Source organism: Mesorhizobium sp. ESP-6-2, from assembly GCF_020164675.1.
Classification (GTDB): Bacteria; Pseudomonadota; Alphaproteobacteria; order Rhizobiales; family Rhizobiaceae; genus Mesorhizobium.
This window is the reverse complement of record NZ_JAIUGT010000001.1, coordinates 785,029-840,384: the sequence shown is the minus strand read 5'-3', so window position 1 is coordinate 840,384 and position 55,356 is coordinate 785,029. Positions and strand designations below refer to the sequence as shown.

Below are 55,356 nucleotides of genomic sequence, written 5' to 3'. Positions count from 1 at the left end.
CCGGCCGCGCATCGAGGCGGCGCTGCGGCAAGGCGGATTGCGGGTCAGCGACCTTGAGGGCCGCGACCGGGGCCTCGAGCCGCAAGCGCTTGCCGTCACCACCGATCCAGCCGCCGCCTTGCCGGAAGCGGACGTGATCCTGGTCACCGTCAAGAGCGGCGCGACGCGGGAAATGGCTGCGCTCATCGCCGCACATGCCCCGCCGGACGCCGTGGTGGTGAGCCTGCAGAACGGCATCGACAATGCCGACAGGCTGCGCGCCGGTGTCGGCGGGCGACCAGTGCTGGCCGGCATGGTGCCGTTCAATGTCGTGCAATCGGCCGACGGCGAATTGCCGCTGCGTGTCCACCGCGCCAGCGACGGCAAGGTCATGATCGAGGACAGCGATGCCGGTCTGATCAGCCTTCTCGGCGTCGAAGGGTTCCGGGTTGAAGCCCATGCCGACATGAAAGCCGTGCTGTGGGGCAAGCTTTTGATGAATTTGAACAATGCGCTGGTGGCGCTTTCGGGCCTGCCGCTGGCGAGCGAGCTTGCCGACCGGCGCTGGCGGCTGATCCTGGCCCGACAGATCGACGAGGCGCTCCAGGCCATGAAGGCGTCGGGCATCGAGCCGGCGCGGATCGCCGCCTTGCGGCCGGCGCTGTTGCCGATAGTGCTCCGCCTCCCCGATTGGCTGTTCAGGCTGCTGGCGAGGCGGATGCTGGCCATCGACCCGGAGGCGCGTTCCTCCACGTGGGACGATCTGCAGCGCGGCCGGCCGACGGAGATCGGCGATTTGCAAGGCGCCGTTCTTCGCCTGGCGCAAGAAGCGGGCACGCCGGCGCCGACGGTCCGACGGATCATCGCCCTGGTGCGTGAGGCGGAAGCGGCCGGCAGCGGATCGCCCGGTTTCAGCGCGGATCAGGTCGCCGCGCCTGAAGCGCGTCGCGTCTGAACGATTCAGGCGACGCGCTTCAGGCCCTCATTTTCATGCATGCCGTCAGTAGCGCATGGCGACGATGGGCGCTCAGGGCTCGGCCGGTGCATTGGTGCGCTTGCCATAGCGGTTGGGTCCGGGCTGGCCCGGAAACAGGCAAAGCACGACGAAGGCGACGATCGAGACGACCGGCACGAACAGGATCAACGCCGCGATGCCGGGCTTGTCGAGGTCGTGCAGCCGCTTAACCGCCAGTGCGATGTTCGACCACAGCGAGGCGATGAAGGCGATGAAGAAGACGAACGACCACATGTTGCTCTCGGGCGAGCCTTCCGGCACCAGCGTGAAACGATAGAGCGGGAAGGCCTGGATGATGGCCACGAGCAGCCCGCCAAGAAAATAGGCCGCGCGGCTGACGCGGCCCGATGTCTTGAAGAAAAGCCAAGTGAGGTTGGATCTGTCAGGCAAGCGGGTCCCGTCCATATTGATTGACACCCCGGGTGCCTTCGAAACTCGTCAGCAGATATTTCCAGTCCATGTCACCCCTCCATGTTGAACCGGCGCGACCGATCGTCGCGCCGGCGGAAGGTGCGCCCGCTTTCCAAAAAGATCAATCGCGCAGCAATTCGTTGATCGACGTCTTGGACCGGGTCCTGGCATCGACCCGCTTGACGATGACCGCGCAATAGAGACTTGGACCCGGCTCATTGTTCGGAAACGGCTTGCCAGGCAGCGAACCGGCTACGACGACGGAATTCGGCGGCACTTCGCCGTAGAAAATCTCGCCGGTGGCGCGGTCGACGATCTTGGTCGACTGGCCAATGAAGACGCCCATGCCGAGCACCGAGCCCTCGCGCACGATGCAGCCTTCGACCACTTCCGAGCGCGCGCCGATGAAGCAATTGTCCTCGATGATGGTGGGACCGGCCTGCATCGGCTCCAGCACGCCGCCGATGCCGACGCCACCCGACAGGTGCACATTCTTGCCGATCTGGGCGCAGGAGCCCACCGAAGCCCAGGTATCGACCATGGTGCCCGAATCGACATAGGCGCCGACATTGACGAAGGACGGCATCAGCACGGCGCCCGGCGCGACGTAGGCCGAGCGGCGCACGACCGACGACGGCACGGCGCGGAAACCGGCCTTCTCGAAATCGACGGCGCTCCAGCCGTCGAACTTCGACGGCACCTTGTCCCACCACACGGCCTGGCCGGGACCGCCCTTGATGATCTCCATCGGGTTCAGCCGGAAGGACAAAAGGACGGCCTTCTTCAGCCATTGGTTGACATGCCACTTGCCATCGGCCTGGCGCTCGGCCACGCGGGCCGTGCCGCGGTCGAGCAGATCGAGCGCCGACTGGATGGCATCGCGTGTCTCGCCTCTGGTCGCCGTCGAAATCGCGTCACGCTCCTCGAAGGCCTTGTCGATGGTCTTTTCGAGGCTCGCCAGATCCGGCTTCGACATGAATTCGCTCCATTACCAGGCTGTTAAGGGGCTGAGCCTTAACCTGTTTTGAAAATCGCGCGGACCCTATGTGAAGGCAGAGTAGGGGTCAATCGCGACTGCGCCATGGGACGGCGCAAGTAAATGAAATGGACGGACCTGACATCATGACACCCATGGAAAAGGCGGGCTGGACGCCGCTGCCGCATTCGGACGAGGATCTGGAGCGGGCCAGGAGCGTGCCGGACACGCCGCAGACGCGCGCCGAGACCTACCGCCTGGCGTGGAACGATCCCGACTTCATGACGCGGCGCGAACTGCGCGCGGTCAGGCTGCAGCTCGAACTCCTGAAGCCGGAGATGATCCTGGCCGAGCGCGGTATCCGCTCGACCGTGGTCCTGTTCGGGGGCGCGCGGCTGCCTGAACCCGGCGGCGAGGCCTGGGCGGCCAAAAACGAGACGCAGAAGAAGAACCTCGAGGAAAACAGTAAATATTACGAGGAAGCCCGCAAATTCGCCCGCCTCTGCTCGCAGCAATCGGCCAGTTCATATTACCGCGAATATGTCGTGGTGACCGGCGGCGGGCCCGGCGTGATGGAAGCGGGCAATCGCGGCGCCGACGATGTCGGTGCGCCCTCTATCGGCCTCAACATCGTTCTGCCGCACGAGCAGGCGCCCAATGCCTATGTGACGCCGGAACTCTGTTTCAACTTCCACTATTTCGCCATCCGCAAGATGCATTTCGTCATGCGCGCCAAGGCCGTCGCGGTGTTTCCCGGCGGCTTCGGCACTATGGACGAATTCTTCGAGACGCTGACGCTGATCCAAACCGGGCGCATGGAGCGCGTGCCGGTGATCCTGTTCGGCAAATCCTTCTGGAAGCGGGCGATCGATCTCGACTTCCTCGCCGAGCAAGGCACGATCAGTCCCGGCGACCAGGACATCATCGACTTCGTCGACACCGCCGACGAGGCCTGGGGCATCGTCAGCCGGTTCTATAAGTTAGGGGAGTAAGGCAGTAGGGAAGTAGATGTCGAATCAGGGGCTGAGAGCGCCTCATTCTCCTACTGCCCTACTGCCCTACTGCCCTACTGCCCTACTGCCCTACTGCCCCACTGCCCTACTCCCTACTGCCTTATTCCCACGACTATCTCCGTCAGGAATCCGGCGAGGTCGTCGGTGACGAAGTCGATCTCATCTTCCTGCGCCGGATCGCGCTCCCAGATTTCGGAGAATGTCGGCTCGAAATTGCGCGGCACCACCAGGACCGTCGTCATACCCAGCGACTTCGGCACGGCCAGGTTGCGCGCGAGATCCTCGAACATAACCGCATTGTGGCCGGTGACGGCGTGGAGTTCGGCGAATTTCTCGTAGGTCTGGCGCGCCGGCTTGGGGTTGAGCCCGGCAGCGACGATATCGAAGATGTCGTCGAAATGATCAAGGATGCCAAGCTGGCGCGCAGTGCGCTCGGCATGCCTGCGGTCGCCGTTGGTGAAGATGAACTTGCGGCCGGGAAGCTGGCGAATGGCGGTGCCGAGGACGGGGTCCGGCACCAGCCAGGAATAGTCGATGTCGTGGACCTTCTCGAGGAAATCGTCGGGGTCTATGCCATGGCGCGTCATCAGCCCGTTCAGCGTCGTGCCATATTCCCGATAAAGATCCTTCTGCAGCTTGCGCGCGTCCTCGCGAGGCAGCGACAGCAATTCCCCGACATAGGCGGTCATCTTGACGTCGATCTGCGAGAACAGATTCGAATGGTGCGGATAGAGCGTGTTGTCCAGGTCGAACACCCAGTCGGTGACATGGGCGAAGCGAGCGGGGTCGGGGTGTGTAGCCATGCGACCCTTATGGCACGAAACGGACGATCTTGAAGGGGCTTTATCCACAACTTCTACGCGCCGAAAGTGGCAGAAACAGTCTCACCATTCAAATTTTAGGCATCCTGGAAAGGTGGCCTTCAGGGCTTGCTGGCACAGAGGCGGTCCAGTGGGAGCCAGCGATGAGCAGTATAATTCTGAAGTCCGCCACCATTGCTTTCGTCTCTGTCGCGGTTTCGCTCCTTCTGACCCTGATCATCGTCCCCGCTATGGGATTCCCGGTCAACCGCATGATGTGGCTGACCTCGACATTGTGTCCGCTGGTCCTTGCATGGGCGGCCTGCGCAAGCACGTTCTGGCACAGCGACAGGCTGAAGTCGGCGCATCGCGACCTTGCCCGCACCCATGCCCAGCTTGCCGCGGCGCATCGCCGGCTGGCGGAAAAGGCCAGCCGCGACGACATGACGGGCATGCTCAACCGGGAAAGCTTCTTTGCCGTGCTCAACGGCTCCCGGCACAAGCCCGATCGCGGCGCCTTGCTGATCATCGATGCCGACCATTTCAAGATGATCAATGACAGCTTCGGCCATCTGACCGGCGACGACGCGCTGCTCCTGATCGCCAACGCCATCAAGCGCGGGGTGCGCGACGGCGACGTCCTCGGCCGCATCGGCGGCGAGGAGTTCGGCGCATTGCTGGTCGGAGCCACGGAACGGGAAGCCAAGCGCGTCGCCGAGCACATCCGCCGCGAGGTCGAGCTGATCCGCTTCCGGCCCGTGGACGAGCGGACCATTCCGCTGACCGTCAGCATCGGCGGAACCCTCTGCGACGAGAGCGCCAGCGTGTCGGAGCTGATGCAGGCCGCCGACCGGCGCCTCTACCAGGCCAAACATCGGGGACGCAACCTGGTGATCCTCGACACCGACATCTCCGAGGCGGCCTGAACGGGCTGATCCAGCACACCGGCCTGTTAAGGAGTCTCTAACCCTGTTTGCACTCGGCTGCGCATTGTTCCGGCTTGCAACCAGTTTTGGCACGCTTCTGGCTTCGATGACGAAGCATGTGCCGTTCAGGAACATGCCTGGATGTTCGGGGAACATGCCTGGATAGAGACCCCGTCGAGAGACCTGTCATGAGTTTCCTTATCAAGAAGATATCGCGCCGAATGATCATGCAGACGCTGATCGCGGTGCCTGCCCTGTCGCTGTTCCGCAAATTGCCCGATGCGGGTTCTTCCGAAGCCGCCCCCGATGAGATCGTCGAGGTCAATGGCTGGATCTTGAAGCGGAGCGACCTGGCATGATCTTCGACAGTTATGAGGCGTTTCGCGCCGCGAATTTCACGCCCAGGGTCTGCGTTCTCGGCTCCGGCCCGGCCGGCACCACGATCGCCAGAAAGCTCGGCGCCGCCGGCATACCGGTCGTGGTGCTGGAGGCCGGCGGCAGGGAGTTCAGCGACATCTCGCAGGATTTCTATCGCGGCACCACGGTCGGCGATTTCTATTTCGATCTCGATATCACCCGGCTTCGGTTCATGGGCGGCAGCTCGAACCACTGGGCCGGCTGGTGCCGCGTGCTCGACAAACAGGATTTCGAGCCGAAGGCGTGGGTGCCGGACACGGGCTGGCCGATCCGGCGCAGTGACATCGAACCCTATCTGGGCGAAGTGCGCGACATCCTGGAACTGCCGGATTTCCGGCCGGACGCGCCGATCTCGGACGACATCCGCTGGGTGCAGCTGATCAAGAGCGGCGCAGTGCGCTTCGCTGAAAAATACGCCGCCGAGCTCGACAAGAGCAGGAACATCGCTGTCGTGCTCAACACCTGCGCCACCGAGCTTACCGGCGACGGCAGACGCGTGACCGGCGCCAGGCTGTGGTCACAGGGGCAGGATGCCGGCTTCTTCAGCGCCGACTATTTCATCGTGTGTGCCGGCGGGCTGGAGAATTCGCGGCTGCTTTTATGGTCGAACCAGCGCTCCAATGGCGGCGTCGTGCCGAACGCGACGGCACTTGGCCGCTACTGGATGGAACACCCGACCTTCCAGGGCGGCAACGCCATCCTGGCCGACTATGGCGCATTCGAGGTCGATGCGGCGAACGAGGCCTTCTTCTCGCCGATGCCGGCCGCGATGGAGCGGCTGCGGATCATGAATTTCGGCATCAGGCTGATCGAGACGCCCTATCCCGGCGTCAAGGACCTGATCGCGAATCTCGCTTGTACGGCGCCCAACATGGCGGAGTGGCTGTCGGGCAGGCTCAACCAGAACCTGCGCTGCGCGGCCCAGCTCTATGTCGCCTGGGAGCAGGCGCCGCTGGCCTCGAACCAGGTCGAGCTGTCGAAGACCGTGGTCGACCACGCCGGCGTGCCGCGCATCGAGCTGCACTGGAAGAAATCGGACCTGGAACGCCGCACGCTGCTCGAAGGGCTGAGGCTTTTCGGGACGACGCTAGCCCAGAAGAACCTGGGCCGGGTGCGTATAGCCGACTGGATTTCGAATGGCGGCGACTACCCGACGGACGAGGAGACGGCCGGTCACCATCACATGGGCGGCACGCGCATGGGCACCGATGTCGCCACAAGCGTCGTGGACGCCAATTGCAAGGTGCACGGCATGGACAATCTCTATGTCGGCGGCTCGTCGGTGTTCTGCACCTCGGGCCAATGCAACCCGACGACGACGATCACGGCGCTCGCCTGCCGGCTCGGCGAGCATCTCGGGAAGGTGGTCGCCGCCTGACGGTTCCGCAACCCCGCGAAATCATCTCATCTCGGCAATGCCGCGCCATATGATGGCGCCGGAGCGGCTCAAAGGCCGTGGAGAGGCGCACCAGCACGGCGGCGACGCAGCTTTCCGGAATTGCCCTACGCCCGCCGCTCCGACCGGCCGAAACGCCGTTCGAGATAGGCCTGGCCGAACTCCAGCGTGATCGACAGGATCCAGTAGATCATCGAAGCGGTGATCAGCATCTCGATATGGCGGAACTCCGTCTGGCCCATGGTGCGGGCGAGATACATGATCTCCCAGACGCCGACGACCGACACCAGGGACGAGTCCTTCAGCATGGCGATGAACTGGTTGCCGGTCGGCGGGATGATGACGCGCATGGCCTGCGGCAGGATGACCAGCGCCATGGTCCGGCCGGGGCTCAGTCCAAGCGCGGTGGCGCCTTCGCTCTGTCCGCGCGGAATGCTTTCGATGCCGGCGCGGAAGATCTCGGTCATGTAGGCGCCATAACACAGCGACAACGCCAGAATGCCGGCCGGCACCGCGCCGATCACGTAACCGACCTGCGGCAGGCCGAGATAGATGATGTAGATCTGCATCAGCAAAGGAAGGCCGCGGAACAACGAGGTGTAGAAAGTGGCCAGCCCGTACACAATGCCGTTTCCGGTCAGTTTGGCGATGGCGCCGACAAGTGCGATGGCTGTCGCGATCAGGATCGAGATCGCCGAAATGTAGAGGGTGGTGGTGACGCCCTGGGTGATCAGGAAGCCGATCTTCCTGGCGATGAAGGCAAGCGACAGGTCGAAGGAATAGAAGAACAGCATCAGGAGCACGAACAGTTCGATCCAGACGCCGGCGATCTGCTGCCGCCGGGGCAAAAGCAGCAGCAGCTTGCAATTCACCAGCACAATGAGCGCGATCAGCACTGCGGAAAGCGCGCGCGACAGGGCAGGGTTGGCCTGCAGCCAGCCGGATGCAACTGGAATCACCGAGCCGATCCAGCTTGACTTGATGCCCATCGCGTAAAGGCCGGCGGCCAACAGCGCCAGCACGAGCCCCGCCGCTGCGCGACGGGTGATCCCCGGATAGAAGAGCATCAGCCTGCCGATCATGCCGTCACCTTGTCTTTCGTGGCGGCATGACGTTCTCGCCACCAGTCCTGCGCCTGCAATTTCCAGTAGGTGAGTTGCGCGGCCGCCAGGCCGGCGGCGCCGCCGGCCCAGCTCAATCCGAATGGCGCGAACTGCCGGTACCGGTCCGAAACGCCCAGAATGCCTTCCGCAATGACTTTTCCGGCGATGGCCGTGGTGTTGAGACCATGGCCGCCGAAAGCCGTGCAATACCAGACGCCCGGCTGCAATTCGCCGATCTGGGGCATCAGGTGACGGGCATAGGACATCAATCCGGACCAGGCGAGTTCGGTCTTGAGGTCCGCAAGCTGCGGATAGGTGCCGATCATCTCGCGGCGCAATTCGCGCGCCAGCGCGTCGGCGGAAGCGGCGCGCGTGGTGATGCGCCCGCCCCACAAAAGGCGATTGCCGCCATCGACCAGCCGATAATAGTCGCCGGCCCGCCTGTTGTCGCCGACCGCGTCCGTGGTCGCAACGGCTTGCGCGACCAGGCGCGGCGCCGGCTCGGAAACCATCACATAGGTCGCGATGGGCAGGAAGGCGCGGTGGAGCTGACTGAATACCGGGCCGGTGTAGCCGCCGGTAGCCAGCACGACGCGAGTTGCCCGAAGCATGCCCTCTCGCGTGCGCAGCATCTTTTGCGGCCCCGACAGATCACATTGCACGACTTCGGAGCTCTCATGGATGCTGCCGCCAAGCCGCTCGATCTCATCGGCCACGGAACGCAGATAATTGAGCGGATGGATGTGAAAGGCTTTCGGGTCGCGAAGGCCCTGATAGTAGCGAGCCGATTTAAGCACCAAACGGACGTCTTCTCTGCGCAGATATTGAAGCTCGTATCCGTGGTCGCGCGCCGTCTGGTCGGCATAGGCCTTGAGCGCGTCGCCATCGTCGTAGCGCAGGACGCTGACCAGCCCGTCGCGCGGCATGGCGGCCGATATGTCGAGCGCCTCGATGGTGTGACGCACGAATTCGACGCCCTCGATCGACAGCCGGTGCAGTTGCCGCGCGGCCTCCTTGCCGACGCGCGCGGCAATGGTGTCGCCGCCGGTGGCGAAGCCAGGGGTGACGAAGCCGCCATTGCGGCCGGAGGCGCCGAAACCGACGACCTGGGCCTCGAGCACGGCGACGCGCAGCCCGGAACGCGACAGCTGCAGCGCCGTGGTCAGGCCGGCCAGTCCCCCGCCGACGACGGCCACGTCACAGTGCGCTTCGCCGCGGAGCGGGGGCCTGATCTTCCGGTCGGTCATGGTGCGGGCGTAATAGGTGTCCGGATAGGCCATCGGCGACTTTCAACTGCATCCCGCTCAGAGTCAGGAAAAGCGCGTAGCGCTTTTTCCTGGGGAATTGCGCAAGAACAAAGGTTTGGAGAGGGGTGGCGATTGTTTCAAACGCTGCACCGCTCCGGCATCTGACGCGTGATGCCCGCCGGCAGCCGAGCGGCGGCCGGCGAGCGATCCAACGTCATTTGGCGCTGTAGTCCTTGCCGTACCATTTCGTGGTCAGTGCGGCGAGCGTGCCGTCCTTCTTCAGCTCGGCGATGATGCCCGAAACCTTTGCGGTCCACTCGGGATCGTTCTTCTCGGCGATGACCACGAGCGGTTCCCGGAAGGCATATTCCCCTTCGAGTATCTTCACGGGATAGCCGTTCTTGATGGCGTTCTGCGCCGTCTGCTCCGGCGCGATCACGGCATTCAGGCGAACACCGTCGCCGAGCCGCAGGTCATCGAAGGGAAGCATGGAATCGGCGAAGGTGCGTATCTCGCCTGGCTCCAGCTTGTATTCGACGGGAGGCAGGCCGGGCGCGTCGATCTCAAGCTTGCGGCGGATGAAATCCTCCGAGGTGGTGGCCGTCTCGACGCCGATCACCTTGCCGTTGAGATCGGTGACCGACTTCGCGGTGCTGTCCTTGTGCACGACGTAGACATAGGGGCTGTAGTAATAGATGCCGACAAAATCGATCACCTTGGAACGAGCCTTGGTCGGCGTGACCGAGCCGACGCCGAGGTCGTAGCGCCCTTGCCAGCGGCCGCCGGTCAGCGTCGCCCAGTCGGGGGTCTCGAAGGAGACCTCGACCCCCAGCCGTTTGCCGATCTCGCGCGAGACGTCGATGTCGAAGCCGGCGAGCTCGTTGCTGTCATTGAGAAAGCTTTGCGGCGGCCAGGCGGCGTTGGTGGCGACGACCATCGCCTTCTTCGACGTGACGCGATCCAAAGTTTCTCCGGCCATTGCCGCCGTCGTGATCGCGAATGTCGCGGCGGCAAGAATGGCGAAATCGAGCAGTTTTTTCAAGGTTATCCTCCCTTATGGATGCAGCGGAAATGATTTGTGCCTGCGTCGGGCACCAGTGGTTGTTGCGACCGCGACGTCTCCGCGGCGTCGGCTTGCGGATGCAAGTCCAACGCGGCTCGGTGTCGATTTGCGTCCATCGCAGCCGAAGCTGTTCCCCCTCATGGACTGGCGTTTGTGACAGTTGACACTCATGTCGCGAAAAGCAGGGTTCCACCCGGCGAAATGCCGGATAATGGCAGCCATGCAGTCATTGCGTGCCGTGAGGCGGCAAAATGCCGGATATTTCCGCCTTGCGCAGCCTGCACCGGCGGTTCCTCAGGATTGTCGCGGAGGTGGTTCAGCCGATAGGATCGCGTCGAGGGATTGACGGTTCCGGGGCGGATCGAAGGAGAGGATTGATTGTGGAATTGACCGAAAAAGATCGCCAGCTGCTCGCGCTGATGCAGAAGAACGCGCGTGAGCCGGTCGCATCACTGGCGCGTCAGCTCGGCGTATCCCGGACTGCCTTGCAGGAGCGCATACAAAAGCTCGAGGCGGGCGGCGTCATCGAAGGCTACGCGGTGCGGCTGACCAAGGAGGCGGCTCAGAATTCCGTCCACTGTTTCACCTTCGCCGCCCTGAACAACAAGAGCTACCCGGACGTCTCCAGAAAGATCAAGGCGATGGCTTCGATCCAGGCCGTCTACGCCATAACCGGCGAGTGGGACCTGATCATCCATGTCGCGGCCGAGACGCTCGAGAAGCTGAACCGGGAAGTGAACGCGCTGAATGAAATCGGCGGCATCGTCAAAACCGCTTCGCATGTGGTGATGGAGACGAAGTTCAACCGCAACATCTATGCCGCACTATAGGAAGCGAGGTTTCGCTCGCCCCGGCCATCCAAATCCGGCTAGAGCAATTCACCGTCCCATGGAACGCTGAACTGCTCTATCTCTTTGTTTTTGCGCAATTCCCAAGGGAAAGCGCTGCGCGCTTTTCCCGGGGAAACCGTGCACACTTTTCCTGGAACTGCTCTAGACAGTCGCCGGGTCGAGTGCGGGCTCGCCCATGCGGCGAGCGACGATCGCCGCGAAATCGGCGGTCTGGAATGTGTCGCGCAGCGCGTCGAAGGACGGCAGCACGAAATAGACGCGCTGGAACTTGTCGATTTCGTAGCCCGTACGCATCACCGTTTCCAGGTCGAAAGGCGCATGGTGCGCATCCTTGCTTTCGACCGCGAACTGCAATTCCGTGAAGGATGACATCAGACCGGCGCCGAAGGCCTTCAGCGGCTGACCACTCTCCTGCATGAGGCCGTATTCGGCCGTGTACCAGTAGAGCCGGCTGATCATTTCGTCGCCACCGAGCGCGATGATATCGCCGGCCTTCTGGCCATACATCTGCATGAAGTCGGCGAAGACCGGCTGCGACAGCACCGGCACATGGCCGAAGAAATCATGGAACATGTCGGGTTCGACGATGTAGTCGAGCTCCTGCTGCGTCCGCAGCCAGTTGGTGACGGGGAAACGGCGGCTGGCGAGATGGTCGAAGAAGGGCGCGGCCGGGATAAGCCCTGGCACGGCGACGATCTCCCAACCAGTCAGCTTGCGCAACTTGGCACTGACTTCGTCGAAGTCCGGGATGCGGTCGAGCAGGCCGAGCTTGTCGACGCCGTCGAGATAGGAATGATGGGCGAGCTTGCGCGTCAGTTTCGTCTGGCGGTCGCACAGTGTGCGCCACACCGCCTGTTCCTCGGCGCTGTAGTCATAGCCCTGCGCCACGGTGAAATCGGCACGGCAGACCGAGTAATCGCCGCGCAGCCCTTGAGCCGCGCAGTCGCGGGCATATTCGGCAACGCTCATCGTCGTCATGGTTTTTCTCCTCCAATCTTGAATTCCGGATTCTACCCAAAGCTAACCGGATTTGCGGAGGCAAATCGGTTTTGGTGATGGCCGGAGTGAGGACTTTTGGATAACATCCACTCAGAATGTGCCATAGCGGAGTGAAAATGCCTCAATTCGACGATTTCGAGATCAAGATGCTCGATATCCTCCAGCGCGACGGACGCAAGCCGGTCTCGGAGCTGGCGCAGGAGATCGGCCTGTCGACGACACCTTGCGCGCGGCGCTTCGAGGCGCTGCAGGAGGCCGGCATCATCAAGGGCTTTGCCGCCGTGCTCAGCCGACGTGCCGTCGGCCTGACGGTCGAGGTGTTCATCCAGGTGCGGCTGGTCAGCCACAGCGACGGTTCGCCCGAGAGCTTCATCGCCGCGGTCCAGCGCATGGACGAGGTATCATCCTGCTGGACGATGACCGGCGACCACGACTTCCTGCTGCACGTGATGGTGCCGTCGGTCGACGAACTTAATGCCTTCGTCATGCACCGGCTGATGCGGCTCGACGGTGTGCGCGACGTGCACACGCAACTCGTGCTGCAGAACATCAAGGGACCCGGCCACGTGCCGCTCGGGCATCTGCGGCGGTGATGGCGCCGGCAGCATGGCGGATCATCCATGAAGAGGTCCGCCATACGCAGATGCGGCGGCGGGTCTGGTTCCACGAGTCTGGGGATTCTGACGCGCCACGGCCGGGTGAAGATGGCCCGACGCTGGCCGATTTCCGGGGCGCCGCAGGACGCGCAAGAGCAATCGATGATGTTCGAACGGACGGCACGGAAACCTGCCGTGCTCGCGGCCATGCATTCGCACCGCGCCTGACTTATTCACGCTGGCCGTTGTCAGGCTGTGCGCTATTTCCTGGAAGCGGAGGGTGTCCGGCAGGAGGGAGCGATGGAGCTTGTCACCCATAAAAAGATGAAAGAGGGCCGGCTGATGCCTTGGGGAAAAGGCACCGTCGTCAGCGGCGCCAGGGGCTATGTCTTTCTCGCCGGCAATACGGGCACGGCCGAAGATTACGACCCGTCGACGGGCAAAGGTGGCGCCGTCGGGGACGCGGCGACGCAATGGCGCTCCATTTTGACGACCATCAAATCGGACCTGGAGGAGCTTGGCAGTTCGCTCGAGCATCTCGTCAAGATCACCCAATATGTCAAAGGACCGTTTCCGGACGGCGGCGTTCTGAGTTCGCCCAATTTCCGGCTGGACGTCATGGACGAATTCTTCGCCGCGCACTGCCCGAAGCACTGCAGCTACAACAATCCGCCGCCCTCGGAGGTAATCGGGGTTGCCGCACTTGCGCATCCCGATCTCGTCATCGAGATCGTGGCGATCGCCGCTCTGCCGGACTAGCGCCCGGCGCGGCAGCCCACAATTATCAGGGCACGATCAGCGTGCCGGCGCCATGCTCGGTGAACAGTTCGAGCAGCACCGAATGCGGCGTCTTGCCGTTGAGGATGACGACGCCTTCGACGCCGCGCTCGATCGCCTCGATGCAGGTCTCGACCTTCGGGATCATGCCGCCCGATACCGTGCCGTCCTTGATCAGCGCCCTGGCCTCGGCGACCGTCAGCTCGTCGATCAGCTTCTTGTTCTTGTCGAGCACGCCCGGCACATCGGTGAGGAACAGAAGACGCGAGGCCTTGCAGGCGCCGGCGATGGCGCCGGCGAAGGTATCGGCATTGATGTTGTAGGTGTGTCCGTCGCGGCCGGGCGCCACCGGCGCCAATACCGGGATCATCTCGGAGCGCGCCAAAAGGTCGAGCAGGGTGCGGTCGACCTCGACCGGCTCGCCGACGAAGCCGAGATCGAGCACGCGCTCGATGTTGGAGTCCGGATCGATCATGGTCTTGCGCGCCTTTTCGGCGAAGACCATGTTGCCGTCCTTGCCGCACAGGCCGATCGCCCATTCGCCCTCGGCGTTGATGAGCGCGACGATCTCCTTGTTGATCGAGCCCGCCAGCACCATCTCGACGATCTCGACCGTCTTCTGGTCGGTGACGCGCAGGCCGCCTTCGAATTTGGATTCAATGCCCATCTTGTTGAGCATGGCGCCGATCTGCGGCCCGCCGCCATGGACGACGATCGGGTTGACGCCGGACTGTTTCAACAGCGCGATGTCGCGCGCGAAGGCTTTGCCGAGTTCGCTGTCGCCCATGGCGTGGCCGCCATATTTCACCACCACCGTCTTGTTCTCGTAGCGCTGCATGTAGGGCAGCGCCCGCGACAGCAGGGCGGCCTGCATTTCGGCGGTGGCGGCAATGTCCGTCATCGGCGTGGTTCCCTGGTTTTTGATTTCATGCCTGCCGTTGTCCCAAAATCGCATTTTTGGGCGACATGCATCAGGTAAAGACGGCGGCGTCTTAGCGGGAATTGCCGCGGGCCGCAAACGGCTTTGCTGTCATATTCGGGCGGCTCACGACCTCGTCATCGCTTAAGGCACCATAAGCGGCGCCCTGCGGCCCAGCCAACCGGATATCTTCTCCATCTGCGCGGCCAGGGACAAAAGCGTCTCCTCGTCACCGGGCCGGCCCGCGGCCTGGATGCCGAGCGGCAGGCCGGCTTCGGTGACGTGGATGGGCATCGCGATGGAGGGCTGGCCGCTGACATTCTGGATCGCCGGCCAGTGGGTGAACCACAGGCTCTTGTCCATCAGCTGGCCGAACAGCGGTTCGATCCTGAGCAGCGCCGTGAGGCGAAGCTTGTCGAGCATGTTCTCGATGAGCTCGTCGGCGCCCTTCGGGTCCATCGCGCCGCAAGCGAGCGGCGGGTGGGCGATAACAGGCATCAGCACGGCGTCGTAACGCGCCGTCTCCGCAATCAGTTGCCGCGAGGCGGCATGCAGCCGCTGCAAGCCTGCATAGGTCTCGCCGGCCGAGACCATTTCGCCCAATCGGCCGAGCACCCGCGTCGCGCGCTCGATGTCGCCGGTGACGGTGCGGCCGATGCGCACCGCCTCGGCCCGCAACATGCCTGCGACAGCCGAGGCAACCGTTCTGCAGAAATCTGCGAAGAAGTCGCGACCGATGGAGGGCAAATCGATTTCCTCGACGCTGTGGCCGCCCTCGCGCGCGAGCGCCACCGCGGTATCGAGCGCTTTCAGTGTCTCGGCCGAAATCGGCAGCCCGAGCGGAGAGTTCCGGTACATTGCGAGCTTGAGCTTGCCGGGATCGCGCGCGGCAGCCGCGGCGAACGCACCCTTCGGCGGCGACGCGGCATAGGGCGCGAGCGGGTCGGGGCCATGGGTGAGGTCAAGCAGCATGGCGCAATCGCGCACCGAGCGGGTGACGGCATGGTCGACCACCATGCCGTACCAGCTTTCGCTCACCAATGGCGACAGCGGGACACGGCCGCGCGAGGTCTTGAGGCCGACCAGCCCGGTGCAGGCAGAAGGCACGCGGATCGAGCCGCCGCCATCGGAGGCATGCGCCACCGGCACGACGCCGGCGGCGACCAGTGCCGCAGCGCCGCCGGACGAGCCGCCGCTGGTGTGGCCGGTGTTCCAGGGATTGCGGGTGATGCCGAAGGCTTTTGATTCGGTCATCAGCCGCAGCCCGTGTTCGGGCGATGTCGAGGTGACGATGGGTATCAGCCCGGCGGCGAGATAGCGTTCGGTCAGCACCGAACTGACCTCGGGCACCCAGGCGGGGATGCGGCTGCCGCCATGCGACGGCACGCCCTTGATGGCGATGCCGAGATCCTTGATGGCGAAGGGCACGCCGGCCAGCGGTAGGGAACGATCGATGCCCTTCGCCCGGCTGCGCGCCGCATCGTAGAGTGTCTCGGCCGTGGCATTGATTTCAGGCCGGCTGGCCTCGGCGCGCACGATCGCCGCGTCGACCAGTTCGACCGGCGAAACCTCGCCCTTGCGCACCAACGTGGCAAGGCCGGTGGCGTCTTCTTCCCACAGCACCCGTTCGACCGACATGCGCGCTCCCCCGATCCAGGCAAGGTAACCAGCGGCCAATCCGTTGGCAATCGAGCGATGGAACGAGTGCGGCGCGGCGCGGAAAGCTTTGGGTGCACGGAAACTTGCGTCGTTGCAAATACATCGCAATCCCCTAATTTGCCGACATGACGCCACAGGAGATCAGCAATCTGATTGTCCGAACTTCGATGAAGGACCGGGCTTCGTTCGATCTGCTGTACCGGCAGACCAGCGCGAAACTTTTCGGTGTCTGCCTTCGTGTATTGAAGGACCGGGGAGACGCCGAAGAGGCGCTTCAGGAGGTCTTCGTCAAGATATGGACGAAGGCGGACCGTTTCGCCGTCTCGGATCTAAGCCCGATTTCCTGGCTGGTGGCCATCGCGCGCAACCATGCGATCGATCGTATCAGGGCGCGGCGGGAACCTGCTGCCTATATCGATGCCGCGCTCGATGTGGCCGATCCGGCGCCGGGACCGGAGGCCATGACCGTGGCAGGTGGCGAGTCCGAGCGCATCTACCATTGTCTCGAGGAATTGGAAAAGGGCCGGGCAGCGGCTGTCCGGGGCGCCTATCTGAACGGCGAGAGCTATGCCGAACTGGCGGAGCGCCATGGCGTGCCGCTGAACACGATGCGAACCTGGCTGCGGCGCAGCCTGCTGAAGCTCAGAGAGTGTCTGGAAAGATGACGCTGGCGGACGATGACGGACCGGAACATGGAGGCGACGACCTGTTCGCCGCCGAATACGTTCTTGGCGTCCTGACAGCGGAAGAACGCCAGATCGCGTCCCGCCGCATCGATGGCGACGCCGCATTCGCTCGGCTTGTCGATGCCTGGGAGGCCCATTTTTCGCCCTTGGCCGTCGACTATCCCGGGACAGAACCTCCGATCAGGGTCAAGGAGGCGATCGATCGCCGGCTGTTCGCCTCGCAGCCTCGCGCCGGCCTATGGTCGAGCCTCGCCTTCTGGCGCGGCCTTGCCGCCGCCGCCATCGCGGCGCTGGCGGTCTACATCGCCTTGCCTTTCATCAACCCGCCGCTCCAACAACCACAGCTTGTCGCCTCGCTGGCCGCCGAAGGCAGCGACGTCAGATACCTCGTCGTCTATGACGCGGCGCATCATGAAGTCGGCCTTTCACACGTTTCGGGTGAGCGGGCCTCCGGCAAGGACTTCGAACTGTGGGTGATCGCGGGCAAGAACGCGCCGGTTTCGATGGGCGTCATCCCGGCCGGGAAGGCTGCGCATGTGACGGTTTCGCCGGCCGTGCAGCAGAAACTTGCGCAAGGCGCCGTGCTGGCGGTCAGCCTCGAGCCTTCAGGCGGTTCGCCGACCGGCCAGCCGACGGGACCGGTGGTCGCGGCGGGCGACCTGAAGGGCATCTGATGGCTCCCCGCCCGGACCGTCAACTTACAAAATAGTGAAGTCTATTTTTGCATGGATAACCGCGGACCAAATTCCCGCGGTTGGATCAGCCTATCTGCCGAAATCACTGGACCTCATTCGGAAGAAAATATTTCTTTCATAGAAAGCGAAACTAAGTTTTTCATGGTCCGTATCTCCTCGCGTTCCCAATGATGGGGAAAAAACAACCCGAGGAGACTTACATCATGCGTAAACTCGCCACCCTTTTGCTCGCCGGTACGATCGGCCTCCCAGCGCTCGGCACCATCGCCTATGCCGCCAATCCGATGGTCGGGGGCGCACCCATGTACGCCAAGAAGAACATCATCGAGAACGCCGTCAATTCGAAGGACCACACGACGCTGGTCGCTGCCGTCAAGGCAGCGGGCCTGGTCGACACGCTGCAGGGTGCCGGGCCCTTCACCGTCTTCGCTCCCACAAACGAGGCCTTTGCAGCACTTCCGGCCGGCACGGTCGAAACGCTGCTCAAGCCCGAGAACAAGGACAAGCTGACCCAGATCCTGACGTGCCATGTGATCGCGGCGAAAGCGATGGCCGCCGACGTCGCCAAGATGGCCAAGGCCGATGGCGGCGCGCATGTGGTCAAGACCGCCGGCGGCTGCGAGCTGACGCTCAAGGCCGACAAGGGCAAGGTCACCGTCACGGACGAGAACGGCAATGTCGCCCATGTGACGATTGCCGACGTCAGGCAATCCAATGGCGTCATCCACGTCATCGACAAGGTTCTTTTGCCGAAGATGTAACATACGGCTCGCTGCCGGCGAACAGGCAGCAAGGCTCTCCTGCCGGTGCGCGGCTTCGTACACGCGTTGCGCCGGCAGGCGTCCGCTTCGCACTGTGGCTCCATCCAGGAGGCTGGTGCGGGTAACGTTCGGCCCTCAACGGCTTTTGATTTTCAGCCGAGCGTTGAATGTGGCAAACAGACAGCAGGAGGATTGGCCATGAACCGTCGCGACTTTCTCTTGAGCGGCGCCGCCGCCATCGGCGTGATCGCCGGCACGGCATCTCTGCTGCGCATGGGCGGATCGCAGGATGCACGTGCGGCGGAGACCTTCGAAGTCACCAAGACCGATGCCGAATGGCGCGCGATCCTGTCTCCCGCGGCCTTTGACGTGCTGCGCAAGGAAGGCACCGAATATCCCGGCACCAGCCCATTGCTCAACGAGCACCGCAAGGGCGTCTTCGCCTGCGCCGGCTGCGACCTGCCGGTTTACTCCTCCGAGACGAAGTTCGATTCCGGCACCGGCTGGCCGAGTTTCTGGCAGGAGATCGCCAATGCCGTCGGCAAGACGCAGGACCGGTCGCTCGGCATGACTCGCACCGAAGTCCATTGCCGCCGCTGCGGCGGCCATCTGGGCCATGTCTTCGACGACGGCCCGCCGCCGACCGGGCTGCGTCACTGCATCAACGGCGTGGCGCTGAGCTTCAAGCCCGCCACAGCCTGAGACCATGCGGCCGCGATATGAAAAAACTCCGGGCTTGCGACCCGGAGTTTTTTAGCGGTCAGTCATTTCGGGCGTGGACTGGAGGAGCTTCCCGAAACGGCTGCCCGTGTTTCCTTGCTTTCAGCGCGATTCCGGACGCAAACCGTTTCTCCCCGGTATTGCCCTGGTGTCAGTGCCCGCCGCCACCACCGCCGGCGGCCACCGGTTTGCGGATCATCATGGTGAATAGGCCAAGCGTCGCGAACAGCACCGTCAGCATGTAGAACACGTCCATGAAGGACAGCAGCGCCGCCTGCTGCTGGACCATGCCCGACAATTTCGAGATCGCCGCGCTGGCCGCATCCAGCCCGGCGGTCTGCTCGAAATTGAGCGTCATGTTCTGAAGCTTCTGCTGCGCGGCCGCACTTCCCCACTGCACGTGCTCGGAGAGCCTTGCATAATGGAAGGCATTACGGTCGATCAGCACCGTGTTGATCAGGGCGAGGCCGACGGCACCGCCGAGATTACGGGTCAGGTTGAACAGGCCCGATGCATTCTTCAGCCGCTCGGGCGGCAGCGTGCCGAGCGCGATGTTGTTGATCGGCACCATGCACAGCATCATCGAACAGCCGCGCAGGATCTGCGGGATGAGCAGCTCGTAGAAATCCCAGTCGGCGGTCAGGTGCGTCATCCACCATGTTCCGGTGGCAAAGCCGAAGAAGCCGATCATCATCATCAGGCGCGGGTCCATCTTGTTCGACAGGATGCCCGAGACCGGCGCGGTGAAGAACATCGCCAGGCCGCTGACGAACAGCGCCTCGCCGATCATCATCGAATCGTAGCCGCGAATGCGTCCGAGGAACACGGGGTAGAGATAGGTGAGACCGTAGAGGCCGATGCCGATGACGAAGGAGAACAGCGAGCCGAAGGCGAAGTTGATATTGCTGAACGCCTTGAGATCGACGATCGGCTCCTCGGCGGTGAATACCCGCCAGAAGAACAGCACCGCACCGAAGGTCATGACGACGGCGCAGATGAACACCGCCTGATCCTGCAGCCAATCATTGTTCGGGCCTTCCTCGAGCACATATTCCATGCAGCCGAGGAACGCCGCCATGCCGGCAAGGCCCCACCAGTCGAACTTCGAGAACAGCTTGAGGTTGGGCTTGTCGAAGTCGATCAGCGACCAAGCCGCCGTCGTCACCAGGATGCCGGGCACGACATTGACGAGGAACAGCCAGTGCCAGGACATTGCGTGGCTGATATAGCCGCCGACGGTTGGGCCGATTGTCGGCGCCAGGGTGGCCACCAGGCCGATCATCGGCGACACGACGGCACGGCGCGACGGCGGGAAGATGGTGAAGGCGGCCGCGAAGACGCTGGGGATCATGCCGCCGCCGATAAAGCCCTGGACGGCGCGATAGACGATCATCTGGTCGATGTTGGTGGCGGTCGCAGCGAGCGCGCTGGCGGCGGTAAAACCGGCCGCCGAAATTGTGAACAGAACGCGCGTCGACAGCATCCGGCTGAGAAAGCCGGACAGGGGGATCATGACCACCTCGGCGATCAGATAGGCCGTCTGCACCCAGGGGATCTCGTCGGAACTGGCGCTCAGGCCAGCCTGGATCTCAGCCAACGAGGCCGAGACGATCTGGATGTCCAGGATGGCCATGAACATGCCGAACACCATCGCCAGGAAGGCTATGACGCGCCGCGTCGAGATGGTGTCAGGCACAGCCGGCCTCGCCGGCGGCGCTCCTGCGGTCAGGGTTGCGGTGGCCATGGCGTTGCTCCCAGGAGCGCGCTCAGTTGGTCGCGGCCGGCGCGGTGCGGCTGTCGACGGCGACAACGACGCTCAAGCCGGCGCGCAGCCTGCCGCTCTTCAGAGCATCGGCCGGCACGTCGATGCGGACCGGGACGCGCTGCACCACCTTGGTGAAGTTGCCGGTGGCGTTTTCCGGCGGCAGCAGCGAGAACACGGCACCCGAGGCCGGCGCCAGCGACGAGACGGTGCCCTCGATGGGCTCGCCGTCGATGGCGTCGACCGAAATCCTGACCTTTTCGCCGGGCACCAGCCGGGCAAGCTGGGTCTCCTTGAAGTTGGCAACGACGTAGAGCTTGTTCATCGGCACGATGACGGCGAGCTTCTGGCCGGGGCTGACGAGGTCGCCCTGCTCGACGGAACGGTTGCCGACGACGCCGTCATAGGGCGCCTTGAGCACCGTGAAGGACAAGTCGCGCGCGGCCTTGTCGCGGCTGAGCTGCAAGGACGCCAGCGTGCTTGCCGATTCAGCACGCTGCGCCTCCAGCACGCCGATATTGGCTTGTGCTGCTGCGATCTGCGCGTCGGCGCCGACGAGAGCGGCGTTGGCCTGGTCGAGCGCCGTTTGGGCGTCGTCGAGTTGCGCCTGCGTACCGACATGGGTCTTGAGCAGTTGCGCGGCGCGCTGCTGGGCGCGCGCGGCATTGGCCGCCGCGGCCTGGTCGGCGGTCTTAGCGGCCTGCGCCTGCTGCAAGGAGGCCTGCGCCGCCTTGGTCTGCGCATCGATGCGATCGAGCGTCCTGGCCAGCGTGGCGATCTGCGCCTCGGCCTGGGCGACCGCTATTTTGTAATCACCGTCATCGACCGTCAGCAGCGGATCGCCGGCCTTGACCTGCTGGTTCTCGCTGACCTTGACCTGATCGACATAGCCGGAGATCTTGGGCGAAATGAAAGCCATGTCGGCCTGGACATAGGCGTCGTCGGTCGAAATCATGAAACGGCCGGTGGTCCAGTAATCGTAGCCGTACCAGGCGCCGGCGCCGAGCAGGGCGACGCCGATGATCGGCAGCAGGAGAGAGCGCACGGAACGCTTCTTCTTCGCCGGAGTTTCCGCCGGAGGTGGCGCGGCGACTGGCTGGACGGGAACTTCCGGTGCTTCCGTCGCCGGAGCAACCTTGGCGTTGGGGAAAGGACGGACTTCGGCGGTGGACGGCGCGTTCGAGGACATGACATCTCTCTAAGTTATAATACTGAACCGTTCGGTTCGATCCGGCCGTTGACATAGCGCCTAAAGAGGACCATATCAAGAGGCAATCGAACCGCTTGGTTCGAATTATTTTCGAGGTGTGACTTTAATGGCCGACACAACGCCCGACGTCGAAAACGACAATTGCGGCGACCTGCTGGACAGCTTGCGTCGCGGCCGCCCGGCAGCCGGACAGGATCCGGTCAAGCGCAGCCAGATCATCGATGGCGCCCGCCGGGTCTTTATCGACAAGGGCTTCGAGGCGGCCTCGATGAACGACATCACGCGGGAAGCCGGCGTGTCGAAAGGCACCATCTATGTCTACTTCGCCAACAAGGAAGAGCTGTTCGAGGCGCTGATCGAGGAAGAGCGCGGCACTATCTTCAAGAACATGTATGACGTGCTCGACCGTGCCGACGACCTGCGCGAGACGTTGGTGAAATTCGGCAAGGTCCTGTCCATGAAGATCACCTCGGCCAAGGTCATCCAGGCGCAGCGCACGGTGATCGGCGCCTCCGACAGGATACCCGACATGGGCGCGCGGTTTTACGAACGCGGTCCCAAACGCGGCCACGACAAGGTCGTGACCTTCCTCAACGCCGCCATCGACCGTGGCCTGCTCAAGATCGACGATGTCGACCTTGCCGCCTATCAATTCACAGAACTGTGCCTGGCCGGTCTTTTCCGGCAGTGCATCTTCGCCTATCGCGCCAAGGCTCCGAACCAGGACGAAATCGACCATATCGTCAGGTCGGGCGTCGACATGTTCCTGAAGGCCTATGGCACCGAAATGCTTGCCGCGGAGGAAAGCCACAAGATGATCGCCCTGGAGGCGAAGGCTTAACCCGGCTTTTTGTGCCGCTAACCGCCATTGGCCGCGAGCACGATCGCGGCGCGCAGCTCCTCCAGGCCCTCGGCCTTTTCCGATGACGTCGCCAGCACGAAAGGAAACGCAGCCGGTCGCTTCTTGATCTTGGCAAGCGTCTCCTCAATCAGCCGCGGCACGCCGGCGGCCTTGATCTTGTCGGTCTTGGTCAGCACGATCTGGTACGAAACCGCCGCCTTGTCGAGCAGCGACAGCACCTCGTCGTCCTTGGCCTTGATGCCGTGGCGGGCGTCGATCAGCACATAAACCCGCTTCAGCGTGACGCGGCCCTTGAGATAGTCGAAGACCAGCTTCGTCCAATCGTCGACCTTTTCCTTGGGCGCGGTGGCATAGCCGTAGCCCGGCATGTCGACCAATGCCATTGGCGGCAGGTCGGCGCCCTCCCCCGAATATCCGTCCGGCACGAAATAATTGAGTTCCTGCGTGCGCCCCGGCGTGTTGGAGGTGCGCGCCAGGCCCTTCTGGTTGACCAGAGCGTTGATCAGCGACGACTTGCCGACGTTGGAACGGCCGGCAAAGGCGATTTCCGGCGGCCCTTCCGGCGGCAGGAATTTCATGGCGGGCACACCGCGAATGAATATCCACCCGCGGGTAAACAGGTCCGCGCCGATCGTGGTGCTGTATTGAGCGTTCAAGCTGCTGTCTCCAGAAGAGAAATATCGGCGCCCCTGATGGCATCGAGGTTGCGGCTGATCTTGTCCACCGGCCAATCCCACCATGCCACCGCCAGCAGCCGCCGGATCGTCCTGTCGTCGAAACGCATCTTGACGACCTTGGCCGCATTGCCGGCGACGATGGCATAGGGCCGCACGTCGTGCGTGACCACGGACTTCGCCGCGACGATGGCGCCATGGCCGATTTGCACCCCCGGCAGGATCACTGCCTCCATGCCGATCCAGACATCGTTGCCGACCACCGTGTCGCCGCGCACCTCCTTCGACCATGTGACGGGGTCGAAACCCTTTTCCCAGCCATGGCCGAAAATGTTGAACGGGTAGGTCGAAAAACCGGACATGGCGTGGTTGGCGCCGTTCATGATGAAGCGGGCACCTTCGGCGATGGCGCAGAACTTGCCGATGATCAGCCTGTCGCCGATGAAGGGATAGTGGTGCAGCACGCATTTCTCGGCGAATTTGTCCGGCCCTTCCGGATCGTCATAATAGGTGAAGTCGCCGATCTCGACGTTGGGCGCGCTCACCAGCGCCTTGAGGAAGCCGACGCGCGTGTGCATCGGGATCGGGTGCTTGATGTCGGGATTGGGTCCGGTCATGTCGAGGTCCGTCAAGGATTGGCCGATGCGGCGACGTTGAGCTTCGCATGCGCCCGGTCAAAATAGCGTGATCCGCCTATAGCACCAAACGGCCGATGCGCGAGCCTTCTCGAGCTGCCGGGCTCAATTGCTGCCGCGGCAGATCACGATCGGATTGGACAGCGCGCTGTCGAAGCCGCTGCCCTGGTAGATAGTGACGTTCGAAGCGCGGGGCGGCAGCGCGAAACTGCCTTCAACGATCTTCCGGTCGCCGGCCGGCGTGTGCAGAGCCCAGCTATAGGTGCAGAACTGGGGCGGCGCCTCGGCCTCGACATGGCTGCAATTGAGCTGCGCTCCGCCCAGCATGGCAGCGCCGCCGCAGCTGACCGCCTCCTTTGCAGTCGCCGCGCCCGGATACCCTAAGAGAGCAGTGACCGCCGCGACCCTGATCCAATTCATCATCGAAATCCTTGCCGGCGAATTCAACATCGCCAGGCGGCCTTTTCATGCCGTGGCCCATGCGATTTTTCCAAGCCGGGGCTTACTCGGTCTTGCGCAAAGCGTCCAGCAGGATTATGTGCATGATGATAATAAGCATGCTCACGAAAAGTTGCTCGCCGACCTGATCCCTCCCATGCCCACGCCGCCTAATATCAGCTTCGTGCTGCACGATGTTGCGCGCCTGCTCAGAAAACGGTTCGAGCAGCGTTCGCGCGTGTCGGGGCTGACCCCGGCCCAGTGGCAGGTCCTGGCTTATCTTTCGCTGCATGAAGGCATTCACCAGAACAAGCTCGCCGACCTCATCGAGATCGTGCCGATCACGCTCGCCCGGCTGCTCGACAAGATGGAAGCGCGCGGCTTCATCGAACGCAGGCCCAACCCCTCCGACCGCAGGGCCTGGCTGCTTTATCTGACCCCGCAGGCCCGCCAGCTGATCGAAGTGATGCGCAGCAACGGCCAGAAAACACGAGACGAAGCCTTCGCCGGCCTTTCGCCTGAAAGACAGCAGCAACTGCTGCAAACCCTCTGCTTGATCAAATCCAATCTGCTCGCGGCTTGCACGCAGCCAGCCGTTGACCGGGAGAAACTACATGGCTGAACCAATCTCGCCCAAGAAACCTGCCGAAGCAGAGCCTTCCGCCGGCCGGACCACAGACCAGATCATCCGGCTGGACAGCGAGCGCGAACAGAGGCGGGCCAATCCCATCATCGACAATGACGAGCTGGAAACGCCGGTCGCTCTGGAGCCGGCGGCGCTCGAGGCTCCGTCCAAGGAGCCGCAGGCGGCCAAGGTCGCCGCGGCGCCGGCCAAGCCCAGGCGCAGCCTGACGCGGCCGGTCCTGTTTGCCTTGCTCCCCGTGGCGCTGGCGGTCGGCGGCTATTATTACGTCGTCGGCGGCCAGACCATGACGACCGACAATGCCTATATCCAAGCCCAGTCGCTCGGCGTTTCCACCGACGTCTCCGGCACTGTGCAGGAGATAGACGTCCACGAGAACGAGATGGTGAAGAAGGGCCAGGTGCTGTTTCGCCTGCGGCCCGCCTCCTTCGAAACCGCTCTCGCCGCCGCCCAGGCCCAGCTCGGGACCGTGCGCAACCAGGTGCTGACGTTGCAGGCGAGCTATCAGCAGTCGCTGGTGCAGATCGAGCAGGCCGAGGCCGACATCCCCTATTACGAGGCCGCTTTCCAGCGCCAGCAGGATCTGCTCAAGACCTCCACCGCCTCCAAGGCGACGTTCGACAGCGCCCAGCACGACCTCATCGCCGCCCGCCAGAAAGTGTCCGTCGCCAAGGCGCAGGCACAGGCCACACTTGCCCAGCTTGGCGGCGACGCCAACCAGCCGGTCGAGAAGAACCCGTTCTACCTGCAGGCCCGGTCGGCGGTGGACGACGCCCAGCGCAATCTCGCCGATTCCATAGTCAAAGCGCCGTTCGACGGCATCGTCACCAATGTCGACGCGCTGCAGATCGGCAAGTACCTGCCCGCTTCGCAGCCGGCGTTCAGCCTGGTCTCGGCGACCGATCTGTGGATCGCGGCCGAGCCCAAGGAAACCGAACTGACCTATGTCAGGCCAGGACAGACGGCGACGATCAGCGTCGACACCTATCCGGGCGCCGTCTGGCACGGGACCATCGCCTCGATCAGCCCCGCATCGTCGTCGAGCTTCTCGCTGCTGCCGGCGCAGAACACCACGGGCAACTGGGTCAAGGTCGTGCAGCGCATCCCGATGCGGGTCACGATCGATGATCCGCAAGGCAAGCCACCGCTCAGGGGCGGGATGAGCGTGGTCGTCGACGTCGACACCGGTCATGCGCGCGGCCTGCCCGACTTCGTCACCAACCTCATCCACCGGGTCGAGCAGAAATCATGACCCTCGCGGCAGGCGCCACGCCGGTGGTCGCCAATCGCGGCGCCATCACCGCCTGCGTGATCCTGGCGGTCATCATGCAGGCGCTGGACACCACCATCGCCAATGTGGCGCTGCCCTATATCCAGGGGAGCGTTTCGGCGAGCGCCGACCAGATCAATTGGGTGCTCACCTCTTATATCGTCGCGGCTGCCGTGATGACGCCGCCTTCGGGCTACCTTGCCAACCGGTTCGGCCGCAAACGCATCCTCTTGATCTCCATCACCGGCTTCGTGGTTGCCTCGGTGCTTTGCGGCTTCGCGCAGTCGCTGCCGCAGATCGTCGGCTTCCGCCTGCTGCAGGGCCTTTTCGGCGCGGCCCTGGTGCCGCTGTCACAGAGCATCCTGCTCGATATCTATAGTGTGGAAGAGCGCGGCTCGGCCATGGCGCTGTTCGGCGTATCGGTGATGGTCGGGCCGGTGCTCGGGCCGGTCATCGGCGGCTGGCTGACCGAGAACGTCAGCTGGCGCTGGGTGTTCTACATCAACGTGCCGATCGGCGCCCTGGCCTTCGCCGGCGTGTCCATGTTCGTCCAGGAGACGAAAACGGATCTCAAGGCGAGGCTGGACTGGCTGGGCTTCGGCATGCTCAGCATCACCATCGCGGCGCTCCAGATGTTCCTCGACCGCGGCGAACAGCTCAACTGGTTCTCCTCCTCCGAGATCATTGTTGAAGCGCTGATCTGCGCCTCGGCCTTCTACATCTTCCTCGTCCACACCTTCACCGCCCGCAGCAGCTTCGTGAACCCCAGGCTCTTCCTGGACAGGAATTTCGCCGTCGGCATGGTCTTCATCTTCATCATCGGCATCACCTACCTGGCCTCGCTGGCCCTGATGACGCCCTATCTGCAGACGCTGATGGGCTATCCCGTGGTGACGGCCGGCATCGTCATGGGGCCGCGCGGGCTCGGCACCATGGCCTGCATGTTCCTGGTCGGCAAGCTGGTCGGCAAGGTCGATACACGCTGGCTGCTGTTGACCGGCCTGCTGGTCACCGCCTGGGCGATGTACGACATGACCGGCTGGACGCCTGACGTCTCGCAATGGACGATCATCAGCACCGGCTTCATCCAGGGTGCGGGACTCGGCTTCCTGTTCGTGCCGCTGACCACCATCACCTTCGCCACGCTGGCGCCGGAGCGGCGCGCGGAAGGCACCGGCCTGTACAACCTGTCGCGAAACATCGGCTCCAGCGTCGGCATATCCGTCGTCACCGCGCTGCTGACGCAGAACGTGCAGATCAACCATGCCAACATCGCCACCTATGTGACGCCCTTCAACCAGGCGTTCAGCGATCCGGCGATCGCGCAAGCGATGAACCCCTATACGGCCGCCGGCCGCGCCGCGCTCGACGGCGTGGTGACGCTGCAGGCGACCATCATCGGCTACATGAATGATTTCAAGCTGATGATGATCCTGTCGCTGGCCGCCATCCCGCTGGTGCTCCTGCTGCGCAAGCCGGCAACGCCGGCCAAGATCGACCACAGCGCCGTCATGGAATGACCGTTCGAGCGCGATCGGGTCTCGATTGAGTGCAAGCCGCAGCGGCTCTCTGGAAAGGGCGGGCCACGGCTGGTCCGCCACCGTTCCATCAGTTGAATGAACCGGTCCAGCAAAGCAGCGCGAATCGCGGTTTGCCGGACGCCTGCCTGACATCGGCCTCGTTGCACTGGAAGCCGTCGCGGCGTTGGGGCGGCTTTTGAGAAAAGCTGCGATCAATGCCCGGCATATCTCTGCCCGAACAAAAAACCCCGGACGAGTTCAACGAGCCGGGGTTTTTTTCGAAATCCGGAGCCGGCGCCTTTTATTCCGCCGGCGAGGGTTTTTTGCGGAACAGCGCCATCAGATTGTCCCACAATTCGATCTTGGCGCCCTGGCGCTTCATGATCACGCCTTGCTGGAGGATCGACAGCGTGTTGTTCCAGGCCCAGTAGATGACCAGGCCTGCCGGGAAACCAGCCATCATGAAGGTGAAGATGACGGGCATCCAGGTGAAGATCGCGGCCTGCGTCGGATCCGGCGGCGTCGGGTTCATGCGCATCTGCAGGAACATGGTGACGCCCATGATCAGCGGCCAGACGCCGATCATCAGCATGTGCGGAAGCGTGATCGGAACGAGGCCGAACAGGTTGAAGATCGACGTCGGATCGGGCGCGGCCAGATCCTGGATCCAGCCGAAGAATGGCGCATGGCGCATCTCGATGGTGATGTAGAGCACCTTGTAGAGCGAGAAGAAGACCGGGATCTGCAATGCCACCGGCCAGCAGCCGGCGAGCGGATTGATCTTCTCGGTCTTATACAGCTCCATCATCGCCTGCTGCTGCTTCATCTTGTCGTCCGCGTATTTCTCGCGGATCTCGAGCATCTTGGGCTGCACCTTCTTCATGTTCGCCATCGACGCGTAGGACTTGTTGGCGAGCGGGAAGAAGATGGCCTTGACGATGACGGTGGTGGCGAGGATCGCCAGACCGAAATTGCCGAGGAATTTGTAGAGCGTGTCGATGAGCCAGAACATCGGCTTGGTGATGAAGTGGAACCAACCCCAGTCGATCAGCAGGTCGAACCGCTTGATGTGGCGGTCTTCGGCATAGGCATTGATCTTGGCGACTTCCTTGGCGCCGGCGAAGACCTCGGTCTCGACGGTCGCCGACTGGCCGGCCTCGACATTGATCGGGTCGGTGAGGAAGTCGGACTGGTAGCGGTGGCGGCCGTCCACGAAATAGCCGAAGCGCGGCTGGAACGGCTGCTTCTCGCTCGGCACCACCGTCACCGCCCAGTATTTGTCGGTAATGCCAAGCCAGCCGTCCGTCGACTTGCCCGGCTTGACTTCCTTGTCCTTCTCGATGGACGCGTATTTGTGTTCCTGCAGGCCTTCCGCACCGGTGAAGCCAATCAGGCCTTCATGCAGCACGTAGGTGCTGGCGACTGCCGGCTTGTCGTAGCGGGTGACGCGGCCGTAATTGAACAGAGAGACGGCGCTTGAGCCGGAATTCTGCACCGTGTCCGAGACCGTGAACATGTAGTCATTGTCGACGGAGAAGGTGCGCTTGAAAGTCAGGCCCTTGTCGTTGGTGTAGGTGAGCGTTACTGGCGTCGACGGGGTCAGCGTCGGATTGCCTTCGACGTTCCACACCGTATCCGCGCCCGGTACCGTGCCCGTCTTGTCGTTGCCGACGAAGCCGATCTCGGCAAAATAGCCTGTGGGCAGCGCCTGCGGGTTGAGCAGTTCGATCTCGGGCGAATTCTTGTCGACGGTTTCGGTGTAGTGCTTGAGCTTGAGGTCGTCGAGGCGCGCGCCGGTCAGGTTGATCGAGCCTTCCAGGCTCGGCGTGTCGATCTTGACGCGCTTCGAAGCCGCAAGCGCCTGGTCGCGGCTGGCCGCGGTGACGGTGTCGCCGCCGGGCGCGTTGGGGATGGCACCGGGAGCGGTGCCGGCCGGCGCTGGCGTTGCCGCGCCCGGATTGGCTGTCTCCGCCGCCTTCTTCTGCTCTTCCACGCGCTGCTGCTCGACGCGCGCCGCCTCGCGCTGCTGCTCGACGCGCGGGTTCATGTAGAAAACCTGCCACAGGGTCAGGATCAGCACCGATAGCGCGATGGTGATGAAGAAGTTCCGGTTGTTTTCCATCGAGAGCCCTTGGCCTATCGTGTTCCGCGAAGTCGGCGGGAGAGTTCGGCTTTCAACTGGCCGAACGGGGCGCGGAGCGCATCATCGCGCCCGACGATGACATAATCATTGCCGGGCATCATGTCATCGGCCGCATGGGTGCGCACGGCCTCTTTCAGCCGCCGCCTGACGCGGTTGCGCACGACCGCGTTGCCCACCTTCTTGGTGACGGTGTAGCCGACGCGCGGCGCGCCGCCATCGCCGCGGTCGAGGACCTCGACGAGGAAAAACCGCCCACGGCGTCTTTCACCACGGCGGACGGCCAGGAATTCCGCGCGTTTCAGAAGCCGCTTGGGATTTTGTCCCACTGGCTTGCCGGTTGCGGGCAACGATCTTGTCTCGCTCAGGCGCTGAGCCGCTTGCGGCCGCGGTTACGGCGAGCTGCGACGACGCCGCGACCACCCTTGGTGGCCATGCGGGCACGGAAACCGTGCCGGCGTTTGCGGACAAGTTTGGACGGTTGGTAGGTACGCTTCATTTGTTTTAATACCGCGGGGTGCGGCCCTTCTTGATTCTGTCACTCTGTAACAGGAGCTTTGCCGGGCCGGCTTTGGCGCGATCGAAACCGCGCCGGGACGAATGGCCCGAGCGTGAGCGGGCTTATAGAAAGAAGGGTTTTGGAAGTCAATCCGGTGCCGGGGCCGGGGCCGCCGGGTCTGGGATGCGCACCTCGGCGGCAATTATATCTCTCCGACCAAGGGGGAAATTGGCAAAAAAGCCGCAATCGCCTAATCTGGGCTGATCAAGCGATTGTGAAGACAGGACCGCATGAGCGAAACCACGCACGCCGAGGAAGGGACAGGACCAGCGCCAGCCGCCGTCCGCACCGTCCCCTTGTCGCGCGGCCTGTCGACGAAACTGCTGCTGTTGACCATCGTTTTCGTGCTTTTGGCCGAGGTGCTCATTTTCCTGCCCTGGATCGCCAGCTACCGGCTGGCCTGGCTCAAGGAGCGGCTGAGCACCGCCGCGGCCGTATCGATCGTGCTGGTGCAGGGCGAACCGACCTCGCTTTCGCGCACGGCGCAGAACGACGTGCTTATGGCGATCGGTGCGAAGGCGATCGCGGTGCGCGACGGCGGCGTGTCGCGGCTGCTTGTGGTGGCCGACATGCCGCCGCAGGTCGACGAGCACATCGACCTCGCCAGCGTCGGCATGGTCAAGGGCATGACCGGCGCGCTCGACACGCTGTTTTTCGGCGGCAACCGGATGCTGCGCGTCTTCGGGCCGGTCGGCGACAGCGACAAGGAGTTCGAGCTGATCATGCCGGACTACAGCCTTCGCAAGGCCATGCTCATCTATTCGCGCAACGTCGCCTTCGTCTCGCTGCTGATCTCGCTGTTCACGGCGATGCTGGTCTATGCCGCGATCGACCTGATCATGATCGGCCCGATCCGCAACATGACGCGCTCCATGCTGTCCTTCTCGCAGGCCCCCGACGACCCCAGCCGGATCATTCATCCCGCCGCACGCGCCGATGAGATCGGGGTGGCCGAGCGCGAGCTGTCGCAGATGCAGGAGCGGCTGCAGAAGATGCTGACCGAGCAGAAGCACCTGGCCGATCTCGGCCTCGCCGTGTCGAAGATCAACCACGACATGCGCAACATCCTGGCCTCGGCGCAGCTCATTTCGGACCGCCTGCGCCAGGTCAAGGACCCGACCGTGCAGGCCTTCGCACCGAAGCTCCTGCGCGCGCTCGACCGTGCGGTCTCCTACTCGGAAGGCGTGCTTCATTACGGCCGCACGCAGGAGCCGCCACCTTCGCGCCGGCGCGTGCGGCTGCGCCAGCTGGTCGAGGACGTGCACGGCCTGCTCGACATCGAGGAAGGCATCGAGTTCATCAACGCGGTCGAGAAGGCGTTCGAGGTGGATGCCGATTCCGACCAGCTGTTCCGCGTGCTCACCAATCTGTGCCGCAACGCCGTGCAGGCGATGGCGGCGGACACGGAAAGCGCCGTGGTGCGCCGGCTGGCGGTTTCGGCCGAGCGCATGGGCAGCGTCAGCCGCATCGTCGTCACCGACACCGGCCCCGGCCTGCCGCCTAAGGCGCGCGAGAACCTGTTCGCGGCGTTCCGCGGCTCTGCGCGCAGCGGCGGCACCGGCCTTGGCCTGGCGATCGCGCATGAACTGATCCGCGCTCATGGCGGCACGGTGGAGCTGGTCGAATCGATCGGCGGGCGCACAACCTTCGCCGTCACCATTCCCGACCAGCCGGTACGGCTCGACCAGGCCCGCAACGGGCTGCGCCGCCCGGCCTGACAGGCCCGGACGCTGTTTCCCCCGCAAACCGGTCCGGCCCCCCTTCGCCCTGAATGCCGCTTCGAACAATCCGGATTTCCGGCCGGATTCACCGGATGGCGCGTCGAAGACAAAACTTTTGCCGGATCGGCTTGCTTTTCGCGAATTCAGTCGCTAGGGAACTGCACACATTCGCGGCCGGTCCTCGAGGATCGGATCGCGGGGTCATGGAAAGCATGACCTGATGCGCGCCCGTAGCTCAGCTGGATAGAGCACCAGACTACGAATCTGGGGGTCAGGAGTTCGAATCTCTTCGGGCGCGCCATTTCGGTACCAAGACGCCGAGTCTTGAGATACCTGACTCTTCGGCTGAGACTGGATTGCTAAAAGGGCGAGCAACTCCGCGGCCCTGCTTCTTGGCAAAGTGTCAATCCCCGCGCGTGCCTGGGAAAAGAACCGTCAGTCTTTGCTCGGCCGCCGCCCAGGCCCGTAGGTGATAGCGGCGCAGCACGAACACACTTGCAGCGAAGGCGAGCATCCCGGCTGCCACGCCGAGAGCCATTCCCGCGCCGGCTGCCGCTGTGGCGGCTATGCCTGTAAAGACACCTGCAATGGCGCTGCTGATCACGCTCACCATGCCGGCCGTCGTCATGAAATACTGCAACGGCGATGGGCTGAGCCCCTTGTCCACGAGCACTGCCGAGCGATCGTCGTGCGTGGAATGAACGAGATAGCCTTGCATGGCGGGCGCGACTTCAACGTAGTAGTGCCGGATCCGTGCCATTCCACGGGCGTGCACCATGTCCTCGACAGCAACCTGCACGGCGCGGACGAAGGTGACCAGGCCGATAAAGAAAACGCAGGGCAGCAAGATCAGGCTGAACAGCACGAACGGCATACCCATTTTCGTGACTTGCGCCACGAATGACAGGGCGATCGCTACGCTTGAGACTGACGTGAGGAACAGATTGGCGCGCTGATTCGCCTCCTGAATCGTGGCTGCGCGGGCGGTCTGCAACACGAAGTGCTCGGTTGTCATGCACTGCAGGACTACCTGCGGGTCGTTGCCTTCTTCCGCCATCCCATCGTCCTCCGGTCGGCTCGACCACAGCGCTGCCGAAATCGCTCAGGATCGGCAAGCCGCCTTCAGTCGCGCATATCCCATGCGGGCCTGGCGGCCTTCCATAGCCGCCCATGGAGCCACGCCGGCCCGAGGGGCTGGGTCATTCCACGCGCTCGAACACATCCAGGCTGGTCCCGAAGGCGCGCCATGCCCCAACTCTGACTATCCTGCCAGGCGCCCCTTCCGCCGATGCGGTAAGGGTCTGCCCTGCAACGGTATGCCAAAGCGTCTCGAGCTTACTTTCCCGCAGAATGCCGGTGTAGCTCACTGCCGCAGGCCCGGCCTTGCCCTGTCCCGCAGCCGTGAAGCCGATTACGTCGCCACAAGCAGCGCCATGGATCGGAAGTTCCTGACCAAAGAAACTGCTGTCTTCCAACGCCGTCCTGAACGTGCCGCGGATGACGCCTTCCGCGTCGTCCTCGATGATGACGGTCGAGCCGTATTGGTTTCGCCAAGTCCCGATCCAGTCCGGCATGGTGCACTCCACGAGCGGTTCGGGGTCAACGTGCAGGGCCCGCACGTGTTCCGAGGCTGGCTGCGCCGTTCGGCGTCGAGGCCAACCTCTGGGCAACCGTCGCCGGGCCAAGTGCGGCGCTGATGTCGCAACAGCGCCAATTCCCGCGTCAGCTGACGTCGATGACCACCATCAGCCCGCCGCCACCCTTTTCCTCGGCATTGTTGTTCGTCGTGTGGTGGGGAATGTGGCAGTGGATGAGCCATTTTCCGGGTCGCCGCGCCGTCCAGACGACATCATAGCGCTGGCCCGGACCGACATTGATCGTGTCGGCGAGTAAGCGGGCCGAAGGGGGAATGGTCTCGCCGTCGCGCGCGACGACCTCGAACGGCCCGCCATGAATGTGCATCGGATGGATGAAGCCGTTGTTGGTGCCGATGAAGCGGACCTTCAGGGTCTCGCCGACCTTCATGCGGATCGTCTCGGTGGAGGGATAGGCCTTGCCGTTGATGGTGAAGAAGTTCGGCATGCCGCCGTCCATCGGCATCGAGGGATAGGTCAGGCCCTCCCGCACCAGCCATTCCTGCAACTCGATGACGTAGTCATGGTCGGCGGCGACCTCATCGGCGGGGTTGGCCGGATCGATGATCAGCGCGCCGTAGAGGCCGAGTGCCTGGGTGCGGTCGGGCTTGGCGTGCGGATGGTAGAAATAGGTGCCGTGCTGGGTGGCCGTGAATTCGTAGGAATAGGTCTGCCCCGGCTTGATCGGCGCCTGCGTGATCTCGGCCGGCCCGTCCATCTGGTTGGGCAGGATCAGGCCATGCCAGTGCACGGTCGTTTCCTCAGGCAGATCGTTTGTCACGTTGACCCTGATGCGGTCACCCTGCCGGATGTGGATGCGCGGACCGGGAATCTGGCCGTTATAGGCATAAGCATCGACCGCGACGCCCGGCAGGATCTGCCAGCGGATCACCGAGGGCCTCAGCTCGAACACCTTCACGCCGTTCTCCATTCGGAACGGCAGATCCTGGTCGCCCTTGGTGGCGAGGTCGTATGAAGCGGTGACCAGGCGCGGATCGGCCGCCGCCATGTCGCGCATGGCGTCGGCCGGGGTGTCGCGGTCCATGATCATGCCCTGTGGCATGATCACCCCGCCGACGTCGCGGGCCGAAAGCCTGAGGTTCAGCCAGTTCGCCGGAGCAGCCACGCCAATACCAAGCGCAATCAGCGACACCACGCCGAGCGCGGCGATCTGCGGCGTGGTCGCGTCCGACCGCGTCTGATGGCCGCCGCTGCCTTTGTGGGAACCCGTGTCGTGGCCATGCTCGCGATGACCATGGCCACCGGCCTGCCGCATTTGCGTCTGCGCATGCTGCCTCCTGGCAGCGGGCTCCTGATTGTCTTTCCCGCCCTCCGGCGGACGCTCGGTCATCAGGCCGTGCTTCAACCCGCGCGCAACCAGCCAGACATTGGCGGGGTAGGCAAGCGCGAAACCGGCGATGACGCCGAGCGACATCACGCCCCAGAACAGCAGCTCGGTCGGCTCCATGGCGCGCATGTCGCGGCCCATCATCAGAAAACTCATGACCGGCGCCATGCCGGCCATCATGAAGTTCATCGAAATGAACTCGGGCAGGAAGCTCTTGCGCACGTTTTCCCAATAGCTGCCGCCCATCATCGATTTCATGAACAGCGACTGGAAGATAAAAAGGCCGAACGCGAAGCCGGCGAGATATTCGACGATGAGATCGAGCCACATCGGCAGGCCGAGCGTGGCGGTGACGACCGCGGCAAGGATGATGCCCGTCGCATCGCCGGCGACGCAGTGGATGGTCGAGCCGGCGCCCTGTTTCCAGAGCGGACTGGTGAAGGTCTCGTGCTCGCCCGGGCGCGGCTCCTTGTCGGCGAGCACGTAAAGCAGCAGCCCGAGCGGGCCCATATAGAGCGTCACCAGGATGAAGCCCCATTTCATCACCACCGGCTCGGGATTGTTGCGGTACTGGTCAATGCCGACATAGAGCGTCGAGGCCAGGGCGAGCACGAACCAGGCGACCAGAAAATAGTCGATCGGTTGGATAAGCATGGATTCGGCCTCTTGCGCCGTCAGATAAAACGGCAGGTTGTGCCCTCCTGCGGATGAACGCGGCCGTGGCCGATACGATCCCGTCTGTTCCTCTCATACGCCGACTGCTCGATCCCGCCACTTCGAGCCGAGTTGTACTGGCCTGGCCGGACCCGATGCGCTGCGGTTCATCTGCTGATCAAGACAACAGGTCGATCGCCGGACCACGATCGGATGCGCAGTAGACCGACAATGTGGATCATGCCTGAACCGATGCCACTTTCCGGCGCCGCGACTGCGAGACGGTCAGCCAAAGGGCTGAGACGAGGAAATAGAAGGCGCCGAAGCCGGCGTAGCCTGCGATGTTGGCGATCGAGGGCGGTGCGGACATCTGCGCTTGCGCGATGAAGAATGCGCCGGCGACAGTCGATTGGCCTCCGCTCAAGATCATGGCCCATTGGCCTCCGGCGGTTTTCCAGCGCCGGATTGCGGTTCCAAGCTGCAGCAGACCGGAGAAGATTGCCCACGCGCCGAAAACGCCGAGAACCCAATTCATGTTCATCGCCGCCAGGATGACTGCAAGGGCGACCACCGAACTGGTTGCAACGTTGAATGCTTGCGTACGATTGGCGGCAAGCCCGCCGTTGCGGGAAGCATCGACATAATTGGCGGCTGCATCCCAGGCAGGATAGGCAACAAGCAAGACAGCCGCGATGGACGCCGACTGCCGGCCGACCGTCAAAGTGGCCACGACCCAGACGACGGAAAAGGCCGCACGGGCGAGGTAATACAGCTTGAGCCACTTGTCCTGGTCATTTGAAGCAACTTCACCGCGATCGCGTCTCATTGGATATCCTTCAGGTATGGTTCAATGTGTGTCTGATGACCTCGGCCACCACAGGTGGCCGAGGGGCTTGTCAAAGAGGGCTGTTTCACCCTCCTTCACTGTCCGCCCGCTTTCCTCCGAGAGCCGGCGCCGGGTGCAGGCCACAGCCGCCGGCAAATGCCCCGCTCCCGGTACATGGGAAATGCTGCCGGCATTTCGGACGAGCGGCCTTCACTGTCGCGTTCGTCCGCGCCGAACCGCTCAGCGTATCTTTCGCCAGCGCCGCCGTGATGGCCGACAGCCTGCGAACCAGCGGCGACCTGGCTCACATGGGCGGGACCACGCCATTTTTGCCAACGACGACCTGATGACCGATCGTTTCGCTTGCGGCCTTCTCGCCTGCTATGAAGACGACGGCACCCGGGACCAGATCATCCTGAGTTGCCGGAGAGAGGGTCACGACGGGGGTGCCATCCGGGATCGCGATCTTCTTTTCCTTGCCTTGGTAGGACACGGTCACGGTGCGCCCGTCGACGTCCTTGACGGCATCGGCGACTGTTGCGTTGGTCATGCTGCTGTCAGGCTTCAGATCCCACCCGTAGCTTCCCTCACCTGCGCCTTTCAGCGCGGGCGGGAAGATCAGGACTTCCAGAGCGCCGTCACCGCCCTTGTCCTTCGGCAGCGAGGCAATTCCGACGAAGTCGCCTGGCTTGATATCGGCCACCTTCGCAGTAGCGACGGCGGAGATCTTCCAGCCATCAGCCAGGGTAACGTCAACAGTCTCGCCTTCCCGCGTGTTGACCTTCAGCGTCGAAGCGCTGAAGCTCACCACGCTGCCCCTGATGTGGATCTGCTCGGCCTTCCGGCTTTGAGCCTGAGCGGGCGCCGTGATGGCGAAGGTCGCCGGGATACCGACGACCAAGAGAGCCGAGAGGAGTTTGTGAAACATAGGGAATTCCTTTACCTACTAGTTGGTAGTTTATCGCGGCGCATTTATCGATGCTCTTGTCGGGGTGACCCGTCGCTTAGCCGCCCGGCACTGATATCATTCGGGCTTCAGCCTCCGCAGGGTCGGGTCGAGAATTGTTGCGAAGACGCCAGGCTTTCCGTATGCCCGAGCCGATAGCATCGCGCCATGAACAGTGGCCATAAGCGCCTCTGCCTCCACCCGCGCCGGACCAGAGATTTTCAGGGAGCCTTGCTGTTCGCCGCGTTCGATGACCGACGTCAGCCACGCCGAGAGAAACTGAAAATACGCCCGTACCTCCGAGGCGACCTCGTTCGGAAGCGCTGGAAGTTCGCTTGCCAGCAGCGCACATACGCAGAACGGGATGCTCGCATCCTCGATGCATCTGGCCCAATAACCCGCGTAGGCCTGAACGAGTTCGAGCGGTTCAGGCACGCTGCGCTCGAGATCGGCCATGCCGGCTTCGGCGTTCTCGCGGTAACGCGACACAAGCGTACGCACCAGATCGACCTTGCTGGGGAAGTGGTGGTGGATGCTGGCCTTGCGTATGCCGACCACGGCCGCGATGTCTGCGTAGCTGAATCCATTATAGCCGCCGGCGATGATCAGCTTTTGTGCCGAGGCCAGAATCTCGTCAGACGTCGTTGAAAAGTTGCTCATATGGATTGTCTACCTTCTAGTAGGCAGACTGTCAAGCGGACCGATAACCCGCGCAATTAATGGGAGAGCGTCGAGCTGCAATCCCGAGCTTTTCTTGCAGGGCAATCAACCAGAGGGCCGCCCGGCCGGCTGAGGGCCAACGGCTAATTTTGCAATTTTTCGATCAAGGTCGAGCATTGTTGTTTTCAGCAACACGGGACACTGCGTAGCCGCCCTCGTACCAGCCTTTGGAGCGGTTCACGATCCGGATCACGGAGAGCATGACCGGCACTTCGATCAGCACGCCGACGACGGTAGCGAGCGCCGCCCCCGACTGGAAGCCGAACAGGCTGATGGCGGCGGCGACCGCCAGCTCGAAGAAGTTCGAGGCGCCGATCAGGGCCGAGGGGCCAGCGACGCAGTGCTGTTCGCCGGAGATGCGGTTGAGCAGGTAAGCGAGCCCCGAATTGAAATAGACCTGGATCAGGATCGGCACGGCCAGCAGCGCGATGATCAGCGGCTGCGCCAGGATCTGCACGCCCTGGAATCCGAACAGCAGCACGAGCGTGGCAAGCAAGGCCATGAGCGAGAGCGGCTGAAGTCGTTCCAGAAATCGCTTCAAGGCGGCTTCGCGGCCTGCGGCGAGCAGCCGCCGACGCAGGAGTTGGGCGCCGATGACCGGCACGACGATGTAGAGTGCGACGGAGAGGACGAGCGTATTCCAGGGTACGGTGATGGCCGACAGGCCGAGCAGCAAGCCGACGATCGGCGCGAAGGCGAAGATCATGATGGTGTCGTTAAGCGCGACCTGGCTCAGCGTGAAATGCGGTTCGCCTTTCGTCAGGTTCGACCACACGAAGACCATCGCTGTGGAGGGCGCGGCCGCCAAGATGATAAGGCCGGCGATATAGCTGTCGATCTGGTCGGCCGGCAGATAAGGCCGGAAGAGATACCCTATGAACAGCCAGCCGAGCGCCACCATCGAGAACGGCTTCACCGCCCAGTTGACGAAAAGCGTCACACCGATTCCGCGCCAATGCTCCTTCACGCGGCCGAGCGCGGCGAAGTCTATCTTGACCAGCATCGGCACGATCATCAGCCAGATCAGTGCCGCGACCGGCAGGTTGACCTTGGCAATCTCGGCCTCGCCGACGGCGTGGAAGACGCCTGGCATGAGATGGCCGAGCGCGATGCCGGCGACGACGCACAGCGCCACCCACACAGTCAGGTATTTCTCGACGAAACCAATGCCGTCGCCCGCGCTCAAAGCATGATCGGTCATGATACTTTCCTTGCTCAGCCGGCTTTCGGAAGGTTGCGGCCCATTTCATTCAGCCGCTTCTGCAGGGCAAGCTTGTCGACCATGTTCATCGGAAGACTGATAAGGCCGAAATGCGGTTGTTCAGCATGCGCTAGGCTTCGGCGAAGGCCAGGTGCTTTTCGGCAACGGTGCCTTCCACGTCAGCCGGATCAGGCACGCCCCAATGCGCGGTCATCGGCTGACCGGGCACGATTCATTGCCCGTGCAGAGGAGAAGAACGTTGCATGGCTCACTCATGGCGGATGCCTCTTCCAACACTTGCAGGTGACCGCCTGGATCACGGGCCGACAGAGTTCCGGCGCGCCATTGCAGCAGTCTTCCATGAGATAGGCGAGCAGATCGCGGAATCCGGTCATGTCGGCAACATAGCGGATTGTGCGGCCGTCGCGCTCGGCGCGGACGAGGCCGGCATGGTCAAGAACCTTGAGGTGCGCCGACATCGTGTTCTGCACGATGTCGAGGCGGGAAGCGATCTCGCCGGCGGGGGTCCCCTCGGCGCCCGCCTGGACAAGCAGGCGACAGACCTCGAGCCTTGTATCCTGGCCGAGTGCCGCCAAAGCGAGGAGGGCTGATTTTTTATCCATGCATCCATAAATCCAGAACTAAGGCTTTGTAGTGCCGAACATATGACAGCCGGATGACCATAGGCAGCGCGCTCATCGCGTTTGAAGCTGGGGCAGGATCACTCCTGAGACCGGCGACAAAAAGATGCGTGACCTCCAGGACAGGCATTCGGTTCGCTCAACCCACTCGTTGCGGCGTCCACCGCCAGCCGTTAAACAGAGACGGACACACGAACGTGAGAAGCAACCGTGAGCGAGCAGACACGGCGAATGATCGAGACCAACGGCATCCGCCTCAACGTCGCGGAGCAGGGCGATGGCCCTTTGGTGCTCTTGTGCCACGGCTTTCCCGAATCCTGGTATTCCTGGCGCCATCAGTTGGACGCGCTCGCGGCGGCGGGCTTTCACGCCGTCGCCCCCGACATGCGGGGCTATGGCAGGAGCGATCGGCCGGAGGCGGTCGAAGAGTATACGCTCTTCCATCTGGTCGGCGACATGGTGGGCCTCCTCGACGCCCTCGAAGCGCCCACCGCCATCATCGCCGGCCACGACTGGGGCGCCGTCGTCGCCTGGCACGCGGCGCTGCTTCGCCCCGACCGGTTCCAAGCCGTCATCGGCCTCAGCGTGCCGTTCCGGCCGCGCGCCAAGGTGCGCCCAACCAGCCTGATGCCGCGAACGACGGACTCACAATTCTACCAGCTCTATTTCCAGCAACCCGGCATTGCCGAGGCCGAGTTGGAGCGGGACCCCCGCACCACGGTGCGGGCCATGCTTTACGCAGCATCGGGGGATGCCCCGAACACGAGCGCGGGTGGAATCGGCATGGTTCCACATGGCGGAGGCTTCCTGCAAGCCGTCGAGGCGCCACCGGGCCTGCCGCCCTGGCTCAGCCAACGCGACCTCGATTTCTACGCCGGCGAGTTCCAGCGCACCGGTTTTTCCGGAGGCCTCAACTGGTACCGCAACATCGACCGGAACTGGGAACTGATGGCGCCCTTTGCCGGCGCGCGGGTCAAGGTTCCCGCCCTCTATATAGCGGGCGACCGCGATCTGGTGGTCGCCTTCCCCGGAATGGATCAGCTGCTGGCCAATCTCGGAAATTTCGTCCCGCAACTCCGCGATATGTTGATGCTGCCCGGCTGCGGGCACTGGACCCAGCAGGAACGCCCGGACGAGGTCAACGCCGCGATGATCCATTTCCTCCGGAGCTTGCTGGAACAGGGCTGATCCGGGGGACATGACCGGCTGCGAGACCGCCGGCGCAAGCTCATTGTCGGACGGGCCTGGAATGCCATAGGGAACGGAAATCAGCCGGCACGCGATCCCGGCGCTTCTGGCCGGAGATAGACCGTCAGGCAGCAGCAACAGATCGCCAATCCGGCGATTGGGTATTTCAGGGCGACGACCGCCGCCAAGCCGAAGAGGCAGAGCGTCACGATCGAGCGGATGCGCATGACCTTGCGCGCCTTGAGCGGAACGGCGACGGCCGGCATAGGGTCGATGAGTTCCCGGATCAGGAGAATGTAGGTCAGGTTCACCAGGAAGAAGACGACCGCGTAGAACGCCACCGGCTGCGGGGCCAGTTCGCTGACCGCCATCCACGCGGTTGCCAACGGCAGCAGCGACACCGAGAACAGGTGCGCGAAATTGTACCACATCAGGCTGGTCGTCGCCGCCGTAGCGTGGCGCAGGAGATGATGGTGATTCGCCCAGACGATGGCGATGAAGAGATAGCTCACGCCGTAGCTCAGCCATGTCGGCCACAAGGCCAGCAACGCGGTGAAGGTCGGCACCTCCGGTGGGCGCAGGTCAAGCACGAGCACGGTGATAAGGACGGCGAACACGCCATCCGAAAATGCGCTCAATCGCTCAAGCCCTGTCGAGGGAAGCACCTGGAGTGTCCTTGTCGAGGTTCGTCCGGCCTATGGTAGCATCGCCACCCGCAATATCCATGGCTGCCCAGTCGAGATCGCTAACGCGTTGCTTCGCGCCAAGTCCAACCGCTCACGACGCCTTGGCTAGAAAGCTCTGATAGTCCGATTTGGCCTGCAGCAGGCGCAGCACGTTCTCGCGCGAGCCGCGCACATGCGCGCGCGCCAGAGCGCCGGCGCGCTTGGCGTCGCCGGCGCAGATCGCCTCGACGATCTCGGCATGCTCGTCGCGGGCGATCTTCCATTCGTCGAGCCAGAGCAGTTCCGTCCAGACATAGTGCTGGCACTTGTCGAGGATGCCGCACAGCATGCCGTGCAGCATGGCGTTGCCGCTGATTTCGGCGATGACGCGGTGCAGGTCGATGCCGACTTCAAGCTCCTGGAACTTTTCCCTTGTGGTGCGGTCCGTAATGGCGGCCAGCCTCTCGCATTCGGCAAGCATGGCGCGCAGCCGCGCCTTGTCTTTCTCGGTGGCCGCCGCCGCCGCCAATTCGGTGGCGTGGCCGTCGAGCAGTTCGCGGATGTCGAAGGCCTCGCGGAACATGTTGATGTCAAACTCGGTGACGGCGTAGCCCTGCCGCGGCCGGCCGGTGACCAACCCGTCGCGCTCGAGGCGGTTGAAGGCCTCGCGCACGGGCGTGCGGCTGACATTCAGCTTTGCCGCAATGTCGCTCTCGGTGACGCGCGCGCCCGGCGGGATCTGGCCGGTCACGATCATGGCCTTGAGCGCGGAATAGACCGAGTCGCGCAGCGTGTTTTTTGTTTCCTTGGCCAAGGTCCGTATCCAGTTCTCCGATCCGTGCCGGAAGTCTATGTGTTTCACGCGTAGCTGTATTCAAAGTCGGCGCGTTTTGCCATTCCCCGGCCCCCGGCCGATGGCCCAGGCCCCGCCGAGCGGTGTTGACTTCGCTGATCCCCAAGCTACACTCAAAATTGTATACAAAATCGCATGCGAAATCAAAAACAATGGGAACACCGGTTGGAGAACCGAAATGAAAAGCACCAAAGGCATTAGCGTCGTTGCCATAGCGGGCCTCATGGCAGCGGTCACGGCGCCCGCCGTGGCAGGCGACGCCATCACCGTCGCGTCATGGGGCGGCACCTATCAGGAGGCGCAGACCAAGGCCTTCTTCAAGCCGACCGCCGATGCGCTCGGCATCACCATCAAGGAAGACACCACCAACGGCCTCGACGACGTGCGCCTGCAGGTGACAGGCAACGCGGTGAAGTGGGACATCACCGAGCTCGGCGCCGACGAATGCGCGCGCGGCTCGAAGGAAGGGCTTTTCGAAAAGCTCGACTACAACCTCATCGACAAGAGCGGCATCAATCCCAAGCTCGTCCATGACGACTGGGTCGGCATCTCCTATACTTCCGTCGTGCTCGTTTACCGGACCGACGTGTTCGGTGACAACGGCCCCAAGACCTGGGCCGATTTCTGGAATGTGGAGAAGTTTCCCGGACGGCGCGCGCTGAGCAGCAGCCAGGCGACGGAGACGCTGAGCGTTGCAGCCCTCGCCGAAGGCATTCCGATCGACAAGGTCTATCCTGTCGATATAGACGGCGCGCTGAAATCGGTCGACAAGATCCGTGGCCATATCGATGCCTGGTGGACTTCCGGCGCGCAGGCCATGCAGCTGGTGAAGGACGGCGAGGTCGACATGGCGAGCATCTGGAACGGCCGCGCCGGCACCTTGAAGAAGGAAGGCGCGCCGGTCAGCTTCTCCTTCGACCAGGGCGTGCTCACCGCCGACTGCATGGTCATTCCCAAGGGCGCCAAGAACAAGGAGGCCGCGATGAAGGCGCTGGCGATGTTCGTCAGTCCGCAATTGCAGGCCAATCTGCCGCTTTATGTCGACAACGGACCGGTCAACGAGAAGGCGTTCGAGACCGGGAAGATCCCGCCGGAGCGGATCAAGGACATCAACTCGTCGCCTGAGAACGTCAAGAAGCAGGTGCTGCAGGACGCCGAGTTCTGGCGCGACAACCTCGTCGAGGCGACGGAAAAGTTCAACAATCTGATCCAGCAATAGACCGGAAACCCTGACATTGCGGGGCCGCCCGAGAGTGGCCCTGCTTCTTGGAGTCTCTGCCCAGGAGAAAACAATCTTGTCCATTGCGCTATCCGCGCTGCCGATCGGCATGCGCGCGATCGAGAAACGATTTGGCTCCGTATCGGTGCTGCGCGACCTCAACCTCGACGTCGCGGCCGGCGAATTCCTGACGCTGCTCGGCCCTTCGGGTTCGGGAAAGACGACGCTGCTGATGATCCTGGCGGGGTTCGTCAGGGCCAATGCCGGCTCAATCAAGGTCGGCGACGAGGAGATCATCACCACGCCGCCGCACAGGCGCAATATCGGCATGGTGTTCCAGAACTATGCCCTGTTCCCGCATATGAACGTCTTCCACAACATCGCCTTTCCGCTGAAGCAGCGCCGCATCCCTGCCGCCGAGACGGCCGAGCGCGTCGAGAAGGCGCTGGAGCTGGTTAAGTTGCAGGGCCTCGGCGAACGGCGTGTCGACCAGCTCTCCGGCGGCCAGCGCCAGCGCGTGGCGCTGGCGCGCGCCATCGTGTTCGAGCCGCGCATCGTCCTGATGGACGAGCCGCTGTCGGCGCTAGACAAGGGCCTGCGCGAACACATGCAGATCGAACTGCGCGCCCTGCACCGGCGGCTTGGCATGACGACTGTCTATGTCACGCACGACCAGCGCGAGGCCATCACCATGTCGGACCGTATCGCCGTCATGAATGCCGGGCGCATCGAGCAGCTCGACAAGCCCGAAACCCTCTACGCCGCGCCGCGCACCCGGTTCGTCGCCGGCTTCATCGGGGAATCAAGTTTCATTCCCGTCGAATACCGCAGCGGTTCGGTCTGGTACGAGGACAGGCAAATCCACACCGCGGCGCCGGCGCCGGCATCGGGCCAGCAGCTGATGGTGGTGCGGCCGGAAAAGCTGCGGCTACTGGCAAATGCAGAGCCGGCCAAGGGCGTCAACGTGCTCAGCGCGACGCTCAGTGACGTCATTTATCAGGGCGACAGCTTCGTCTGCTACGCCGTGCTGCGCGACGGCAGGCAGCTGACATTGCGCGACTATTGCCGCAGCAACGTGCTGGCCAGGTTGCCGGCCGCCGGGCAGCCGATCGCGCTTGGCCTCGATGCGCAGGATACGATCCTGGTGGCGGCGGACTGATGAGCGTGCAAACCGCCGCGATGGACGAGACAATTGGCGCCATGGCCCAGGACCTTAACGCGCATGCGTTGCGCGCCGATGCGCGGCGCGAGCAGTTTCGGCTGCTGGCGCTGCTGTCGCCAAGCCTGTTCCTTGTCTTTGCCATCATCATCGTGCCGATCGGCTGTCTGTTCTGGCTGTCGCTGTTCGACGAGGCCGGCGTCTTGAGCGCCGCCAATTATGCGCGCTTCTTCGAGCAGGCCTCCTACATCAAGACCTTCCTCACCACCTTCAAGGTCGCCTTCATCGTCACCGCCGCCTGCGTGCTGCTGGGCTATCCCTTGGCCTATATGCTGTCGCAACTGCCGCGCCGGGCGGCGTCGGTCTGCCTGATCTTCGTCATCCTGCCGTTCTGGACATCGGTGCTGGTGCGCACCTATGCCTGGCTGGTGATCCTGCAGCGCAAGGGGCTGATCAACAGCTGGCTGATCGACCTCGGCGTCATCAGCCAGCCGCTGCCGCTGGCCAACAATTTTTCCGGCGTCGTCATCGGCATGACGCATATATTGCTGCCGTTCCTGGTGCTGCCGCTCTACGCCTCGATGAAGACCATCGACACCGACTGCCTGCGCGCCGGGATGAACCTGGGCGCCGGCCCGGTCGCCACCTTCCGCCAGATCTTCTTTCCGCTGTCGCTGCCCGGCCTCGCCTCGGGCGTGGTCATCGTCTTCGTGCTGTGTCTCGGCTTTTTCGTCACCCCGGCGCTGATGGGCGGCGGCAAGGTCGTCATGTGGGCGATGCGCATGGAACAGACCACCAGCCTCTATTCCAACTGGGGCGCCGGCGCGGCGCTGGGCGTCGTGCTGCTCGTGGTAACGCTGGCGCTGCTCGGCCTGTTCCAGTGGCTGCTCGGCGCGCGCGCCACAGGTGTGTGGAGTTCGCGATGAGTGGAGATGTCGGCCTGCCGATCTCGCACCGGCAACGTCTTTGGCTCTATGCGCTGGGCGGCCTCGTGCTGCTGTTCCTGATCGCGCCGTCGGTCATCATCGTCATCATGTCGTTTTCGGATTCGACGCTGCTGCAGTTTCCGCCGCAACAATGGTCGCTGCGCTGGTACCAGACCTACTTCCAGTCGCTGGAGTGGCGCGACGCGACGATCGTCTCAGTCAAGGTGGCCGTTATGACAGCGCTGGTGGCGACGCCGCTCGGCACGGCCGCCGCCTATGCCATCAACCGCGGCACGCTTCGCTTCAACGGCAGCATCAACGCGCTGATGACCGCGTCGCTGATCGTGCCGGTGATCCTGATCGGCATCGGCACCTTCTTCCTCTATGCGCGCATCGGGCTGAACAACACGCTGACCGGCCTGGTCATCGCGCATACGGTGCAGGCGCTGCCGCTGGTGGTGCTGACGGTGCTTTCGGGCCTGCGCTCCTACGACATGAACCAGGAGCGCGTGGCGCGCAGCCTGGGCGCGGGGCGCGTAGCCGCCTTCTGGCAGGTGACCATGCCGCAGATCCGCTTCTCGATCGTCTCGGGCGCGCTGTTCGCCTTCATCACCTCCTTCGACGAGGTGGTGGTGTCGCTGTTCATCTCGGGCGGCGAGACGACGACCTTGACGCGCCGCATGTTCAACGCGCTGCGCGACCAGATCGACCCGACGATTGCCGCCATCTCGACCTGCCTGATTGTGCTGTCCGTCGTGCTGTTATCGGTGGCGCAGATCTTCGGCCGCCGGCATTGATTTCACCGGACCAATTGGCTTCAAGTGACCAGGAGATATTCGGACAGAATGCGTGATTTCCAGTTTCCCGGCCGCTCGCCGGTCCGTGCCACCGAAGCGATCGCCGCGACCTCGCATCCGCTTTCGACGCTTGCAGCCATCGACATGCTGCGCGCCGGCGGCAATGCCATGGACGCCGCTGTCTGCGCCGCCGCCGTGCAGGGCGTGGTTGAACCACAGTCAACCGGCATAGGCGGCGACTGCTTTGTCCTCTATTGCCCCGCGGGGCAGGGAAACGTGCTGGCCTTCAATGGCTCCGGCCGGGCGCCCGCCAAGGCGACCGTGGACTGGTATCGCGGCAAGGGTTTCAGCGAACTTCCCAAACAAGGCCCGCATGCCGTGACCGTGCCCGGCGCGATCGACGCCTGGTGCAGGCTGCTGGAAGACCATGGCAGCAAGGACATCGCAGAGGTGCTGGCGCCGGCGATCCACTATGCCGAGAATGGCTATGTCGTGCATGACCGCGTCGCCTTCGACTGGGCCGAACCGGAGACCGACCTGTCGGCGGACGAGCACGCCGCGCGCATTTTCCTGCCGGGCGGCGAGGCGCCGAGGGCCGGCGACGTGCACCGGCAGCCGGAGCTTGCCGCTACCTTACGCATCATTGCCAGGCATGGCCGCGCCGGGTTCTATGAAGGCGCCGTCGCCGACGACATTGTGAGCCGGCTCAGGGCATTGGGCGGGCTGCATTCGCTTGAGGATTTCGCTTCGACCAAGGGCGATTATGTAGCGCCGGTCAGCGTCTCCTATGGCGGCCACGAGATCCACCAGATGCCGCCGAACAACCAGGGGCTGACGGCGCTCCTGATGCTGAATATGCTGTCGGGGTTCAAGCTCGGCGGCCTCGACCCCAACGGCGCCGAGCGCCTGCACTTGGAGATCGAAGCGGGGCGGTTGGCCTACCGCGACCGCGACCGTTTCCTCGGCGACCAGGACCATGTGCCGGTGCCGGTAAAAGAGCTTCTGTCGGCCGCCTATGCCGAGCGGCTGCGCGCCGAGATCGATCGAGAGCGCGCCATGACCCACCTGCCGGATGTGCAGCTACCGGGCAGCGACACGGTCTATATCTCGATCGTCGACCGCGACCGCAACGCGGTCTCCTTCATCAACTCGACCTATTATTCCTTCGGCAGCGGCGTCGTCGGCCCTAAGACCGGCGTGGTGCTGCAGAACCGCGGCTCGAGCTTCCGCCTCGACCCGGCGCATCCGAACGCGATCGCGCCCGGCAAGCGGCCGATGCACACGATCATGCCCGGCATGGCGACCAGCAACGGCCGCGTGGTGATGCCGTTCGGCGTCATGGGCGGCGGCTACCAGCCGTTCGGCCATGTCCATCTTTTGACCAATATGATCGATTTCGGCATGGACCCGCAGCAGGCGCTCGACGCGCCGCGGGTGTTCTACAATGACGGTATGGTGGAGGCCGAGCGCGGTGTTCCCGCTGATGCGATCGAGGGTCTGCGCCGCCGCGGCCATCGCATCACCCAGCCGCACCACCCGCTCGGCGGCGGCCAGGCGGTGCTGATCGACTGGGAAAAGGGAACGCTGACGGGGGCGTCGGATCCGCGCAAGGACGGAATGGCGCTTGGGTATTGATGGGATCGGGACAACCGTCGCGGCCCGGATTTGGCTGCAGTTGCCACAGCAAGCGTCGGCGCCGCCCCTCATTGCCCTGCCGGGCATTTCTCCCCGTATAGTGACGTGAGAAAGGCGCTTTCATCGACGGCTCCGCCAATGGAACGGGGCCGTCCGATGGAAATAGACGCGCTGGTGGGCGCGGTGCAGGAATTAGGGCGACTGGTGAAGAAGCCGACGCCGACGATCGATGGGGTGCTGGCGCTGGTAAGGCGGCTGGCGATGGAGAGGGGGTGTTATGGCTGAGGTAGTCCGGTCTGTCTCGATCCCGCCAGTGGCGTTTTGCGCCGTGATGTGGGATAGGGGCTGCTGATTCATGCCCGCCTTAAGGCGGGCATCGCCTGCCGGGGACCCGTCACGCATCGCGGCAGAATGCTGCGATGGTTTCTGAGCTTTGCATGAGCAGCATATCTCTCACCCCGCCACCAGGTGACCGCCTCCGACATCGCTCAGCACCAGCCTCTGCGGGCTCTCGCCCAGCCTCCGCGTCGCGCTCGGAATCTCCTGGTCCAGCCTTGCGAACCGGCTCCTGCGCTTCGCCGGATCGGGCACCGGCACGGCTTCGATCAGCCGCCTGGTGTAAGGGTGGCGCGGGTTGGAGAAAACCTGGTCTCTCGTTCCCATCTCGACGATCTGGCCGAGATACATGACGGCGACGCGGTCGGAGATGTTTTCGACCACGGCCATGTCATGCGAGATGAAGAGGTAGGCGACGCCGAATTCGCGCTGCAATTCCTTCAGCAGGTCGAGCACGCGCGCCTGCACGGAAACGTCGAGGGCCGAAACGCTTTCGTCGGCGATGATCAGCTTCGGCCTTAGCGCCAGGGCACGGGCGATGCAGACGCGCTGGCGCTGGCCGCCGGAGAATTCGTGGGGATAGAGCTCCATCTGGCCGGCCGACAGGCCGACCCGCTCGAACAAAGCCGCCACCCGGTCCCTGCGCTCCTCCTTCGAGGCGACGCCATGGATGACCAGCGGCTCGGCAACGAGATCGCCGACGCGCATGCGCGGGTCGAGCGAAGCGTAGGGGTCCTGAAAAATCATCTGCACGTCGCGGCGCACCGCCTTGCGCTCGTCGCGGCCGAGGGCCGACAGGTTGCGTCCGCCGATGACGATGTCGCCGGTATAAGGCACCAGTCCGGCTAGCGCCTTGGCGGTGGTCGACTTGCCGCATCCGGACTCGCCGACCAGCGCCAGCGTCTCGTTGGGCGCGATCGAAAAGCTGACGCCTTCGACGGCATGGACGCGCCGGTTGACCCGGCCGAAGAAGCCGCCACGCAGGTCGAACCGGACATGCAGATCGGTGACCTCGGCGACGTTTGCCGGCGCAGCCGGCTCGGCAATCTCTTTCGATTTCTGGCGGCCGGCGCCAGTGCCGATGCGCGGCACGGCGGCGAGCAGTTCGCGCGTATAGTCGGCTCGCGGCCTGGCGAAAATGTCCGATGTCTTGCCTTCCTCGACCATGCGGCCATGCCGCATGATGATGACGCGGTCGGCCATTTCGGCGACCACGCCCATGTCATGGGTGATGAGGATGACGCTGGTGCCGTGCTGGCGCTGCAAGTCGCGCAGCAGTTCCAGCACCTCGCCCTGCACGGTGACGTCGAGCGCCGTCGTCGGCTCGTCGGCGATCAGCACGTCCGGCTCGAGCGCCAGCGCCATGGCGATCATCACCCGCTGGCGCATGCCGCCGGACAGCTCATGCGGAAACTGTTTCAGCCGGCTTTCGGCCTCCGAAATGCGCACCGCCTTCAGCGCCTCGATGGCGCGGCTTCGGGCCTCGGCGGGCGAGAGGCTGGTATGCGCCTCGATGGATTCGGTGAGCTGGCGGCCGATCGACAGGACCGGATTCAGCGAGGTCATCGGCTCCTGGAAGATCATGGCGATGCGGTCGCCGCGGATGCGCCGCATCCGGCGCTCGTCGAGCGCCGTCAGGTCGGTGCCGCCCAACCGGATTTTGCCAGCTGAGATGCGCGCGGCGGGCTGCGGCAGGAGCTGCATGATCGCCAGCGCGGTCATCGATTTGCCGGAACCGGATTCGCCGGCGATGCAGAGCGTCTCGCCGCGTGAAAGCGTCAGAGAGAGGTTGGAGACGACGTCGCGCTCGCCATCCTCGCCGCGCACGGAGACGGAGAGGTTGGCGATGTCGAGGATTGTTTCGGGGGGTGAGGTCATTGCAGATGCAAACCTGCAAGGGATTTATTCTGTGGCGCCCCCCACCCGGACCTTCGGTCCGACCTCCCCACAAGAGGGAGGTAGGGCGCCGGTGTTTTACCCTCCCCCTTGTGGGGAGGGTCGCTGCGAAGCAGCGGGGTGGGGGTGCAGCGCCGACCTCTCATTCGAACACGCAGCGCGGGAAGTAGAAGGAAACCACCCAGTTCGGCATGTCGACGATCTCGCTGATCCTGAGATCGCCGCAGACCGAGGCCAGCATATAAGCCTCGACCGGATCGATCTGGTAACGGCCGGCGAGCAGGTCGATCATCTGGGCGACGGCCTCTTTCGCGCCGGTCATCAGGTCGGGGCCGATGCCAGTGGTCACCTCGTAGCCCTTAGCGTCGAGGTGGCGCGTCACCGGGCCCGGCGTGGTGAAGCGCGGTGTCTTCAGCCTGGCGTCCTTGACCAGGTCGAGCTTGAGCACGACGTCCATCGGGCTTTCGATCGCCGTGCCGCAGACCTCGCCGTCGCCTTGCGCGGCATGCGTGTCGCCGACCGAAAACAGCGCCCCGGCCACTTCCACCGGCAGATAGAGCGTGGTGCCGGCGGCGAGGTCGCGAATGTCCAGATTGCCGCCGACGCGGCGGGGCGGCACCACCGAGTGATGGCCCATTTCGCCCGGCGCGTTGCCGATGGTGCCGGCGAAGGGTTTCAGCGGCACGCGGCCGTTCTTGCCGAACAAGGCCGGCTCCAGCGAGGCGGCATCGTATTTCCAGATGTTCAGCGCCGGCTGCTTGAAGTCGTCGGCGAGCAGGCCGAAGCCTGGAATGTTGGCCGTCCAGCCGAAGCCGGACGGTTTGAACATCTCGATGGTCACCTTCAGCGCGTCGCCCGGCTCGGCGCCCTCGACGAAGATCGGCCCGGTGACAGGGTTGATCCCGGCGAAGTCGAGCTTGGCGATGTCGGCGACGGTGCTGTCGGCTTTCAACTGGCCCCCCGAGGAATCCAGGCACTGGAACTCGATGGTCGAGCCGGGCGCCACCCGCTCGACCGGGGCAAAGGAATTGTCCCAGCCGAAATGGTGGTGGCGTCCGTGGATGGTGTAATCGCAGTTATTGCACATCTTTTACGTACACATTGTCGTAGTTGATCGGGATATGGACTGGGTCGACATAGAGGTTGTCGGCACCGCCCATGCGCGCGGACTTCATGGTGAAGCGCTGCTCGTTGAAGACCGGCGCCCAGGGCGCGTCCTCCATCACCTTGTCGTAGATGGCGCTCCACATCTTGTCGCGCTCGGCGGCCTTGGCTGGGTCGACCACCGAGTCGGCCTCGGCCGCCTTGGCGTCGAGGTCCTTGTTGCAATACCACGACCAGTTCCAGCCGCCCGGCACGGCGCCTGCGCAGCCGAGGATCGGACCGTAGAAGTTCGATGGGTCCGGGAAGTCGGCGATCCAGGCCATGCCGCCGGACCAGATCATCGGCGCGCCGGCCTTGTCGCCGCCGGCGGCAATGACGTTTGCCTGGGCGAGCGACTGGATGCTGGCCTTGATGCCGATCGCCGCCAAATCCTGCTGGATCGCCTGCGCGATGCGCGGATTGGGATCGGTGTTCATGGCGAAAAGCTGCGTCTCGAAGCCGTCCGGATGGCCGGCTTCGGCCAGCAGCGCCTTGGCCTTGGCAACGTCGTAAGGATAGCCCTTGTATTCCTTGTCGTAGCCCGGCATCGACGGGGGCAGCGGCTGGTTGGCCGGCACGGCGCGGCCGTTGATGATCTGGATGATGCGCGCCTTGTTGATCGCCATGTTGACCGCCTGGCGAACCTTCACATTGTCGAACGGCGCCATGGTGGTGTTCATGGTGACGTAGCCGGTGTGCAGTTGCCCGCCCTCGACGACGCGCGCCTTCTGCTCGGGATCGGCCATCACCTCCTGGAACTTGGCCGGCGGAATACCGTCGCCGGGCACGTCGATCTCGCCCTTCTGAAGGCGCAGCAGCGCCACGATCGGCTCCTGGCCGATCTCGAAGGTGATCTTGTCCAGATGCGGCAGTCCCTTGTGCCAGTAGTCCGCGTTGCGCTCGAAGACGATGCGCTGGCCGAGCGTCCACTCAGCGAGCTTGAAGGCGCCGGTGCCGACCGGATGCTTACCGAAATCGGCGCCATATTTCTCGACCTCTTCCTTCGGCACGACATGCGAGAAGTTGATGGCCATGACATGCAGGAAGGTGGCATCGGGCCGGGTCAGCTCGAACTTGACGGTATAGGGGTCGACCACGGTGACACCCGATAGTGTCTCCGCCTTGCCGGCGGCGACATCGTCATAGCCCTTGATCGAGCCGAAGAAGCCGGCGCCGGGGCTCTGCGTCTTCGGGTTGGTGACGCGGTCGAGTGAGTATTTCACGTCGTCGGCGGTCATTTCGCGGCCATTGTGGAATTTCACGCCATGGCGCAGCTTGAAGGTGAAGGTCTTGCCGTCGGGCGAGATCTCGTAGCTTTCGGCGAGATCGGGCTTGAGGTTGGTGGTGCCGGGCTCATAGTCCATCAGCCCGTCGAACAGGCTCTTGATCATCGACCAGTTCTGCCAGTCATAGCCGATCGCCGGGTCGAGGGTCGCGACATCGTCCTTGTAGGTGATGGTGATGGCGCCGCCCTGCTTGGCGTTGGGATCGACGGCGTCCTCGGCGCGGACGCTCGTCATGCCGAGCATCAGCGCCAGCGCCGATGCGGCCACGGTGGATGCGAGAAGCTTTTTCATTGTTATGTTCCCTTTCTCTGTTGGTTTTCTGGTTTCATCTGAGCTTGATGCGGGGATCGATGAACGGGGCGATGATGTCGGCCAAGAGATTGCCGAGCACGATGGCGAAGGCCGACACCAGGGTGACGCCCATGATGATCGGAATGTCGACGCGCTGGATCGCCTGCCAGGCGAGCTGGCCGATGCCTGGCCAGCCGAACACGCTTTCAACCACCACGATGCCGCCCATGAAGATGCCGATATCGATGCCGATCATGGCGATGACCGGCAGGATGGCGTTGGGGAGCGCATGGCGGAACAGGATGGCGTGGCGCGCCAGGCCCTTGGCGCGCGCGGTGCGCACATAATCCTGGCGCAGCACGTCGATCATCGAGGAGCGCATCATGCGCGCGTACCAGCCGGCGCCGAGAATGCCCATGGTTAGCGAGGGCAGCACCAGATGGCGCCAGGTGCCGTAGCCGCCGATCGGGAACCAGCCGAGCCTGACGGCGAACACGTAGAGCAAAAGCAGGCCGACGACGAATTGCGGCGCCGAGACGCCGACGAAGGAGGCGACCATCAGCGTCTGGTCGGTGGCGGTGCCGCGCTTGACGGCGGCGATCAGTCCCATGCTGAGCCCGATCAGCAATTCGCACAGGATGGCGCCGACCATCAGGAGCAGGCTCGCCGGCAGCCGCGAGACGATGAGCTCGGTGACCTCGGAGCGCTGGATGTAGGAGCGGCCGAGATCGCCGCTGGCGAGCTTCGTGAGATAGTGCCAGTACTGGACGACGAAGGGCTGGTCGAGGCCGAGCTGCTGGCGGATGTTCTCGACCGTCTGCGGCGTGGCGCTGCGGCCGGCGATCTGGCGCACCGGGTCGGCAGGTAGCAGATAAAGCAGCGCGAAGGTGATCAGCGAAACGCCGAGCAGGATAAGCAGCGACTGGATCAGGCGGCGGCCGAGATAGGCGATCATGCCCGGCCCCTTTGCGTCGGATCGAGGATGTCGCGCAGCGCGTCGCCGATCAGGTTAAAGGCCAGCGCCAGCGCCAGGATCGCCGCACCCGGGAAGAACACCAGCCAGGGCGCCGCCTGGAAGTAGGTCTGGTTCTCGAAGATGATGTTGCCCCAGGAGGCCGTCGGCGGCTGCACGCCGATGCCGAGGAAGGAGAGCGTTGCTTCCAGCAGCACCGTGGTCGAGATGCCGAGCGTGCCCCAGACGATGATGGTGGGCAGAAGATGCGGCAGGATGTGGCGAAACAGGATGCGCGGCGCGCTCGCGCCGATGGTGCGTTCGGCATCGATGAACTCCCGTTCGGCGAGCGAAGAGGTTTCGGTGTAGATGACGCGCGCGGTCTGCACCCAGTTGACCAGCGCGATGACCAGAGCGACGATCCAGAGACTTGGCTCGAACACCGCCGCGAGACAAATGGCGAGCAGCAGCGCCGGAAACGCCATCATCAGATCGGTGAAGCGCATGAGAGCGCTGCCGATCCAGCCGCGGAAATAACCCGCCGTGACGCCGACCAGCGTGCCGATCAACAGCGCCACGCCATTGGCGGCGATGCCG

General features: G+C 63.6%; 55 protein-coding genes, 1 tRNA gene and 2 pseudogenes (2 of these 58 cut by a window edge). 25 read left to right on the top strand and 33 right to left on the bottom strand.

All coding sequences use genetic code 11. The features are described 5' to 3' along the window. Positions 1-934: the 3' portion of a 2-dehydropantoate 2-reductase gene (locus LB532_RS04145; protein ID WP_140639309.1), read on the top strand. The gene continues 104 nt to the left of window position 1, outside the view; only the last 934 of its 1,038 coding nucleotides appear in the window; the start codon falls outside the window, past its left edge; its stop codon occupies positions 932-934. Positions 935-1,006: 72 nt separating this feature from the next. On the opposite strand, the gene LB532_RS04140 is transcribed toward LB532_RS04145, so the two are convergent. Together LB532_RS04140 and dapD are read right to left on the bottom strand one after the other, a co-directional pair. Then, positions 1,007-1,384, bottom strand: coding sequence for a DUF805 domain-containing protein (locus tag LB532_RS04140; RefSeq protein WP_224556389.1), 378 nt, complete (start codon positions 1,382-1,384; stop codon positions 1,007-1,009). Positions 1,385-1,526: 142 nt separating this feature from the next. Continuing rightward, positions 1,527-2,381: a 2,3,4,5-tetrahydropyridine-2,6-dicarboxylate N-succinyltransferase gene (dapD, locus tag LB532_RS04135; protein ID WP_140639310.1), complete on the bottom strand. Its 855-nt coding sequence runs from the start codon at positions 2,379-2,381 to the stop codon at positions 1,527-1,529. A gap of 146 nt (positions 2,382-2,527) precedes the next feature. Between dapD and LB532_RS04130 the strand changes: the two genes are divergently transcribed. Further along, the gene (locus LB532_RS04130; protein ID WP_140491453.1) at positions 2,528-3,373 is read left to right on the top strand and encodes an LOG family protein; all 846 of its coding nucleotides are present in this window, start codon (positions 2,528-2,530) and stop codon (positions 3,371-3,373) included. 113 nt (positions 3,374-3,486) lie between these two features. Here LB532_RS04130 and LB532_RS04125 read toward each other — a convergent pair whose 3' ends face one another. Next, the gene (locus tag LB532_RS04125; RefSeq protein WP_140639311.1) at positions 3,487-4,197 is read right to left on the bottom strand and encodes a pyrimidine 5'-nucleotidase; all 711 of its coding nucleotides are present in this window, start codon (positions 4,195-4,197) and stop codon (positions 3,487-3,489) included. 161 nt (positions 4,198-4,358) lie between these two features. On the opposite strand from LB532_RS04125, the gene LB532_RS04120 reads away from it, so the two are divergent. From LB532_RS04120 to LB532_RS04110, 3 genes are all read left to right on the top strand, one after another. Then, positions 4,359-5,120 carry a GGDEF domain-containing protein gene (locus LB532_RS04120; protein WP_140639312.1) on the top strand — a complete coding sequence of 254 codons (762 nt, stop codon included), beginning with the start codon at positions 4,359-4,361 and terminating at the stop codon, positions 5,118-5,120. A 188-nt stretch (positions 5,121-5,308) separates the two neighbouring features. Then, on the top strand, positions 5,309-5,479 hold the full coding sequence (locus LB532_RS04115; protein WP_181165184.1) for a hypothetical protein: 171 nt from the start codon (positions 5,309-5,311) through the stop codon (positions 5,477-5,479). Next, positions 5,476-6,915, top strand: coding sequence for a GMC oxidoreductase (locus LB532_RS04110; RefSeq protein WP_140639313.1), 1,440 nt, complete (start codon positions 5,476-5,478; stop codon positions 6,913-6,915). Before LB532_RS04115 ends, LB532_RS04110 begins: the two co-directional genes overlap by 4 nt. Positions 6,916-7,040: 125 nt before the next feature. On the opposite strand, the gene LB532_RS04105 is transcribed toward LB532_RS04110, so the two are convergent. From LB532_RS04105 to LB532_RS04095, 3 genes are all read right to left on the bottom strand, one after another. Further along, on the bottom strand, positions 7,041-8,015 hold the full coding sequence (locus LB532_RS04105; protein ID WP_140639314.1) for an amino acid ABC transporter permease: 975 nt from the start codon (positions 8,013-8,015) through the stop codon (positions 7,041-7,043). After that, on the bottom strand, positions 8,012-9,316 hold the full coding sequence (locus LB532_RS04100; RefSeq protein WP_140639315.1) for an NAD(P)/FAD-dependent oxidoreductase: 1,305 nt from the start codon (positions 9,314-9,316) through the stop codon (positions 8,012-8,014). The genes LB532_RS04105 and LB532_RS04100 overlap by 4 nt, the downstream gene beginning before the upstream one ends. Positions 9,317-9,497: 181 nt before the next feature. Further along, a complete protein-coding gene (locus LB532_RS04095) occupies positions 9,498-10,262 on the bottom strand; it encodes a transporter substrate-binding domain-containing protein (RefSeq protein WP_224556422.1) in 765 nt (254 codons plus the stop codon). A gap of 353 nt (positions 10,263-10,615) precedes the next feature. Between LB532_RS04095 and LB532_RS04090 the strand changes: the two genes are divergently transcribed. Beyond that, the gene (locus LB532_RS04090; protein ID WP_224556388.1) at positions 10,616-11,176 is read left to right on the top strand and encodes an Lrp/AsnC family transcriptional regulator; all 561 of its coding nucleotides are present in this window, start codon (positions 10,616-10,618) and stop codon (positions 11,174-11,176) included. Between the two features lie 162 nt (positions 11,177-11,338). Here LB532_RS04090 and phhA read toward each other — a convergent pair whose 3' ends face one another. Continuing rightward, positions 11,339-12,175, bottom strand: a complete 837-nt coding sequence (gene phhA, locus LB532_RS04085; protein WP_140514307.1) for a phenylalanine 4-monooxygenase — start codon at positions 12,173-12,175, stop codon at positions 11,339-11,341. Positions 12,176-12,312: 137 nt separating this feature from the next. On the opposite strand from phhA, the gene LB532_RS04080 reads away from it, so the two are divergent. Both LB532_RS04080 and LB532_RS04075 read left to right on the top strand, forming a co-directional pair. Then, complete coding sequence (locus LB532_RS04080; protein WP_140491470.1) at positions 12,313-12,789, top strand: Lrp/AsnC family transcriptional regulator; 477 nt, start codon at positions 12,313-12,315, stop codon at positions 12,787-12,789. Between the two features lie 303 nt (positions 12,790-13,092). Continuing rightward, positions 13,093-13,551 (top strand): RidA family protein, encoded by a 459-nt coding sequence (locus LB532_RS04075; RefSeq protein ID WP_140559074.1) that lies wholly within the window; start codon positions 13,093-13,095, stop codon positions 13,549-13,551. A 25-nt stretch (positions 13,552-13,576) separates the two neighbouring features. Here the strand turns inward: LB532_RS04075 and argB are convergent, their stop codons facing one another. Next, a complete protein-coding gene (argB, locus tag LB532_RS04070) occupies positions 13,577-14,470 on the bottom strand; it encodes an acetylglutamate kinase (protein ID WP_140551636.1) in 894 nt (297 codons plus the stop codon). A 162-nt stretch (positions 14,471-14,632) separates the two neighbouring features. Further along, complete coding sequence (locus LB532_RS04065) at positions 14,633-16,126, bottom strand: amidase (protein ID WP_140639317.1); 1,494 nt, start codon at positions 16,124-16,126, stop codon at positions 14,633-14,635. Between the two features lie 146 nt (positions 16,127-16,272). Here LB532_RS04065 and LB532_RS04060 point away from each other — a divergent pair, with 146 nt between their 5' ends. From LB532_RS04060 to msrB, 4 genes are all read left to right on the top strand, one after another. Next, positions 16,273-16,812, top strand: coding sequence for a sigma-70 family RNA polymerase sigma factor (locus LB532_RS04060; protein WP_140491478.1), 540 nt, complete (start codon positions 16,273-16,275; stop codon positions 16,810-16,812). Beyond that, a complete protein-coding gene (locus tag LB532_RS04055) occupies positions 16,809-17,507 on the top strand; it encodes an anti-sigma factor domain-containing protein (RefSeq protein WP_140639571.1) in 699 nt (232 codons plus the stop codon). Before LB532_RS04060 ends, LB532_RS04055 begins: the two co-directional genes overlap by 4 nt. Before the next feature lie 224 nt (positions 17,508-17,731). Continuing rightward, on the top strand, positions 17,732-18,289 hold the full coding sequence (locus LB532_RS04050) for a fasciclin domain-containing protein (RefSeq protein WP_140639318.1): 558 nt from the start codon (positions 17,732-17,734) through the stop codon (positions 18,287-18,289). Between the two features lie 198 nt (positions 18,290-18,487). Then, entirely contained in the window at positions 18,488-18,991 is a 504-nt protein-coding gene (gene msrB, locus LB532_RS04045; RefSeq protein WP_140639319.1) for a peptide-methionine (R)-S-oxide reductase MsrB, read from the top strand. 169 nt (positions 18,992-19,160) lie between these two features. On the opposite strand, the gene LB532_RS04040 is transcribed toward msrB, so the two are convergent. Continuing rightward, positions 19,161-20,753: a DHA2 family efflux MFS transporter permease subunit gene (locus LB532_RS04040; protein WP_140639320.1), complete on the bottom strand. Its 1,593-nt coding sequence runs from the start codon at positions 20,751-20,753 to the stop codon at positions 19,161-19,163. Between the two features lie 22 nt (positions 20,754-20,775). After that, positions 20,776-21,960, bottom strand: a complete 1,185-nt coding sequence (locus tag LB532_RS04035; RefSeq protein WP_140639321.1) for an HlyD family secretion protein — start codon at positions 21,958-21,960, stop codon at positions 20,776-20,778. 127 nt (positions 21,961-22,087) lie between these two features. On the opposite strand from LB532_RS04035, the gene LB532_RS04030 reads away from it, so the two are divergent. Further along, positions 22,088-22,822 (top strand): TetR/AcrR family transcriptional regulator, encoded by a 735-nt coding sequence (locus LB532_RS04030; RefSeq protein WP_140639322.1) that lies wholly within the window; start codon positions 22,088-22,090, stop codon positions 22,820-22,822. A 17-nt stretch (positions 22,823-22,839) separates the two neighbouring features. Here the strand turns inward: LB532_RS04030 and yihA are convergent, their stop codons facing one another. The 3 genes from yihA to LB532_RS04015 form a co-directional block, all read right to left on the bottom strand. Then, entirely contained in the window at positions 22,840-23,499 is a 660-nt protein-coding gene (yihA, locus tag LB532_RS04025; RefSeq protein WP_140639323.1) for a ribosome biogenesis GTP-binding protein YihA/YsxC, read from the bottom strand. Next, positions 23,496-24,134 carry a CatB-related O-acetyltransferase gene (locus tag LB532_RS04020; RefSeq protein ID WP_140639324.1) on the bottom strand — a complete coding sequence of 213 codons (639 nt, stop codon included), beginning with the start codon at positions 24,132-24,134 and terminating at the stop codon, positions 23,496-23,498. The genes yihA and LB532_RS04020 overlap by 4 nt, the downstream gene beginning before the upstream one ends. Positions 24,135-24,257: 123 nt before the next feature. Next, positions 24,258-24,479 (bottom strand): hypothetical protein, encoded by a 222-nt coding sequence (locus LB532_RS04015; RefSeq protein WP_224556387.1) that lies wholly within the window; start codon positions 24,477-24,479, stop codon positions 24,258-24,260. Between the two features lie 268 nt (positions 24,480-24,747). On the opposite strand from LB532_RS04015, the gene LB532_RS04010 reads away from it, so the two are divergent. Genes LB532_RS04010 through LB532_RS04000 form a run of 3 tightly spaced genes read left to right on the top strand, consistent with a single transcriptional unit; the run spans position 24,748 to position 28,023 of the window. After that, a complete protein-coding gene (locus LB532_RS04010) occupies positions 24,748-25,212 on the top strand; it encodes a MarR family winged helix-turn-helix transcriptional regulator (protein ID WP_140639572.1) in 465 nt (154 codons plus the stop codon). After that, entirely contained in the window at positions 25,205-26,485 is a 1,281-nt protein-coding gene (locus tag LB532_RS04005; protein WP_140639326.1) for an HlyD family secretion protein, read from the top strand. Before LB532_RS04010 ends, LB532_RS04005 begins: the two co-directional genes overlap by 8 nt. Further along, complete coding sequence (locus tag LB532_RS04000) at positions 26,482-28,023, top strand: DHA2 family efflux MFS transporter permease subunit (protein ID WP_140639327.1); 1,542 nt, start codon at positions 26,482-26,484, stop codon at positions 28,021-28,023. Before LB532_RS04005 ends, LB532_RS04000 begins: the two co-directional genes overlap by 4 nt. 301 nt (positions 28,024-28,324) lie before the next feature. Here the strand turns inward: LB532_RS04000 and yidC are convergent, their stop codons facing one another. The 3 genes from yidC to rpmH are packed head-to-tail and all read right to left on the bottom strand — an operon-like array spanning position 28,325 to position 30,662. Further along, positions 28,325-30,145 (bottom strand): membrane protein insertase YidC, encoded by a 1,821-nt coding sequence (yidC, locus tag LB532_RS03995; RefSeq protein ID WP_140639328.1) that lies wholly within the window; start codon positions 30,143-30,145, stop codon positions 28,325-28,327. Between the two features lie 14 nt (positions 30,146-30,159). Beyond that, positions 30,160-30,513, bottom strand: a complete 354-nt coding sequence (gene rnpA, locus LB532_RS03990; RefSeq protein ID WP_140639329.1) for a ribonuclease P protein component — start codon at positions 30,511-30,513, stop codon at positions 30,160-30,162. A 14-nt stretch (positions 30,514-30,527) separates the two neighbouring features. Then, on the bottom strand, positions 30,528-30,662 hold the full coding sequence (gene rpmH, locus LB532_RS03985) for a 50S ribosomal protein L34 (RefSeq protein ID WP_008833937.1): 135 nt from the start codon (positions 30,660-30,662) through the stop codon (positions 30,528-30,530). 290 nt (positions 30,663-30,952) lie between these two features. Between rpmH and LB532_RS03980 the strand changes: the two genes are divergently transcribed. Both LB532_RS03980 and LB532_RS03975 read left to right on the top strand, forming a co-directional pair. Further along, positions 30,953-32,440: an ATP-binding protein gene (locus tag LB532_RS03980; protein ID WP_140639330.1), complete on the top strand. Its 1,488-nt coding sequence runs from the start codon at positions 30,953-30,955 to the stop codon at positions 32,438-32,440. 227 nt (positions 32,441-32,667) lie between these two features. Next, positions 32,668-32,744, top strand: a tRNA-Arg gene (locus LB532_RS03975). Between the two features lie 102 nt (positions 32,745-32,846). Here LB532_RS03975 and LB532_RS03970 read toward each other — a convergent pair. The 9 genes and pseudogenes from LB532_RS03970 to LB532_RS03930 form a co-directional block, all read right to left on the bottom strand. Beyond that, positions 32,847-33,500, bottom strand: coding sequence for a hypothetical protein (locus LB532_RS03970; protein ID WP_140639331.1), 654 nt, complete (start codon positions 33,498-33,500; stop codon positions 32,847-32,849). A 142-nt stretch (positions 33,501-33,642) separates the two neighbouring features. After that, the gene (locus LB532_RS03965) at positions 33,643-34,017 is read right to left on the bottom strand and encodes an avidin/streptavidin family protein (RefSeq protein WP_140639332.1); all 375 of its coding nucleotides are present in this window, start codon (positions 34,015-34,017) and stop codon (positions 33,643-33,645) included. Between the two features lie 148 nt (positions 34,018-34,165). Beyond that, positions 34,166-36,079, bottom strand: coding sequence for a DUF4396 domain-containing protein (locus tag LB532_RS03960; protein WP_224556386.1), 1,914 nt, complete (start codon positions 36,077-36,079; stop codon positions 34,166-34,168). A gap of 238 nt (positions 36,080-36,317) precedes the next feature. Beyond that, a complete protein-coding gene (locus tag LB532_RS03955; RefSeq protein ID WP_140639333.1) occupies positions 36,318-36,905 on the bottom strand; it encodes a DUF308 domain-containing protein in 588 nt (195 codons plus the stop codon). A gap of 304 nt (positions 36,906-37,209) precedes the next feature. Beyond that, on the bottom strand, positions 37,210-37,833 hold the full coding sequence (locus LB532_RS03950) for a hypothetical protein (RefSeq protein WP_140639334.1): 624 nt from the start codon (positions 37,831-37,833) through the stop codon (positions 37,210-37,212). A 96-nt stretch (positions 37,834-37,929) separates the two neighbouring features. Continuing rightward, a complete protein-coding gene (locus LB532_RS03945) occupies positions 37,930-38,511 on the bottom strand; it encodes a TetR/AcrR family transcriptional regulator (protein ID WP_140639335.1) in 582 nt (193 codons plus the stop codon). 163 nt (positions 38,512-38,674) lie between these two features. Further along, positions 38,675-39,772, bottom strand: coding sequence for an ACR3 family arsenite efflux transporter (arsB, locus tag LB532_RS03940; protein ID WP_140639336.1), 1,098 nt, complete (start codon positions 39,770-39,772; stop codon positions 38,675-38,677). A gap of 14 nt (positions 39,773-39,786) precedes the next feature. Then, positions 39,787-39,998 (bottom strand): annotated as a pseudogene (locus tag LB532_RS03935) (arsenate reductase ArsC); the annotation flags it as partial. Between the two features lie 46 nt (positions 39,999-40,044). Continuing rightward, complete coding sequence (locus tag LB532_RS03930; protein ID WP_140639337.1) at positions 40,045-40,395, bottom strand: ArsR/SmtB family transcription factor; 351 nt, start codon at positions 40,393-40,395, stop codon at positions 40,045-40,047. 249 nt (positions 40,396-40,644) lie between these two features. On the opposite strand from LB532_RS03930, the gene LB532_RS03925 reads away from it, so the two are divergent. Then, positions 40,645-41,601, top strand: coding sequence for an alpha/beta fold hydrolase (locus LB532_RS03925; RefSeq protein WP_263487256.1), 957 nt, complete (start codon positions 40,645-40,647; stop codon positions 41,599-41,601). 80 nt (positions 41,602-41,681) lie between these two features. On the opposite strand, the gene LB532_RS03920 is transcribed toward LB532_RS03925, so the two are convergent. Beyond that, positions 41,682-42,239 (bottom strand): TMEM175 family protein, encoded by a 558-nt coding sequence (locus LB532_RS03920; protein ID WP_246674431.1) that lies wholly within the window; start codon positions 42,237-42,239, stop codon positions 41,682-41,684. Between the two features lie 139 nt (positions 42,240-42,378). Next, on the bottom strand, positions 42,379-43,080 hold the full coding sequence (locus LB532_RS03915) for a GntR family transcriptional regulator (protein ID WP_181169338.1): 702 nt from the start codon (positions 43,078-43,080) through the stop codon (positions 42,379-42,381). A 217-nt stretch (positions 43,081-43,297) separates the two neighbouring features. Between LB532_RS03915 and LB532_RS03910 the strand changes: the two genes are divergently transcribed. The 6 genes and pseudogenes from LB532_RS03910 to LB532_RS30300 all read left to right on the top strand — a co-directional run. After that, the gene (locus LB532_RS03910; RefSeq protein ID WP_140639340.1) at positions 43,298-44,338 is read left to right on the top strand and encodes an ABC transporter substrate-binding protein; all 1,041 of its coding nucleotides are present in this window, start codon (positions 43,298-43,300) and stop codon (positions 44,336-44,338) included. 76 nt (positions 44,339-44,414) lie between these two features. Then, positions 44,415-45,497 carry an ABC transporter ATP-binding protein gene (locus tag LB532_RS03905; RefSeq protein WP_140639341.1) on the top strand — a complete coding sequence of 361 codons (1,083 nt, stop codon included), beginning with the start codon at positions 44,415-44,417 and terminating at the stop codon, positions 45,495-45,497. Next, on the top strand, positions 45,497-46,423 hold the full coding sequence (locus LB532_RS03900; protein WP_224556385.1) for an ABC transporter permease: 927 nt from the start codon (positions 45,497-45,499) through the stop codon (positions 46,421-46,423). Before LB532_RS03905 ends, LB532_RS03900 begins: the two co-directional genes overlap by 1 nt. Beyond that, positions 46,420-47,220 (top strand): ABC transporter permease, encoded by an 801-nt coding sequence (locus LB532_RS03895; protein ID WP_140639343.1) that lies wholly within the window; start codon positions 46,420-46,422, stop codon positions 47,218-47,220. The genes LB532_RS03900 and LB532_RS03895 overlap by 4 nt, the downstream gene beginning before the upstream one ends. 48 nt (positions 47,221-47,268) lie before the next feature. Then, positions 47,269-48,855 (top strand): gamma-glutamyltransferase, encoded by a 1,587-nt coding sequence (ggt, locus tag LB532_RS03890; protein ID WP_140639344.1) that lies wholly within the window; start codon positions 47,269-47,271, stop codon positions 48,853-48,855. A gap of 120 nt (positions 48,856-48,975) precedes the next feature. Continuing rightward, a pseudogene (locus LB532_RS30300) lies at positions 48,976-49,140 on the top strand (ketopantoate reductase C-terminal domain-containing protein); the annotation flags it as partial. Positions 49,141-49,308: 168 nt separating this feature from the next. On the opposite strand, the gene LB532_RS03880 reads toward LB532_RS30300, so the two are convergent. The 5 genes from LB532_RS03880 to LB532_RS03860 all read right to left on the bottom strand — a co-directional run. Then, positions 49,309-51,069 (bottom strand): ABC transporter ATP-binding protein, encoded by a 1,761-nt coding sequence (locus LB532_RS03880; protein WP_140639345.1) that lies wholly within the window; start codon positions 51,067-51,069, stop codon positions 49,309-49,311. 160 nt (positions 51,070-51,229) lie between these two features. Then, complete coding sequence (locus LB532_RS03875; protein WP_140639346.1) at positions 51,230-52,174, bottom strand: acetamidase/formamidase family protein; 945 nt, start codon at positions 52,172-52,174, stop codon at positions 51,230-51,232. Further along, the gene (locus tag LB532_RS03870) at positions 52,164-53,807 is read right to left on the bottom strand and encodes an ABC transporter substrate-binding protein (RefSeq protein WP_140639347.1); all 1,644 of its coding nucleotides are present in this window, start codon (positions 53,805-53,807) and stop codon (positions 52,164-52,166) included. The genes LB532_RS03875 and LB532_RS03870 overlap by 11 nt, the downstream gene beginning before the upstream one ends. A gap of 34 nt (positions 53,808-53,841) precedes the next feature. Continuing rightward, positions 53,842-54,762 carry an ABC transporter permease gene (locus tag LB532_RS03865; RefSeq protein WP_140639348.1) on the bottom strand — a complete coding sequence of 307 codons (921 nt, stop codon included), beginning with the start codon at positions 54,760-54,762 and terminating at the stop codon, positions 53,842-53,844. Further along, positions 54,759-55,356 carry the 3' portion of an ABC transporter permease gene (locus LB532_RS03860; RefSeq protein ID WP_140639349.1) on the bottom strand. It continues 311 nt past the right edge of the window, so 598 of the gene's 909 nt are visible here — the last part of the coding sequence; the start codon falls outside the window, past its right edge — the gene reads right to left on this strand; the stop codon is at positions 54,759-54,761. Before LB532_RS03860 ends, LB532_RS03865 begins: the two co-directional genes overlap by 4 nt.

What these genes read in the sequence shown, in the direction of transcription:
- LB532_RS03930 (WP_140639337.1), bottom strand. Translation starts at nt 40,395, where the DNA reads ATGGATAAAAAATCAGCCCTCCTCGCTTTGGCGGCACTCGGCCAGGAT.
- ggt (WP_140639344.1), top strand. Translation starts at nt 47,269, where the DNA reads ATGCGTGATTTCCAGTTTCCCGGCCGCTCGCCGGTCCGTGCCACCGAA.
- yidC (WP_140639328.1), bottom strand. Translation starts at nt 30,145, where the DNA reads ATGGAAAACAACCGGAACTTCTTCATCACCATCGCGCTATCGGTGCTG.
- LB532_RS03895 (WP_140639343.1), top strand. Translation starts at nt 46,420, where the DNA reads ATGAGTGGAGATGTCGGCCTGCCGATCTCGCACCGGCAACGTCTTTGG.
- dapD (WP_140639310.1), bottom strand. Translation starts at nt 2,381, where the DNA reads ATGTCGAAGCCGGATCTGGCGAGCCTCGAAAAGACCATCGACAAGGCC.
- LB532_RS03880 (WP_140639345.1), bottom strand. Translation starts at nt 51,069, where the DNA reads ATGACCTCACCCCCCGAAACAATCCTCGACATCGCCAACCTCTCCGTC.
- arsB (WP_140639336.1), bottom strand. Translation starts at nt 39,772, where the DNA reads ATGACCGATCATGCTTTGAGCGCGGGCGACGGCATTGGTTTCGTCGAG.
- LB532_RS04095 (WP_224556422.1), bottom strand. Translation starts at nt 10,262, where the DNA reads ATGGCCGGAGAAACTTTGGATCGCGTCACGTCGAAGAAGGCGATGGTC.
- LB532_RS04030 (WP_140639322.1), top strand. Translation starts at nt 22,088, where the DNA reads ATGGCCGACACAACGCCCGACGTCGAAAACGACAATTGCGGCGACCTG.
- LB532_RS04015 (WP_224556387.1), bottom strand. Translation starts at nt 24,479, where the DNA reads ATGCTGGGCGGAGCGCAGCTCAATTGCAGCCATGTCGAGGCCGAGGCG.
- LB532_RS03965 (WP_140639332.1), bottom strand. Translation starts at nt 34,017, where the DNA reads ATGCCGGACTGGATCGGGACTTGGCGAAACCAATACGGCTCGACCGTC.
- argB (WP_140551636.1), bottom strand. Translation starts at nt 14,470, where the DNA reads ATGACGGACATTGCCGCCACCGCCGAAATGCAGGCCGCCCTGCTGTCG.
- LB532_RS04055 (WP_140639571.1), top strand. Translation starts at nt 16,809, where the DNA reads ATGACGCTGGCGGACGATGACGGACCGGAACATGGAGGCGACGACCTG.
- LB532_RS03870 (WP_140639347.1), bottom strand. Translation starts at nt 53,807, where the DNA reads ATGAAAAAGCTTCTCGCATCCACCGTGGCCGCATCGGCGCTGGCGCTG.
- LB532_RS03900 (WP_224556385.1), top strand. Translation starts at nt 45,497, where the DNA reads ATGAGCGTGCAAACCGCCGCGATGGACGAGACAATTGGCGCCATGGCC.
- msrB (WP_140639319.1), top strand. Translation starts at nt 18,488, where the DNA reads ATGAACCGTCGCGACTTTCTCTTGAGCGGCGCCGCCGCCATCGGCGTG.
- LB532_RS03910 (WP_140639340.1), top strand. Translation starts at nt 43,298, where the DNA reads ATGAAAAGCACCAAAGGCATTAGCGTCGTTGCCATAGCGGGCCTCATG.
- LB532_RS03960 (WP_224556386.1), bottom strand. Translation starts at nt 36,079, where the DNA reads ATGCTTATCCAACCGATCGACTATTTTCTGGTCGCCTGGTTCGTGCTC.
- LB532_RS04130 (WP_140491453.1), top strand. Translation starts at nt 2,528, where the DNA reads ATGACACCCATGGAAAAGGCGGGCTGGACGCCGCTGCCGCATTCGGAC.
- LB532_RS03950 (WP_140639334.1), bottom strand. Translation starts at nt 37,833, where the DNA reads ATGTTTCACAAACTCCTCTCGGCTCTCTTGGTCGTCGGTATCCCGGCG.
- LB532_RS04065 (WP_140639317.1), bottom strand. Translation starts at nt 16,126, where the DNA reads ATGTCGGTCGAACGGGTGCTGTGGGAAGAAGACGCCACCGGCCTTGCC.
- rpmH (WP_008833937.1), bottom strand. Translation starts at nt 30,662, where the DNA reads ATGAAGCGTACCTACCAACCGTCCAAACTTGTCCGCAAACGCCGGCAC.
- LB532_RS04020 (WP_140639324.1), bottom strand. Translation starts at nt 24,134, where the DNA reads ATGACCGGACCCAATCCCGACATCAAGCACCCGATCCCGATGCACACG.
- LB532_RS03925 (WP_263487256.1), top strand. Translation starts at nt 40,645, where the DNA reads ATGATCGAGACCAACGGCATCCGCCTCAACGTCGCGGAGCAGGGCGAT.
- LB532_RS04115 (WP_181165184.1), top strand. Translation starts at nt 5,309, where the DNA reads ATGAGTTTCCTTATCAAGAAGATATCGCGCCGAATGATCATGCAGACG.
- LB532_RS03865 (WP_140639348.1), bottom strand. Translation starts at nt 54,762, where the DNA reads ATGATCGCCTATCTCGGCCGCCGCCTGATCCAGTCGCTGCTTATCCTG.
- LB532_RS04080 (WP_140491470.1), top strand. Translation starts at nt 12,313, where the DNA reads ATGCCTCAATTCGACGATTTCGAGATCAAGATGCTCGATATCCTCCAG.
- LB532_RS04105 (WP_140639314.1), bottom strand. Translation starts at nt 8,015, where the DNA reads ATGATCGGCAGGCTGATGCTCTTCTATCCGGGGATCACCCGTCGCGCA.
- LB532_RS04010 (WP_140639572.1), top strand. Translation starts at nt 24,748, where the DNA reads ATGCCCACGCCGCCTAATATCAGCTTCGTGCTGCACGATGTTGCGCGC.
- LB532_RS03970 (WP_140639331.1), bottom strand. Translation starts at nt 33,500, where the DNA reads ATGGCGGAAGAAGGCAACGACCCGCAGGTAGTCCTGCAGTGCATGACA.
- LB532_RS04060 (WP_140491478.1), top strand. Translation starts at nt 16,273, where the DNA reads ATGACGCCACAGGAGATCAGCAATCTGATTGTCCGAACTTCGATGAAG.
- LB532_RS04110 (WP_140639313.1), top strand. Translation starts at nt 5,476, where the DNA reads ATGATCTTCGACAGTTATGAGGCGTTTCGCGCCGCGAATTTCACGCCC.
- LB532_RS03875 (WP_140639346.1), bottom strand. Translation starts at nt 52,174, where the DNA reads ATGTGCAATAACTGCGATTACACCATCCACGGACGCCACCACCATTTC.
- LB532_RS04100 (WP_140639315.1), bottom strand. Translation starts at nt 9,316, where the DNA reads ATGGCCTATCCGGACACCTATTACGCCCGCACCATGACCGACCGGAAG.
- LB532_RS04120 (WP_140639312.1), top strand. Translation starts at nt 4,359, where the DNA reads ATGAGCAGTATAATTCTGAAGTCCGCCACCATTGCTTTCGTCTCTGTC.
- LB532_RS04125 (WP_140639311.1), bottom strand. Translation starts at nt 4,197, where the DNA reads ATGGCTACACACCCCGACCCCGCTCGCTTCGCCCATGTCACCGACTGG.
- LB532_RS03945 (WP_140639335.1), bottom strand. Translation starts at nt 38,511, where the DNA reads ATGAGCAACTTTTCAACGACGTCTGACGAGATTCTGGCCTCGGCACAA.
- LB532_RS04005 (WP_140639326.1), top strand. Translation starts at nt 25,205, where the DNA reads ATGGCTGAACCAATCTCGCCCAAGAAACCTGCCGAAGCAGAGCCTTCC.
- LB532_RS04035 (WP_140639321.1), bottom strand. Translation starts at nt 21,960, where the DNA reads ATGTCCTCGAACGCGCCGTCCACCGCCGAAGTCCGTCCTTTCCCCAAC.
- LB532_RS04000 (WP_140639327.1), top strand. Translation starts at nt 26,482, where the DNA reads ATGACCCTCGCGGCAGGCGCCACGCCGGTGGTCGCCAATCGCGGCGCC.
- LB532_RS03955 (WP_140639333.1), bottom strand. Translation starts at nt 36,905, where the DNA reads ATGAGACGCGATCGCGGTGAAGTTGCTTCAAATGACCAGGACAAGTGG.
- LB532_RS04050 (WP_140639318.1), top strand. Translation starts at nt 17,732, where the DNA reads ATGCGTAAACTCGCCACCCTTTTGCTCGCCGGTACGATCGGCCTCCCA.
- phhA (WP_140514307.1), bottom strand. Translation starts at nt 12,175, where the DNA reads ATGACGACGATGAGCGTTGCCGAATATGCCCGCGACTGCGCGGCTCAA.
- LB532_RS04040 (WP_140639320.1), bottom strand. Translation starts at nt 20,753, where the DNA reads ATGGCCACCGCAACCCTGACCGCAGGAGCGCCGCCGGCGAGGCCGGCT.
- LB532_RS03980 (WP_140639330.1), top strand. Translation starts at nt 30,953, where the DNA reads ATGAGCGAAACCACGCACGCCGAGGAAGGGACAGGACCAGCGCCAGCC.
- LB532_RS04075 (WP_140559074.1), top strand. Translation starts at nt 13,093, where the DNA reads ATGGAGCTTGTCACCCATAAAAAGATGAAAGAGGGCCGGCTGATGCCT.